The sequence below is a fragment of the Uliginosibacterium sediminicola genome (genome assembly GCF_039631295.1).
GTDB classification, from domain to species: domain Bacteria; phylum Pseudomonadota; class Gammaproteobacteria; order Burkholderiales; family Rhodocyclaceae; genus Viridibacterium; species Viridibacterium sediminicola.
Window position 1 is genome coordinate 340,837 of sequence record NZ_JBDIVE010000002.1, and the last position, 54,076, is coordinate 394,912.

A 54,076-nucleotide genomic window follows, 5' to 3' on the forward strand; every position below is an offset into this window, starting at 1 on the left:
CTCGACCTTGCCCTCATAGAACGCGACCGGATGGCAGAGCATGTGCCAGAGCGCAATACGCGCGAAGCAGAAGGTCTTGCCGGTGCCGGTACCCGACACGACAGACACCTTCGCCGTAGGGTTCTCCATTGCCTCCAGCAAATCCAGCTGATCATCGGACGGCAACAGGCCGCAGACCTCGACAGCGAACGCGGCCGGGTCTGCGTGATATCGATCAACGAAATCCTTGTAGCGAGGGTCGCTGAGGATGTCCTTTTTGTTGCCCCTGGCGCGGACAGCCATCAATACGGCCTTCCCGTGTCGTCCTCATCGATCATGAGGATGCATTCGCCGCCGGGCTCTTCGATCACTTCACATAGCCCACGCAGGGACAGCCAAGCAACAGCCTCCTGCAGGTATGGGCTCGCAAGGCTGCTATCCGCCACCTGGCTACCGTCCCAGGCAACGAAACCCCACAGGACGCCGTGCTCATCGCTGCGCACTGCCACGCTCTTGATGCGCTCAATCATGGACTCGTCGGCAAGCTCGAACGCGCGAGCGATCAACGCCGGATCATCCTGCTGACTAGCCATCTTCACCCCTGCGATCCTCGCGAGGCTCGCGGGTGATTCCTCGCTCTTCGTAGACGCGCCGCTGCCGCTCGCGCGCCGCCTCCATCATCTTTGCGTACTCGCGAGCCACTTCAACAGGCGTCTCCGGCTTCTCTTGTTCTTTGCCCATCCCGACGGCCGTAGCAAGCATCTTTACTGCCTCTTCCGGTTTCTGGAACAGCAGTTCGATCCCGTCTTTCGTGCGTTTCACACCGGTGTAGGCCTTTCGCTCCGCGCCAGTCAGATTACGCACGTCGGCGAACCACACGTAGGGCTTGCCATTGCCGTGGCACTCCGGGCAATCCGGATTAGGCTCCAGGCGGCCGTCGTACCAGTCGCCTTTGATGCTCGGGAATTCGCCGATGTCCGCTTCGAGGTCGCCGCCTGCTTGCTCAAGCAGCCGCTTGCGCCGAGCGACGTGCTCAGCGCGCTTGCTCGCGTACTCGACGGGCGTGCACTGGTACGAGTGATTAATCCCCCAGCAGTAGCGGCACGGGGCAATCCGATGCTGGGTGATCTTGCTGGTATCGACATCAGCCAGATCTGCGTAATGCTTGATCAGCCGCTCAATGTTCCAGCCCGCGTTCTCGACCTTCTCCCGCATGACTTCCTGCAGGGCGCTCTTAATCTCGGCGCGTCTCAGCAGTCGCCTGGCTTGCTCTGCCGCGCCGGCCTCGCTGTACCCGGCGTTCTTGGCCGCCTTGGTGCCGTTGCTGTGCTGCGCGTACTCAAGGACGAAAGTCTTCTCTCTGGGGTCGAGCGAATCAAAGTGCGGCGTAGCGCTGCGCGCATCAAGAATCAGCCCTACGAGTGCGCCGGACGCATCGTGCCCGCTACTCTCTTCGTCGGTGTCGGTGTCGGCGTCGGCCACATCGTTTCGATGGTTTCGATGGTTTCGCGCGGAAACCTCGGATGGTTTCGATGGTTTCTGCAGAGCGGACTTTTCCCAGCCTTCCTTGACGCAAACCTTGCGGATGCCCGGCGCGGAGACAGGCAAGCCAAGTTCCGACACGAGCCAGGCGAAACCGTCTCGCGAGTCGGCTTCCCACGTCTTGCGCGCCTGCGCGCGCTGTTCATCAGATAGCTTGGGTTTGGCTGGCATCATGCTCTCCTCGGGCTGTGCGCTGCGCACCGATCCCACTCCAGAAACATGGGGTGCAGATCATCAACCTCGGTTGCAACATGGCCACAAACGGCGCAAGTAATCGGCTTGAGTCCTCTTTCTTTTGCGACCCAGGCCAACATCTGCACCGGCTGCAAATCTCCATCCTCTACCCACACGACCGCGCTATCAGAGTGGTCCCTTATCCACTTTGCCGCCATGGGCAGCCCCGCGACCAAAGCGAGACGCTCAGCAACGGCCAGCTGATCCTTCAAGCTCCGCGCGTCAGTCTCATCCCCGGCCAGATCTGCCAATTCCAGGCTCTTCATGGGTCAATCGCCAAGCATCGCAACTGAAACGACAGCCAGCGCAAACGCGAGCGCAAAAGAGGGGCTGATCAACCCCTCCCCGCTCAACACGAAAGCAACGAAGATCGCCATCGACATCAGGCGTTACATCTCCATATCAAATCCAGCAGATCCTGCAGCGTGCGGATCGGGCGCAACTTTCCGTCGTACCCGGCTTCAAAGCCTTTTCGGCCAAAGTCGTTTTCCAGCGCGTACCACTCTAGCCAGTCATCGGCTACATCGCAGCCGACGATCACCGACACGGCCTGCGTGTAGCTGGAAACCAGTGTGTTGGCGGCTGCGATAACTGGGCATTCGAGCTGAACCAGCAGCGCCTTTCGCAATACGGCGTGCTGCGCGTTCAGTTCTTCGATGACGCCTTGCCACTCGGTCAGCAGGGCAATGCACTGAGCGCGAAACTCAGGCGTTCGATTCGTATTCATGCTGCGGCTGCCTCTTCGCAGGTAGCGATAGCCGCAGCTGCGGCCAGGCGCTCGCAGCCTGGTTTGAAATAGTTCAGCTTCACAAGCTCCCCCCTCTTTCTGTCGATGCACTCGTCCCGCTCGATGCCTATGTAGCTGCGCCCCTCGTGTATCGCCGCTACACCGGAGCTCATGACGCCCGCCGAGTTGTCCAGGACCATAGCGCCGGGGTTTGAGTAGGAGCGGATCAGCCAGCGCAGGAACGGAACTGGCTTCTGGGTCGGATGGATCTGCTGCTGGGCTGAGAAGTCGCGCGAAACGCGCCGCACGCTCTTCGGAAAGCGAGTTCCCTTGTTCTCGATGCCTTCTGCCTTGGTGCCCGCAAAACCGTAGCCGTGGTGATTGCACCGGATCTGCTTGGGCGGTTTGCGCGTGTAGGGCTCGCCCTCTTCCATCTGCGGGTTGTAGGTGTAGCGCCCAGGCGCGAAGCAGAGCACGAACTCGTGCGTTCGCATCGGCCGATACTTCGCAAGCCCCGGGCTGCCGCATTTGTTTTTGTCCCACACCACGTCATGCGAGTACCAGCGTCGGTTTGACGTGATCAGCGTCGCAGCAAACGCCATGTCACCGAACAGCAGGATGCAGCCACCCGGCGCAAGCACGCGCGCGTACTCGGCCCACATCGGCCCCAGCGGGATGATTGAATCCCACGGGCAACTCGTTGAACCATACGGCAGATCGGCGAGGATGAGATTCACTGACCGATCAGGCACCGCGAGCGGCATCACATCGAGGCAGTCCCCTCGAAATGCCGACCACGAAAACGAATTGAACTCGTAGCGCCATATCTGCATGCTTGCGCCTCATCACAGAAACAGCGGGAGCTGGGTTGATTCGCTGCGTGCGCTAACTGAGCACTCCACGCGGAAGCGAACCATCTTGATCTGGGCCGCCTTCGCGGCGGTGAGACCGGCCTCGATTTTTGCGGTCAGCGTTGCGCTGCCTCGCATGTCCTCGAACGAGGGGTTCAGCTCTTTAAATCGCGCCAGGGCTGCGGCTGTGGCTTCGCCGCTGGCGAGCATCTGACCGATAACCTCGTTCATCGCCTGAACGCGGTCGTGCAGCTTCTTCAGCGTCTCCATGTCGCGCCGGCGCGCGGCTTCCCAGGCGTCGAACATCCACTGCGAAACGCCGCGTTCTTGATCTGCGCGCGCGCCGACTTCCCAGTCGGAAGAGAGGCCAAACAGGTAGTCGCAGCTCACTTCGTAGACTTCGGCTGCCCGGCGTATCGTCCAGACCGGGACGCTGATCGTGTCCGTCGAGTTCTCGATCTTCGACAACTTGCTCGGGTTCTTGTAGCCCAGGCGCTCTGCCGCAGTCGTCACCGACAAGCCGCACAGCTCGCGCGCTTCGCGCATGCGGCTGCCGATAATTTTCACAACCGCGAACTGATCGGCTTTGGACAGCGGCACTACCTGCTCTTTTCTCACGCGAACTCCCTCACTTCCCAGCCGCCGCCAGCTTTCTTCGGCTTTGGCGCAGTCATGTAGAACGGCCAGGGGAACATCCTGGCGGCAACCTTTGCTTTCACGAGAAAGTCGTCCGATGCGATGGCGAAACTTCCCTTCACATCCCAGGCCTCAAGCCGGCCGTCTGCGCGCATCAGGAAGAAATCAATGGTGAGGCGACAGTCGTGCGCGATCTTCAGCGTCACCGCCTCGAATGCGTACCAGAGGATTTCGCCGGACAGCTTCTGTGCTTCCAGGTGCTCGGCGAAGGCAGCTTCCGTTTTGTTCATTTCGCCGGGGGCTTTGCGGCCGAGCGCCTGCAGGCGCTGCTTGCTGTTCTGCGCGGCCGGCGGCCTACCCCCTCCGGCCAGAACGCCAGACTTTTTGCGCTCGAAGTCGCTCAGCTGCTCGGGCGACCAGCGCACGCTACCGTTCCCCATTTGCCCGCCTCCGGCCAGCCTGGGTAAAGGTGTGCGCAGCAATGTACTTGTTGCGCTCTTCAAGCGCCGCGTCGGTTGCTCTCTCGAACCGTTTGCAGCTTCTGCGGAAATAGGCGGAATAGAGCGGGCTATCGGGCTTGCTTTTGCGTGCAGTGCAGACACCAAGCCCGACCGGCGCATTGCTGCCTGCCAGCGCCATGTCGTAGCGGCTACACTCTATGCACATCACAAGCGAACTCATTGGGCAACCCGGTTTTGAATTGCCGTAAGTTTACTTGCGTGTAATGCTTTCATCAATGCCCACAGGCATTGTTTCGCTAGATTTCACCCGCGTACACGATGCGCATATCAAGGATGCGCGCGATAAAGCGCTCAATCCGCGCGCCTCGGCTACCCTGCCAGCCAGGCAGCAGCACAATCACGTTGCAGCGAAGCAGCTGAAGCAGTCCGATGCGCATGTAACCGGCCCAGCTCTTGCAGGTCGGCTCGGGGTTCTCGGCGGGGTTCTCGACCGTGTAGCCCAGCGCGCGAAGTCGAGCGGCCTCCGCATTGAAGGCGGGGTAATTGAACCCAGGGAGACCGGTCATAGGCCCTGACAAATACAGCACTTCACCGGTCACTTAACCCTTCTCCCCTCGGCCGTCACGCCAACCCAGCCGCGCCGGAAATACTCAAGCATCGTGCGCTCGTGCGCCCTCACGAAATACTCCATCTTTTGCTCATATGTAAATCGCCGCCCTTGGTCAAGCTCTGCGTGGCACGCGTGACAAGAGGCCGCATGAAAGTTGTCGTGCGCTTTGATGCGTGCCCCCTTGCCGTGAATCGAGAAATTGCTGTGCGCCGGCTCGCAGCCATGTGGCGAGTAGCCCGTACACACACCAGGGAGCTGCAACGTGCATTCGTTGATATCGTGCGCCAGATCCAACAGGTCGCGGTCGCGGAAATTTCCTGCCAGCCCCTTAGCATCCCGTCGAGACGGCGCCACGTCGCCCGGCCGGGGGACAATCTTGCTGGGCCTCTTCGTGCTCATCTCTTCGAGTCATCCTTCGGCGGATATCCGGCCGTGATACGAGTGCGGTAAGTGCAAATGTCGCGCGCCGTGCTAGCGCCGCATCCGAACCGCTTCGCAAGCGTTTCGTAGCCGACCAGGCCGGGCTTGTGTTGAGACCTCATCAAAAGCACTTCTGCATCGGACAATGCGGCCTTGCCGTGTCGCTCCCCGTGCGGCGCCGCCATCAGTACCCCCTTGCGCGAACAAGCTCATCGCGGTCTCCGCGATTGAGCGCTGCGCGCGCTTGATCTGCAATTTCACGACACAGGCGGCAAGCAGTCTCGCCGCGCTCGACCATCCAGTAGCCGCACTGCGCACAGCTGCCGGTGGCGAATCTATAAGGGGCTGGCGCTTGCACGTAACTCATGCCGCGAACTCCCTGCTGAGCTTGTTGATGATCTGCGACAGCCTGGCCATGCCCTTTGCTGTGATCATCGGCTGACCCGCAACCTGCCTGCCGGCGCTGCGCTCGATTTTCACGGCTCGGTGCTCCATGTAGCCGCTCTCAAGGGCTTTCGAGTAGGCCTGCAGGCGCCCCTGGCTATCTCGATACAGCCAGTTGCGCGTGAGCATCATTGCCACAAGTTCGGTCTGCTTGATCTTCAAGCTCTTTGCAGCTTCACGAACCCCAAGCGAGCCATCTGACTCGGACAGGCGCTGCAGAGCTTCAGCGCGCGGCTTGACGATCTGCAGAACGGCCTCTGCGCGCTCGGCTCGCTCGGCCTGGTCGGCGGCCAAACGCAGCGCTTCTGGCAGCGTGCGAGGAATCGCGATCTGCCCGGCGCTCGCCAGGCTCTCCAGCTCCTGCCAGCGATCAACGATGGCCGCTGTGAATTCCGGGCAGTTCTGAGCCACAAGAATCAAGGAGTCGCGTTTGTTAAGCCGGTACTCTTGGTAGATCTGGCCGTTCTGCTCGTTGCGCACAGGGGTATCAGCCAATGGCTGACCCCCTCCGATCACGCCGCGTTGCGCCAGCCTTTCGGCGCTCCGGCGCACATCAGCGTGGTTCTTCCTGATCATGTCCGCGATTTCGCGCGTCCCCATGGTCAGCGGTGAATTGATCCGCATCAGACTCATAGCTCACTCCATTCCGATCAGTCTTTCGACCACTTCATCAACTTGCTCCGGCGATTTGTACTGCGCGCCCTGCCGGAGGACGCGCCCCCACACTTGATTCAGCACATCGCGATAAACCTGGAGCTTTGTCTGGTCATTCATTCGCCGATAGCTCAAGCTCTTTGCCTCGAAGCGCACCTCGCCATTCAGCCGGTAGTAGGCGTTGTAGTGACCGGCCAAGATGGTTGTATCTCGCCGAAACCCATCAAAGGACTTCGCAACTTCTCGCCCCCGGTGAATCTGGGGCTCGGTCGGCATCTCCTGAAACACCTCAAAACCCAGGCGATAGAGCGCCATCAGTTTTCGATGAAACCTCGTGTTGTGGAACGCAGTGATCGAGACCTTGACCGACGTTCCCATCGGCATCGTTGCCAGCTTCTCGGCGTCCTCCGGCGTTGCGGGAATCAGCTCTCCGCGCGCCCCTTTGATCGCGACAATCTCGATCACAGCAACACCCAGACCAGTAACGCCAGCAGCGCGGGCGCCAGCTTGACAATGAGGATGGCGCGAGGAATCCACACCCGCCGCCGCTTCTCGTTAATCCACATGGCACACCTCCCCATCATCGAAGAAGCGCACGCGGCGGCTTCTTTTCACGCTTCGTTTCTGGCCGCCGCCGGGCGCGTACAGATGCCACCCGCCGCAATAACTGCAGTGCTCCGCGCGCAGCATGTTTGCGCGCTGCCCTTCACTTGCCCGCCTCACAGCGTCTTGCGCAGTGGCGCGCGTGTACGACGCCTTTCCCACTCGTTCGCAACTCTTCACAGGGTCTCCTCCGAAAACAATTCGATCTGCTGGAGGCCCTGGCTGGCCTCCAGCCGCTCTTGTTCCCTTTGTGCGCGGAGATAGGCCACCGACAGCCTGCGGAGCGCGCTACGGGCTTTTTTGACCGCTCGCCTGGCATCCTTAAAGCGCTGCACCGGCGCAGCAACGATTTCGCGCTCGCCCTCTGTTAGCGCCTCGAAGTCGCTATCAGCCGGTATCTGCGCAAGCTCGAAGGCCGAACGCTTCTCGGCCCTTGCCGCAGTCAGCGTCGCAATCGACTCGTGGAGCGCAAGCGCCGCAAGGCCAAGCCGCTCGACAGTGGTCAGTCGCTTCATGCCCCTCCTCCAATCAGCTCTGTCTCGCTCTCGCGAGTCGGCTTGTCCAGCATCGCCATCAACTCAGGAGCAGCGGGAGTCACGCGGATAGCTGGGCAGTTGCCGCCGGCCAACATCACCGCAGCAACTTGGTCGGGAGCGCCAATCATTCTCGGCGGATCAGTCTTCATCCCTCTTCGCGTGTTCTCCGCTTCGTACACGCCGGGCAAGTAAGCCGGATAGGCCGGACGCTCTGATCGCATCGCGTAGCCGCGATAACGATTCACGAATTCTTTCCCGACAAAAACGAGCTCTTCCTCTGACTTCATCCTCATCGGAGCCCACCCGCCCATGTCTAGCAGCACGCGATGAATCAGCCCGTCATCAAACGCAACCGATTGGTTCCCGCCAACGTGCCGTATTGCACGATCAACCTTGCTCCATGCCAGCAGCGCCGCGTCGACCGTGCGACCCGAGAGCATCTTCACTACGTCAGCAGGCATCGGCATGAACTGGCCGGTATCAGGATTCACGCAATGACGCCCAACCGCGTCCGAGACTGCAGCCAAGTCATACGCCCGCATCGCGTTCCACCAAACAGAGAGGCCGAAGCTGCTCAGTTCGCGCCGGTAAAAGGCATGCACACCGGCGATCAAATCGCGGAACGCATCGAAGTCTTCAGTCAGCACTCGTCGCCTCCTTTGCCGAGCCCTCGATTGCCTCACCGCAAGCCTTCTCGACATAGCCAGGAGGGCGCCAATCCACGGCCCTGTTCCGCGCCTCAAGCGCTTCCTGCCTGCTGGCGGAAGATGGAGCGCTGCCGGCGCGCGCCTTGATCGCCAGCTGGTCGTACTGCTTTCGCAGCTTGTCGGGAGACATGATGTTTCCGCGCCAGAAGGCGTCATTGCACGCCCAGCGCATCAGGGCGCAAATCTCGCGATGCTTGCGACTGTCTTGCTCGATCATCAAGCGGACTTCGTTCGCCCAGGCCTCCAGATTTGGCTGCTTCAGCTCAGGGCGGATGGTCAGCAGCTCGGCGTATAGCCACTTCGCGCAATCCATGTCTGCGTCGCTGTAGCTGTACTTGCGAACTTTCGGGGAAGAACCCTCCTGAGCCGCAGGCGAAGAGTGAGGACTAGAAGGGTTTACCTTGGTGTCTGGTGTTTGGTGTCTGGTGTCTGGTGTCTGGGTAGCCGTTGCAGGCGTTACATGTGCCGTTTCATTTAGCGTTTCAGGTTTTTCATGAGTCGTTACAGCAGCGGCCTCAGTATCAGGCGCGCCGGGATGCAAGTTGTTGTTTTCAATGGCGCCGGCCATTGCTCGAAGCTCTTTGATGCCGATATTCCACGACGCATGCCTGCCAGTCTCAGTGAGCTTCCTGAACAGTTGCGCGCGCTCAGCTCTGTGACGACGGACTCGGCTCTGTTCATTGGCTCGGCGCGCTTCTCGCTCAGGCTCACCGGCCAGGTACTCAGCGATTACTGCGTCGCACGTCTCATTTCGCCACCCGTCTGCATGCAGTACGAAGAACTCGTTCAGCACAGATTCGACAGCCTCTCGCTGCTCCCGTGTTGTCGCTCTGACCAAGCGACAAACCTCCTTGACATCAGCAGGCACGGGCTTTTCCTTGCGGTAGTAGAGGCGCAATATCCGCGTGTAGGCCATGTCCTCAACCCAAGTCAGGTGTGACGTGTCCGTGTCGTAATCGCGGATGTGATGCTCGTAATAGTTCATGCCGAGCCCACGCCTTGATGCGCTACCTGTAACGTTTCGCGCGTTACAGGTTCGGTTACATGATGTGCAGTGGAGCCCCCCTGCAGTAATTCCGGCGCAGTTACCGTCACGCTCAAACCCTCTCGACTCAGATTCGACGGGCGAACGAAGGCCCGAAGATTTTTCATTCGTATGCGAAAACAAAAAGCCCGGCACCGCTCACGCGGTCACCGGGCTAGTCCGTTTTTTGTTGCGCAGTCGCGCCTGGGTATGGCTCGCGCCGCAGCAGTTCCCAATCCGCGGCCAACAGATCTTCGCGCCGCACCGCCCCCAGGCTCAGATACTCGATCTTGACTGCGCGCTCATGGCTCCAGAGGTCGCCGGCAGAGATCGCTTTCGTAAAATGGCTTGAGGTCATGCCGAGCTGGGCGGCAACTTCATTTCGACCTTCTCGGCCGAGCCGCTTGTACCAGGCGCGCAAGGCTGGATGCGTCTGACGTGGATTGGTTTTGCGAGCAGCGCCCATACGCAATTTCGGTTTTTTGTTCATGCGGACCAGTATTACCGAATGTAATGCCTTGCGCAATACTTGCAGGTATTTTTTCTGCAAAAGCCATTCGTGTTCGATTACACAACAACAACAAAATGGGCTTTGCGATTACCTGCAAGTAATGTATCGTGCATATGAAGGCCATCGAAACTACAGGAGCGCGATGCCCATGACTGGCACAAAAAACCCGAAACAAGACGATGCTGAAGCCCTGCACCGCAAAGCGCGTCTGCGTGAGCTGCTCGATACGTGCTTCGGCGGGAAACAAGCTGCGCTGTCACAGCACATTGAGTACGCGACAGGCAAGAAGCCCAATCAGGGCGAGCTCTCGCAGATCTTGAAGGACCACTCAGGCCGGACGTTTGGGGATGACAAAGCGCGCGCGCTGACAGAAGCTATCGGCTTGCACCGACGCTGGTTTGAAATGCCGCTGGGCCGGAATGTCAGAAAGCAGGACTGGCAAAAGGACTTGTCGGGCTACCCCGCGCCGTCAGTGCGCGCGCTTGATGCCCGGAGAGGGCCGAGCGCCGACATCGTGCTGCAGTCGATTGCAGCGATAGCCGCCGTGGCCGGCATCCCGCTCGGTTCAATACTGCCGGATGTTGAAGCTGCTCGCGCTCGCATCAGCATTGCGCTCGGGGAGTTCGCAGAAGAAAGCAAATCCGCCCCTCGCAAATCGCCGCCGGTCGTCAGGGTCGATTTGTCGGCCCCTGTTGCGGACGCAAAACCGATCACCAAAGCCAGCAGCAGGCGGCCTACGAAAGCCGCAGAGGCTAAGCGGAAGTAGCATCACTCTCCAGGCAAATCCATCAAAGCGAGGCGGTCAGCTAAAGACCGGGCCGCCGCCGCTGCCGCATAAATATCCAGAGCCGCCACGCCCGAGCACTCGGCAACCCCCGCGCGCCCGTCAGCATTGACCGGTATCAGCACGCACCCCTCTACTTGTCCGGCTCGCGCCGATTCAATTAAGCGCTCGCACGCTTCAATGACTGAAAAACGGTTGTCCATACCCTGCAGTGCAATCTATGACAAATTTTACGATTTTATGTCTCACATCCTTTTCTAGTCTGCGTGCATGCCCGATTGTCTGGGTCCGATCAACACACTGAGTAGCACCATGAAGACTGAACGTGGACAAAAAGCAACTGTCGTTTCGCTGTACCCCCAGCACAACAACACCGATTCTGTGATTGCAGCAGCACAAGAAATTATTCGCGCAGCTCAACGAAACGAAGTTACCGGGCTGGTGTATGCCACAACCCTATGCGGACGGCCGGCGGAAGAGTTCGTTGCAGGAGAACTCGAAGACAACACGCCGCTTGCCCAAGCGTGCGCCGTGCGCATACTGCATCGGCTATCAGCGGCATAGACAAAACCACCGGCCTCGTGCCGGTTTTTTTTTGCCTGTTGATATTACATAGGTATTGCTTTGTGCATTACTTGTGAGTAGCATTACCTCACAACATCACGTCAGGCAGCACAAATGAGCATCTTGCAAAGACTTTCTCTCCTGCGCAGCGCCAAGCGCATCTCTCATCACCCCTTACCACCCTGCGCCAAGCCGATTCTCGGCCAGGTCAAAAAACACGGAGCATCGAAATGACTGCAATCGAAATACTCGACGCGGACACCACGGAAGCCGTCGAAACAAAGGACGTGACCGACAAGTCGGAAGTGTCTTTGCTGCTCGAAAAGAAATCGTTTTTTGCTGACCCGCAGGCCGCAAAAGCGGCTGTCGCAGCACTCGAAGCGGAAGTCGTCAAGCTGAAAGAAAAAGGGATCGACTGCAGCATTGCCGAAGTCGACAAGGACTCCCGCCTGCGGCGCCGTCAGCTGATCAGTCTTTGTTCTCGCGGCGACGAACACCGCAAGGACATGAACGCTCCGCATCAGCGCGTGATCGACGCAAACAACAAGCTCTGGAAAGAGATTGAGCCGCGCATCCGCGCTCTGGTGCCGGTGTTTGACAACCCGATCAAAGCCGAAGAAAAGCGCAAGGAAGCCGAATTGCAGCGCAAGGCCGAAGAAGAGCGCCAGCGCGTAGCAACCCTGAAGGCCAAGGTCGCCGCGATCACCAACAAGCCCGTCGCCCTGATCACCGCAAGCGCCGAGACTCTGGCCGCTGAAATCGACGCGCTTGAGCATCTGGAAATCACCGCCGAGGATTTCCAAGAGTTCGCTGGGGACGCGATGGTGGAGCGCGAGGGCGTACTCGCAACTCTTCGCGTGCTGCACACCAACAAGGTCGCCTCCGAAGCCGCAGCAAGGCAGGCTGAAGAGCAGCGCATCGCCCGCGAGCGAGCCGAGGCCGAGGCCGCCGAACAGGCGAAGAAGCAAGCCGAAGAATTGGCGGCATTGAAGCAACAGCTTGAGCAGGCCAACGCAGCCAAGGCAAAAGCTGAACAACTCGCCGCAGCGCTCACCGGCACCTCAGCTGTCGAAGACCACTATCACAGCAGGGCGGCCGAAAGCCACTCGAAGCCAAAAAGCCCACCCCCCGCGCCGGTTGCCGTCACGCAAGAACAGCAACCTGCCGCGCCGGAAGTTGTCGAGACCGAAACTCAGGCGATCCAACCGCACCCGCCGGCATCCGAAATCATTGGCGTGTTGAGTGCGCACTACCACGTCTCAGCTGACATCGTTATCGAATGGCTTTGCGCCATCGACCTGTCTGAAGGGCTCTGACATGGACGAACTATCCCCGCATGACATCTACATCCGACTGACTGACCCGAGCGGCAAGCACCCGACAGTCATCAATGAGCACCGCATCTGGAACAGCCAGCGATTCCTCGCATCTCTGAAAGAGCAGTACCAGGGCGGACAAATCAAACCCGGCGACCTCCGCGTTGTGGAAGTCGTCAATCGCGAGGACTACCTGGCGACGAAGCGCAGGGGGCCGAAGCAATGAGCGACATCACCGCACCGCAGCCTAACCCCAGAAGCGTACCGGTAATCATGTCGGCCAATGAGCTGATGCAGCCTTCCATGTTCCAGACTGTCGTGAGCATGGGTCAGATGATGGCGAAATCGAGCGTTTCTGTGCCGAACCATCTGCGCGGAAAGCCCGAGGATTGCGCCGCAGTCTGCATGCAGGCCATGCAATGGGGTTTGAACCCCTACAGCGTGGCACAGAAAACGTACATGACCCCGGGCGGCTCGCTGGGCTACGAATCTCAATTGCTGATCGCCGTCATCAATGCGCTGGCGCCAATTCAGCACGACCTGAAGTTTGAATTCTTTGGCGACTGGACGAAGATTCTCGGCAAGGTCAAGGAAATGAAGGGCGACAAGGGGAAGTATTACGGCCACGACTGGAACCCAGATGACGAGAAAGGCTTGGGCGTGCGGGTCTGGTCGACCAAGATCGGCGATACCGAGCCGAGCGTGCTGGAGGTTCTGCTTATGCAGTGCTACCCGCGCTTCAGCACGCAATGGGCGACCGACCCACAGCAGCAGATCATCTATGCCGGAGCCCGCAAGTGGGGGCGCCGCTTCACTCCGGGCGTAATCCTGGGCGTCTATGCGCCCGAGGAACTGGAATACGTGCAAGTAGAGCGCGACATCACGCCGGGGGCTGCCCAGCCGCCTACAACGCCGGCAGGCGCCGCGCAGCAAGCGGCCAGCGCATCACCGCAGACCGTCGAAGAGCTAGGTCTGTCCCCCGCCGATCTTGCGAAGCGCGCGGCGATCATCGCGAGTCTCGAAAAATACGCGGTGGGACACACACCTGAGCAATTCCGCCAGCACTGGAATACCACGCCGGCAGAGGATCGCCGACTGATTGGTATCCCGCATCCTGTGGGGATTGCTGAGCGCACCCGTATCGCTGCTATGGCCGGTTCAAACGTCATTGATGCCGAACCGCCCAAGTCCAGCGCAAGCAGCGACCCAGGCTTCCCCGAAGCGCTGAGCGCGGTTCAGTCAGGCGACTTCGACCTGGCTCGCGACATTGGCCGCAGCTTGTCGGAAGGCCAGCGGAATTCGATTGAAGCCGCCATCGCCAATGCACAAGCACAAGGGGGCGCGCAGTGATCACGCGCAACACCCACCAAGCCGACTCTGAGCAATGGCGCATTGACCGGGCTGGGAAGTTCACCGGCTCCGAGATGCACCTCGTCATGGCCCGGCGCGAAGTGGGGACGAAAGACACCAAGCGCCTGATTCCCTACGAAGCGTACTGGGACATTGTCGACAGAATCGTTGTTGAGCGACTGACCGGCATGCCTGCCGGTGAGGAGTTCAGCAGCGCTGCAACCCGCCACGGCCGTGAAGTGGAGCCCCTAAACCTCGCCGAGTATGAGCGACGCACCGGATATTTCGTAGAGCAAGTCGGGTTCATCAAGCACCCGAAGTACCCAGCTATTACCGGCGCGTCGCCAGATGGACTTGTTGCCGATTCCGAAAACGGGCCGGGAGGGGTTGAGGCCAAGAGCCCGAAAGACCCGATGGTCCACTTGGATCGCCTGCGCAACGGTATGCCGCCCGAAATGCTCGCGCAGTGCCATGCGTGCATCTGGGCGACGGGCGCGACGTGGTGGGACTGGACCAGCTACAGCCCCGCATTTGCGCTGAAAAACCCCGACTTGGCTTTCATACGCGTTCGTGTCATGCGAGACGAATCAATACTCGCTGACATGGAGCGGAAGGTGTTGCAAGCAGAAGCAGAAGTACAGAAGAGATTGCGCGAACTGCGCGAGAAGTACCCATCCATCAACCTGTAGGAGAAGTGCAATGACGATCAAGACCCCGCATGACATCAAGAAGATCACCGGCAAGACCATGCTTCGGCTGCGCGAAAAGCTGAAGCTGAATCAATCGGATTTTTGGGGGCCGGTGGGTGTGACCCAATCGGCCGGGAGCCGCTACGAATCGGGGCGCAACATCCCCGACCCGGTACGTATCGCCATCGCCCACTACTACTCGCCGGAAATCCAGCAACACAAGCGCAGCTTGGCCGCCGCCTAATCCAGGGGACACGACATGCACTTTCGCAACGCACAGATTTATCGACTGCCCGAGAACTGGCCAGGCATGACGAGCAAGCTACTGGCCGATCAGCTCTCTCGAATTTCATTCCGGCCTTGCGCGCAGTTGGAACTTGCTTCATTCGGTTTCTTGAGCCCGACCGACAGTGGCGAGCTGGTGCATGTCGTGGGCGGCCAGTGGCTGATCGCCCTGGGCGTTGAACAACGCCTACTGCCTTCTTCCGTCGTCAAGCAGGCTGCCAAGGATCGCGCCGAGGAAATCGAGGCGCAGCAAGGCTACAAGCCCGGCCGCAAGCAGATGAAGGAAATCAAGGAGGCCGTGACCCATGAGCTGATGCCGCGCGCCTTCACGCGCCGCCGCCGCATCTTCGCCTGGATCGACGCGCAAGCCGGCTGGCTGGTCGTCGATGCGCCGAGCCGCAAAGCCGCCGACAGCATGATCGAAGCGCTGCACAAATCGCTCGACGAGCTGCCGCTCAAGCTGCTCAACACGCGCCGCAGCGCCGGCTCGGCGATGACCGAGTGGCTGGTCGCCAACGAAGCGCCGGGCGCATTCACGATTGACCACGACTGCGAACTGCGCGCCATCACCGAAGAGAAGAGCGCGGTGCGCTACACGCACCACACGCTGGATGGCAAGGATGTGCGCGAGCACATCGAGGCGGGCAAACAGGCATCGCGTCTGGCGCTGACCTGGAATGATCGCCTGTCAGCCATCCTCAACGACAAGCTTGAACTCAAGCGCCTGCAGCTACTTGATATCGTCACCGAATCGGCCACTGACGGCCTGGCCGCCGATGAGCAGTTTGATTCAGACTTCGCTCTGATGACAGGCGAATTGCGTAACTTCATCCCGGCACTTATCGAAGTGCTAGGCGGCGAGGAAAATTGAGGCCGCAGACATGGGAACCACAAAAAAAACCAGAAAGAAATACCACAAGCCGAAGCAATCCGCCTGGAATCCGGATCGGCCGATGTACAGAACGCCCTGGAAGGTCGACGCTGTTTTCGCTCCGATCTACAAGTTCGTGCGTGAATTGATGAGCACCGGAAACGTCGACGAAGACGTTGCGACGGGCCAGACCGTTTTCTCTGACCCACATACGGGCAACACATACGCGCTGACACCGGCGCTGCGCGGCCTCCTGGAAATGATGGAGCTGCACGCAAAGCGAAAAGGAACGCAGATCGCTACTGCAGGCCTTAACTCGCTGGTTTCTATTCTCGATAACGGCGGATTCGCATCAGAGTCGGTCATGAAAAAGTGCATTACTGAGCTCGAAAACCTTGAGCAAATGGCGCTAAAAATGACCGCAGGAGAGGCAGAAGACGCGCTCAAAACTGTTCAGATTCAAATCGCTCTCGAAGAGGCAAAGGCACCATGAATACGACACACGAAAACAAAGAAGAGCAGCCCATCGTGGCGGAATTTAGCGCTGCAATGGCTCGATGGGTTTCGCCGTGCATGCCGACGAATGATATTCGCTTCTACCTCAACGGCATCCACATTGAGCCGCTGAAAAGCGGCGGCGTGCTGATCACCGCAACAGACGGGCATCGCCTCATGTCAGCGTTCGACAAAGAAGGGGTTGCCAATCGAGCCTTCGTCGTCAAAATCAATCGCGAATCACTGCGCCACTGCTCGAAGCGTGAATCTATTTTTTTGACGAAGCGAAACAAGAATCTCGGCACAAAAATCGCTGTACGTGGCAACTCGAACTTGACCGTCATCAACGGCATCGGCGAAGAGATTTTCATCCAGCCGGGGCACTGCATCATTGATTGTTCTTCATACCCGAAGTGGAGAGAAGAGGGAAGGATCACAAATCCGCCGAATCGATCAGATCTTGTTCCTGCAGGCGAGGCATTGGTGAATATGTCCTACCTGACTCAGTTCATTAAAGAGCTTCCTGGCAACGGCATCACATCGCCGTGCGTGAAGTTGTGGCGTGACGGCACATCGTCCGTGGCCCCTGAGTCATCCGTCGTATTCGTTGAGTTCAATCAACTTCCCCTGGTGGGCATAGTCATGCCGCGCACACCAGACACGACAACGAATTTCTATTTTGATCGCCGCCGTGAGTATCCGAATGACTGACGTAGCCATCAAGCCGCTCTACTACAGTCTCGAAACGGTTTCCCGCATAACCACTCTCGGCAAGAGCCAGATTCAAAAGATGGTCGCGAACGAAACCTTCCCGAAGCCGCGCCTGATTTCTGGGCGCCGCGTCGCGTGGCTGGCTCGTGAAGTTGACCAATGGTGCGATTCTCGACCGATAGCGAATCTCATGCCTCCACCGGCTGAGAAGGCGAAGCAAGTTTCTCCAAAAGATCAGAAAGACGAGTAATCCACACGCGTTTCTCTTCATCGTATGAGTAACGGTTGTAGACCCCCTCTATCCCAGGCTGAACATGACCGATTGCAGCCTCAGCAACATCAGTCGGACATCCCATTTTTGTAAGCAAAGTACGGCCTGTCCTGCGCAAGTCGTGCGCCCCCCAGTTCGATACCGGTAGACGCACGCGCTTGTACTCGTCTCGCATCGAGGCATACGGCTGATGATAATAGACGCGCTCGCTAACGACTTTTTGTTCAATGCACCGACCGGGTATGCGAGACGGGAATAGATACCCCGGCCCGTACAGCTTCAACCTGCGCAAGACAACCTCTTTGGCTCGCCCGACCAGAGGCACGCGTATATCTGTCGCGGTGTCTCGATTGCGATTTTTTGTCTTCGCTTTCGGAATAGTCCACCACAGACCGTCCTTTTCTTCGCTGACCTCTCGCCCTTCAATTGCCGTTATCTCAGCGCCTCGCATCAGCGTCCAGAGGTAAAGGGTCAGAATGTCTGCAGTGGACTCAGGGAAGTTGGGCAGCCACGGAATGAGCAACGACAGCTCAGTCTCCGAGAGCACGCGCTTTACCGTGCCAATGTGCTTGCCGGACATTACCCGCCCCTTTGATTTCAACTTCCCCCGTAGCACCATTCGCCACCAGTTCGGCGTCGCCTCTTTGATCTTGCCCGCATCGAGCGCCCAGTCCCAGCACAGCCCCAGCTCGCGGCGCAGGCTGTTGGCAAGAACCGGGGTGCGGCGGTGAGAGTCGATCAGATCGAACGCTACCGAGCGCGTCACACCCTCCGGCTGCAGGCTGTTTATCGGGCCACACATGGTCTTGAACATGCGGCGCACCTCCTTTGCCCCTTTCGGCGCCCTGTGCTGTTCGATATAGCGCACTAGGAAGTCCTCAAGCATCGCCTCGACCGTGTATCGCCTGGGCGCCGCTGATCGCGCAGCCACGGCCTTCTTTTCCTGCGCTACCGCCTTTTTCTCGGCCACCGGGTCATCACCAGATTCGCGCAGCAGGCGCTTCGCTTCCCAGGCAGCAACGGCCGACGGCAGAGACATCGCCGGCCAGCGCCCCAGTTTAAGCTGCTTCATGCGACCATCCTGAGCTTTGTAGCGGTACACCCAAGTGCGATACTGCTGGGTGGCCACAAGCCGCAGTCCGGCGCAACCTTCAATGATCATGTGCTCGCCCGGAGCGAGCATTTTTGCTGTTCTTGCGTCAAATCGCATGGCGTAGGTTTTTGCACAAAGGACTGCAAAAGTTACGCCAACAGCGTAGGTTTAGCAAGGTGTACATAGGCGTAGATAGACAATCAAATCAACGCATCACACACGAACAAACCAATACAAATCAAGAAGATGAGCGATTTTTACAATTCAATTCAGGCACTTACGGAAGCTGAAATAAGCAGCCACACACCAGTGATGCAGCAATATCTGCGCATCAAAGTACAGCACCCGGACACCTTGTTGTTCTACCGCATGGGGGACTTCTACGAGCTGTTCTTCGAAGACGCCGAGAAGGCCGCGCGCATCCTCGACATTACCCTGACCACGCGCGGCGCCTCGGCCGGCAAGCCGATCAAGATGGCTGGCGTGCCGCATCACGCGCTGGAGCCCTACCTCGCCAAGCTGGTGAAGATCGGCGAATCGGCGGTGATTGCCGAACAGGTTGGCGAACCCGGCGCGACCAAGGGGCCGATGGAGCGTGCCGTGAGCCGCATCGTCACCCCCGGCACGCTGACCGATGCCGCCCTGCTCGATGACCGCGCCGATGCGCCGCTGCTGGCGGTGCAGCTCAATCGCGGCGTGCTGGGTCTGGCCTGGCTGAACCTCGCCAATGGCGACTTCCGCATCGTCGAGACCGAGCCTGAATCGCTGATCAGCCACCTCGAACGCCTGCGCCCGGCCGAAGCCCTGCTGCCCGAATCGCTCAAGCTGCCGGCACTCGAAGCCCGCGTGCCGGCGATCCGTCGCCTCGCCGACTGGCAGTTCGACGCCAAGACCGCGCAGGAATTGCTGACCACGCATTTCGGCACGCATGACCTCGCCGGCTTCGGCGCCGAAGGCCTCGATGTGGCGCTGGCCGCCGCCGCCGCCCTGTTCGATTACGCCCGCGCCACGCAACGCCAGAGCCTGGGCCACATCAGCACGCTCAAGGTCGAAGCGGAAGGCGACTACCTGCGCATGGATGCGCACACGCGGCGCAATCTGGAAATCACCGAAACTCTGCGCGGTGAGCCGGCGCCAACCCTGCTCTCGCTGCTCGACTTGAGCGCCACCAGCATGGGCTCGCGCTGGCTGCGCCACGCCCTGCATCACCCGCTGGCCAATCGCCACGCCTGCCGTTTGCGCCACGATGCCGTCGGCATGCTGCTCGGCAATGCCGGCGATGGCCCGCTCAGCGCCGTCGGCGCAGCGCTGCGGACAATTGCCGATATCGAACGCATCGCCACGCGCATCGCCCTCTCCAGCGTTCGGCCGCGCGAACTGGCGGCCCTGCGCGACAGCCTGGCCACGCTGGAATCGGTGCGTGCGCCGATCAGCGCTTGCAGCGCCGAACTGCTGCAACAGATTCATCAAGACCTCGCCACGCCGCTGGACACCCTGCTCCTGCTGCAGTCGGCGATTGCCGCCGAGCCTGCCACCCAGGTGCGTGACGGTGGCGTCATCGCACGCGGCTTCGATGCCGAACTGGACGAGCTGCGCGACATCCAGAACAACTGCGGCGAATTCCTCGTCGCGCTGGAAACGCGTGAGCGCGAACGCACCGGCATCAGCACGCTGAAGGTGGAGTTCAACCGCGTGCATGGCTTCTACATCGAAGTCACCCACGCCAACACTGACAAGGTGCCGGACGACTACCGCCGCCGCCAGACCATGAAGAATGCCGAGCGCTACATCACGCCCGAGCTCAAGACCTTCGAGGACAAGGCGCTGTCGGCCCAGGAACGCTCACTGGCGCGCGAGAAGCTGCTCTACGAAGAGATCCTGGCGCGCCTGCTGCCGCAGGTCGGCCCGCTGCAGCGCATCGCCCACGCCATCGCCCTGCTCGACGGCCTCAATGCCTTTGCCCACGCCGCCGCGCGCTACGACTACCGCGCACCGCTGCTGGTCGAGGAACCACTGATCGACATCCGTGGCGGCCGCCACCCGGTGGTCGAGCGCCAGGTGGACAATTTCATCAGCAACGACGTGCTGCTCGCTCCCACGCGCCGCATGCTGCTGGTGACCGGCCCCAATATGGGCGGTAAATCGACCTATATGCGGCAGGTTGCACTGATCGTGCTGCTCGCGCACTGCGGCGCCTTCGTGCCGGCCAGCGAGGCACGCATCGGCCCGATGGATGCGATCTTCACGCGCATCGGCGCTTCCGACGATCTGGCCTCGGGCCGTTCGACCTTCATGGTCGAGATGACCGAAGCGGCTGCCATCCTCAATGCGGCAACCGACCGCAGCCTGGTTCTGATGGATGAGATCGGCCGCGGCACCTCGACCTTCGACGGCATGGCCCTGGCCTATTCGATTGCCCGCCACCTGCTCGACAAGAACCAGAGCTACGCGCTGTTTTCGACGCATTACTTCGAGCTCACGCGCCTCGGCCAGGAATACCCCGAGTGCGCCAATGTGCACCTGGGCGCCGTCGAACACGGCCACAGCATCGTCTTCCTGCACGCCGTCAAGGACGGCCCGGCGTCGCAGAGTTACGGGATCGAGGTCGCCGCGCTGGCTGGCATTCCACAAACCGTGGTGCGCGACGCCAAGCGCCGCCTGCGCGCGCTCGAATCGCGCGAGATCGCCAGCGGCCCGCAGGACGACCTGTTTGTCGGCCTGCCCGAGCCCGAACCGGCACAGGTCAGCCACCCGGCACTGACCCAGCTCGCCGAACTCGACCCGGACAGCATGAGTCCGCGGGAGGCACTCGAAGCGCTGTATGCGCTCAGAGCTCGCTTGAATTGAGATCACCACAAGGCCAGGAGTCTTCTGTTTGCTTGCGGGCTTGTTTTTCAGCCGGGTGCTAGAATCAAATCTCAGTTTTGGGAGGGAAAGCTCATGGCCAAAGCAAAAAGTACGCAAATCGGCAGCAATATTCGCCCAGTAGCCACCAAGCCCGAGTCAGAAATTTCGCGCTTGCGTTCCGCGGTTGAACGTCTGAATGCGAACCCTGAGCAGGCGCGCCGCTTGATGGTGAATGCAGGCATTTACTCTAGCAAAGGCAAACTGACGAAGACCTATGGTGGATAAAACCAATGTCAGCCAATTCCCGCTATGAGATTTTGCCCGGGCTTCTACTTGGCTTTCATGGCACGGATGCAAAAATAGCCGAACGCGTGCTTGCAGGACATGAACATTTAACTCCCAGTAAAAACGACTACGATTGGCTGGGGCATGGAATTTACCTCTGGGAATACAGCCCCCAGCGCGCGGAAGACTTTGCCCGGCAAAGCGCCAAAGAACCAAAGATCACCAAAGGGAAAATCGAAACGCCTGCGGTGGTGGGCGTCATTATTGATCCAGGGCTCTGCTTGAACATGCTTGAAGCTTCTGCGCTCGAACAAGCAGCACTGGCCTACGAAGCACTTGCATCAAATCATCCAGACAAACTGCCCTCCAACAAGGGTGGTGCGGACTTGAGGCAGCGCCACCTTGATTGCGCCGTCCTGCAGATGCTCCACACTATCCGCGCAGCAGAAAACCTCCCCAGCTATGACACAGTGCGTGGCGCCTTCTGGGAAGGAGACCCCATTTATCCAAACGCCGGTTTCCGCGCAAAAAATCACGTCCAGATTTGCATCAGAAACACTGACTGCATCAAAGGCTATTTTCGCGTTATATCTGAATAGTCAAGATAAGGCCGCGCGTGGGACTCAGAACAGGAACGACGCGCTCAGCGCATCGAAGGTGTCGCTCTTGGTCTGCCAGTGGAACTCCTTGCTGCGCCAGACGTGGGTCAGGGTCAGGCGCCAGCGCGACAGCATCCACACCGCGCCGACCTGCAGATCGCCCACCAGGTTGCGCTTGGTGACCGAGGGACTGTCGCGGAAGCTGTTGCCATCGAGGAAGATGTTGCGCAGGACCCAGCGCGCGTCGAAACCGGCAAAGCCATACAGGCCATTGCCCGGGCGGAAGTAACCGGAACCCGGCAAGGCGGGCCCGATGCGCGGTACGCCGTAGTCATCGGGGATGCTGCCGAAACGGAAGGTCGCGCCGGCATTGGCGTAGGTCCAGGCATTGCCCAGCGCCGCGCCGCCGTGCCACATCCACTGCTGTTGCAGCGGACCCAGCGCGGTTTTGTCGGTACGCCACATGCGCTCGTAGATCAACTCCAGGGTCGGCTCGTCGTGCAGCTGGTAATCCCAGCCGGCCGGATGCGTGGCGCCGATCAGGTGATGCCAGTTGGTCTGTACGGTCTCGCCCTGTGAAGCAGGGCCGACGATGCCGACGCCCAGCGCCAGGCGCTCCTGCAGATTGCCATTGGTGACGATCACCCCCGCGCTCAGATTGAGCCAGCCGGCATACGGGCGATCGTGTGCGTCGGGCGTGCGGCTGGCGATATCGACCGGGGTGAAGATGCTCTGCCCCAGCGAGAACTCGGTGCGCACATCCGGCTGTCCATCCAGGCCCGCCGCTGGCTGCAACGGCAGATAGCGATGCAAGGCCTTGAGCCAGCGCGGCTCCTCATTACGTTCGTGCAGGTAGCTCAGCAACATGCCGTGCGTGTAATGGCTGTCGCTCGGGCCGAAGGAGTCATTCTCCACCACGGCGGAGAAAATGCCCTCGGCACGCGGCGCAGTCTGGGCTGTCGCGCTGCCGAGCCAGAGCATGGCCAGCGCGGGAGCGAAAAATCGGATGGCAGGTTTCATCTGCCGGATCTTACGTCATCCAGGGGCCGACGCCCGCCACACTTGCTCCATCTGCCAGGCCAGGGCAAGCACTTGCGCATCCGCGTAGCGGGGCCCCACCACTTGCAAGCCAACGGGCAGCCCCTGGCGGCCCTGTCCGCAGGGAATCGACAGCGCCGGCACGCCGCAATAATTGAACAAGGGCGTGTAGGCGGCGTGGCCGCGCGGCCCGGCCGGTTTGCCGCCGATTTCTGCGGGGCCGATCGCCTCCACAGACCAGGCTTCGACAGGTGATGTCGGGCACAGCAAGATGTCGTAGGAGCCGAAAAACTCAGCCAGCGCCTGCGCCAGCTTGTCGCGCAACAACAGCACGGCCGCCAGCTGCGGGCCAGCAACCTGCTGGCCAAGACGGATCTGCTCGGCAATATTCGGCACGAAGTCTTGCGGCGCGCGCGCCAAAGCAGCGCCAAACATCGCCGCCAACTCGGACTGCTGCAAGGCCAGCAACGGATACTCTGCCGCGCCAGCCGGCCAACTGGGGCTCGCCACATCAATCTGCCAGCCGGCCGCGCGCAGACGCTCCACAGCCGCCCGCATCGCGGCAGCTACATCTTCGTCAATCGCAAAACCGCAGCCCAGATCCAGCGAGAAGGCCAGGCGCAATGGCGGCAACGGCGCCTTGAGCGCTGGCATGGCGCGCAGGCGGCCGAATTCGGGCTGCGAGAGCGGATCGCGCGCATCGAAATCGGCCAGTGCGTCGAACATCAGCGCCACGTCTTCGACATCGCGCCCGATCTGGCCGATCACCGACAGCATGTGATTGGGGTCGTCAAAGCCCCAGGGGTTGGGCACCGCACCCAGCGTCGGCTTGAAGCCCACAAGTCCGGTGTGCGCGGCCGGTCGCCGCGTCGAACCGCCCGCATCGGTGGCCAACGCCAGCGGTGCCATGCCCGACGCGACGGCCGCGACCGCGCCGCCCGACGAGCCACCGGGCGTGCGCGTCAAATCCAGCGGATTACGCGTCACGCCATGCAGCAGATTGTGAGTGACGCCCATGCAGGCGAATTCCGAGCAATTGCTGATGCCCAGCATCACGGCGCCCAGCGCACGCAGGCGCGCCACACACCACGAGTCGCGCGGCGCAATGAAGTCACGGAACAGGCGCGAGCCGAAGGTGGCGGGCAGATCCGCCACCCACAGATTGTCCTTCACCGTAAAAGCCACACCGGCCAGGGGCAGCTGCTCGCCTGCGGCCAGACGCGCATCGACCTCGGCCGCTTCGGCCAGCACCGCGTCACGCTGGTAATGAATCAGCGCGTTGAGCGCCGGATTCTGTTGCTCGACACGATCACACAACGCTACGGCCACTTGCCGGGCACTGAGCTCACCCGCGTTCACTTGCGCGGCAATTTGCCGCGCCGACATCCACTCGATCGACATTCGCTCTCCAAGACTGCCGCAGCAGCATCTGCGCACCAAAGACGCTCAACACAGGAAAACTGAGCGCCCAAACAGTGCAACATTTCGTCAAATATTTTGTGTACAACTTAACCCGTAAATACACAACACAAAACTCAAGCACTAGTTTAACGCAATGTTTTAATTAGATTTTATGCAATACAACAATGTACATCATCAACCCACAAACAACTGGCATTGCACTTGCTAAACAGCGTTCATCAGTCAATTTCCGTACCTGCCCATGAGCACTCCCGCCCACGGTTTCAGCATCACGCTGGACGACATCCTTCACCAGTACGGCAGCTCCGTTGCCGTCGATCATGTGACCCTGGAGATCGCTGCGGGCAAGCTGGTGTCACTGCTCGGCCCCTCAGGCTGCGGCAAAACCACCTTGCTGCGCATCATCGGCGGCTTCATCCAGCAGACTTCCGGGCGCGTCATCGTCGGCGGGCGGCCCATCGATGATTTGCCGCCCAACAAGCGCGAAGTCGGCATCGTCTTCCAGAACTACGCGCTGTTCCCGCACATGAGCGTTGCCGACAACATCGCCTACGGCCTGGCCGCTCGCGGTGAGGATCGCGCCCTGCAAAAGAAGCGCACGGCCGAAATGCTGGAACTGGTGCAGATGGCGCACCTGGCTGATCGCCTGCCGCGTGCCCTCTCCGGCGGCCAGCAGCAGCGCGTGGCACTGGCCCGCGCGCTGGCGGTGGAACCACGCATCCTGCTGCTCGACGAGCCTTTCGCGGCGCTCGACAAGAGTCTGCGCCTGGACATGCAGATCGAGATCAAGCGCATCCAGCGCCAGTCCGGCACCACCTGCATCATGGTTACGCATGATCAGGAAGAAGCGCTGTCGATGTCCGACAGCGTGGCCGTACTCAATCGCGGCAAGCTCGAACAATTCGGCACGCCGTCGGAAATCTACGACCGTCCGCAAAGCCTCTTCGTCAATCAGTTCGTCGGCAGCGCCAATCAGCTGGAGGGCCGGCTTGCCAGACTCTCGGCAGATGCCTGCGAAGTGCAACTGGCCTCTGGTCAAAGCTTGCTGTGCGCCGCGCCGCGCATGGCACTGGCCGAAGGCAGTGCCGTCATCGCCTGCGTGCGGCCCGAGAGCCTGCGCCTGAGCAGCGATGGCAGCGGCATGCCGGCCACGGTCGAGCTCGGTATGCCGCTAGGCCCGACCATCGTGCATGAAGTCATCACCGATGACGGCCTGCGCCTCAAGACATCCGAACCACGCCTGCCGGGGCTTGAGCCCCGCGCAAGCGGCACGCGCATTGGCGTCAGTCCGCTGGCCGCCAGTGCGATCCAGGTTTTTTCAGCCCAAGTCTGACCCGAAAGGAGCTTTACATGGACCTCAGTCGTCGCCGCGTCCTGCAATCGGCGCTCACCCTCGCCGCCGTGCAGATGTTTCCCGGCATCTCTCAGGCGCAGGCACGCCGTCTCGTCTTCGCCACCTTCACCGGCAGCTGGGAAGAGGCCCACAAGGCGGTGCTGGTGCCCGCCTTCCGCAAGGCCAACAACAACGCCGAGATCACGCTGGACCCGATGCTCTCGGTCGACCAGATCGCCAAGGTCACGGCTGCGCGCAACAACCCGCCGATCGATGTGATGCTGCACGATCCGGGTCCTGCCCTCACCGCCGTGGCGCAAGATCTGGTCGAACCCTATCCGGTCGCCAAGAGCAAGCATTTCAAGGATCTGATTCCCGAAGCGCAGGAAGTCAATGGCCCGGCCATCTTCTTCCAGGTTGTGGGCCTGACCTACAACCCCGAGACCGTCAAGAAGCCACCGACCTCCTGGCATGACCTGTGGAAACCTGAATTCAAGGGCCGCGTCGGCATCACCAACATGAACTCCACGCTGGGCACCGGCTTCATGGTCGAGTTGGCGAAGATGAAGGGTGGCTCGGAATCGAACATCGAGCCCGCTTTCAAGGCGATCCAGGAACTCAAGCCCAATCTGGCTGCGGTTGCGGCCAATCCGGGCCAGCTGGCCTCGCTGTTCCAGCAAGGCCAGATCGACATCAGCCCGGGCAACTTCAATGCCATCCAGATTTTGAAGGCACAAGGCGTGCCGGTGGAATGGGTCGCACCGAAGGAAGGCGCGATTGCCTTCAAGACCACCATCCACATCGTCAAGAATTCGCCCAACCGCGAGCTGGCTGTCGCATTGATCGAAGCGGCCATGTCGCCCGAGGTGCAAAGCAAGCTGATGCAGTCGCCCTACCTCGTCGTGCCGACCAATACCAAGGTCAAGATGGAAGGCGAGATCGCCAAGGCGCTGGCCAAGGACCACGCCGAGATGAAGAAGAAGTTCCTGTTCCAGGACTGGAAGAAGATCAACGAGCAACGCTCGGCCTGGATCGAGCGCTTCAATAAGGAAATCAAGATCTAGGAATCCGTAACAAAAGGGCTGCGCACGTCGCTGGCGGCATTTGGGTAAATGAGGGCTCGCTCGCCGTGCTATCGCACTGCTCTGCGCGAGCCCTTAGTTGGCAAGTGCGGCCAGCGGCGTGCTCGCTCCATTTGCTACGGATTCCACACGGCTGACTAGCTCGCATTTCAGTAAAAACTTTTCAGGACACCGCCCGTGCGCACATTCAACCCGGTCACCGTTTACGGCCTGCGCTTCGCGATGCCGCTGACGGCTTTCTTCGTCGTATTTTTCGTTACGCCACTGCTCTTGCTGCTGTTCATCAGCCTGCACAACGACACCGCGCTCACAGAATTCGGTCTCGCGCAGTACAGCAAGTTTTTCACCGAAGGTTTTGCCTTACCCATTCTGGGTGATACCTTGTTGCTCGGCGCACATGTCACCCTGCTCTCGCTCGTGCTCGGGTACGCGCTGGCCTGGGCTTTCGTGCGCAGCCGCGCGTCGATCCAGACCGTGCTGATGATGATCATCGTGCTGCCGCTGCTGACCAGCGTGGTCGTGCGCACCTTTGCCTGGATCGTCATCCTCGGCCGCCAGGGCATCATCAACTCGGTGCTGCTGCAATGGGAATGGATCGAGACGCCGCTCAAGCTCATCTACACGCGCGCCGGCCTGGTCGTTGCGCTCGCCAACGTGCAGCTGCCACTGATGGTGCTGCCGCTCATCACCGCACTGCAGCGCCTGGAGCCCAACCTCGAAGATGCCTCGTCGATCCTCGGTGCCAGCGCCTGGCGTACCTTCTTCAAGATCACCCTGCCGCTGACCCTGCCGGGCATCATCGCCGGCTGCCTGATGACCTACGCCGCCTCGATCACCGCCTTCATCTCGCAATCATTGATCGGCGGCGGGCAGATGCTGTTCATGCCCATGTACATCTACCAGCAGGCCTCGACCCTGCAGAACTGGCCGTATGCCGCCGCCATTTCGCTGATCTTCCTGGTCGCCGTGATGGGTTGCGTGAGCGTATTCAACATCCTCGGCCGACTCTCGAAAGGCTATGCCAGCACATGAAACTCGGACACCGCAACAGTCTCTCCGACATCAGCCTGCGCTTGACCCTGTGGAGCCTTGCCGCGCTCTCGATCATCCTGCTGATGGCACCGACCCTGGTCGTGCTGATCGTCTCCTTCACCAGCGGCTTCTCGCTCAAGTTCCCGCCGCCGGGCTACTCGCTGCGCTGGTACGAAGCCTTGCTGGAAGCCTGGCAGCTGCACTTTGCCGCCTGGAACAGCATCAAGGTCGCCGGCCTCACCACCCTGCTGTCGGTCGTGCTCGGTGTCGCCGCCTCGCTGGGCATCGCACGCTCTGAAAAATTGATGGCGCGCGTGCTCGACAGCTTCTTCATGTCGCCCTTGATCCTGCCTGCGCTGGCCTTCGGCCTCGCCTCGCTGATCTTTTTCAGCCAGCTGGGGGTGAGCATTTCGCTGACGACCCTGGTCATCGGCCACACCGTGGTCTGCATTCCCTATGTCATGCGAACCACCGTGGCGGCGCTGGCGCAGCTGCCCGCCACCTTGCTGGAAAGCTCGGCCAGCCTGGGCGCCAATCGCTGGTACTCATTCCGCCGCATCACCCTGCCCTTGATTGCGCCGGGCGTGGCGGCAGGCGCCTTCATCGCCTTCATGTCCAGCTTCGATAATGTGCCGGTCTCGCTGTTCCTGCGCGATGCACGTACCGACATGCTGCCGATCCGCATGTGGCAAGACCTCGAAGGCAAGCTCGACGTCACCATCGCAGCACTGTCCGGCGTGATGATCTTCTCGACCCTGATCCTGATGATCGTGATGGAGAAGCTCACCGGCATGACCAGGCGCATGCGCTGAGCGGCGATCAAGCCTCTCCACCAGCCCCTCTCACGCTCGCGGGAGAGGGGCAAGGCAACAACACTCAGGCGCCGCGAAACAAGGAGTAGCCCCAGGGCGTCATTTTCAAAGGCAGGTGATAGTGCTGCGAGGGATCACGGATCACGAAACGGAACGGCACCAGGTCGAGAATGCCCAAGGGGCTCCCTTGCGCCGCAAAGTATTCACCGGCGTGAAAGCGCGCCTCATAAGTGCCGGGCACGATCAGTTCGCTGCGCGTCAGCGGATCTTCCCAGACGCCGCTGGCATTCAGACTGCCTGTGGCAAGCAGGCGACTGTCCGGCGCCATCATCCACAATTCCACCCGCATACCCTGTGCCGGCACGCCGCGTGCCACATCCACCCCGTGCATCGAAATCCCACCCGCCATCGCGCATCCTTTCCATGTTTGAAGCAATCGGCCAGCGCAGATGACTGAGCGCCGTTCTGGTACCAAGGCTCGCAAGGACCATGCCCTGCTGTGGCCAGCGCTGCTGGCGATGACGGCCGTACAAGCCATCGTCGCCGTCGGCATTTTCGGCCTCGGCATTGCCGCGCCCTTGATCGGCCTGCCCGTCTCGCAGCTCGGCTGGCTCAACGCGCTGATCTTCGCGCTCGGCGCTGTCGGCGCGGCGCAGGCCGGTACGCTGTGCCAGCGCTGGGGCGCGATACGCGTCGCAGCGGGCTGCGTGTTCTGCGTCCTGCTGGCCAGCCTGCTGCTGTGCCTGCCAGCGAGCCTGGCCGTCTGGCCTGCGGCGCTCCTGCTCGGCCTCGCCTTCGGCCCGGAAACGCCGGCCAGTTCGGCCAGCCTGGTACGCGTCTGCACGCCCGCCCAGCGCAGCTGGGTGATTGCACTGCGCCAGACCGGCAACCAATGGGGCGCCATGGCCGCCTCGCTGTGCCTGCCCTGGCTGCTCGCCAACAGCCGGAGCAGTGGCTTTGGCCTGATTGCGCTGCTGTGCCTGCTCCTCACCGCGAGCTTGCTGCTGACTCGCCTGCGCAGCATCGACGCCATTCAGCTTGCCGAGCCGGCGCCAGACCTGTCGCAGGCACTGCGCCCGACGCTGGCCGCCCAGTGGCGGACCGCGGGCATGCCGGCTTTGCTTGCCCTAGCGGCGAGCTACGCCGCCATGCAGATTGCGGTCAATGGCTTCGCATTCTCCTTCCTCGTCAGCACCCTGGGCTTTGCCCCAGCGCTCGCCGGTGCCCTGCTGGCCTGCGCCCAGGGTGCTGGCCTGCTCGCGCGCATCCTGCTCAGCGCCTGGGCGCGCAACACCGACAGCACGGCGCTCGCCCTGGGCCTTATGGGACCCGGCATCGCGCTGAGCATCGGCGCTGTGAGCGGGCTTCCCGGTCAGGCAGGCGGTGGATTGCCGCTGCCGTTGATCTTTGCGCTGATGTTCCTGAGCGGCTTTCTGGTCTCGGGCTGGAACGGCCTGCTGCTGGCCGAACTGAGCCGCCTTGCCGGCCCGGCACGCACGGCGGCCTGGACCGGTGCAACAATGAGCGTCAGCTATACCGGCTTGCTGGCCGCACCACTGCTCTTTGCGCTGGCCGGCACGCATCTGCGCTACTGCTATCTGTTCCTGGCGCTGCTCTGTGCGGCAAGCGGTCTGGCCGTCTTGCTGACGCACCCGACAATCAGGAGACAGGCTGGTGCAAGATCATGAGCAGCGCACCATTTGCGCGCAATATTGTGAACAATTTAAAGCGCCATTTTCGCGCGCAGAATGCAGCGCGCGTACAATCCGACCAAACAGCAATCTTCCTTCTTAAGCGCATACGCCAGCCGACCCGCTCCCGGCCACTTGAGCAGCCCTTGTCATGAGCCCATCTCCCGCCAAATCCGACGTCACGCTGATTGCCGAACGCATCACCAATGCCGTTATGGAGCATCGCCTGCCCCCCGGCGTAAAGCTGGCTGAAGAACGCCTGGCCGAGGCCTTCAAGGTCAGCCGCACGAAGATCCGCCATGCCCTCACGGTGCTCGCCAAAGAAGGTCTGGTGACGCTCTACCCCAACCGCGGCGCCTTTGTCGCCAGCCCTTCGACGCAGGATGCACGCGATCTTTTCGCCACGCGTCGCCTGCTGGAGGCCGAGGTCGTGCGCAGCGTCATCGCCCGCGCCACCAAGGCCGACCTGCGCAAACTGCGCGCGCACATCACCAAGGAATCCGAGGCGCGCCTGGCCAATGACCGTCGCGCGGTGATCAAGCTCTCGGGTGAATTCCACATGCTGCTCGCCAGAATCGGCGGCAATCGCTACATCAGCAAGCTGATGGACGAACTGTGCCCGCTGACCTGCCTGATCATCTCGCTCTACGACTCCCCGCACACCCCCGCCTGCCCCGAAGATGAGCACATCCGCATCGTCGAAGCCATCGAACGGCAAGACGAAGCCACTGCCACCCGCTTGATGCTCGAACATCTGCAACACGTCGAAAACGAGCTCAAGCTCTCGCCGCAAGACAAGGTCGATATCGACTGGGACCGCATGTTCGCTTGAGCGGCCGACACTTTAGACGCTGCTCGTGATCTTTTCCGGCCAGCTTGGCAGGCATTGAAACAAGTCCGAACCCTTCACCGCAAAGGCGCAAAGAAAACGCAAAGGGCCGCAAAGTGCTGCAAGCACAGAGCCCCCTGACTCCGCCTCGCCCTTCTTTGCGGCCCTCATCTTTTCCCTTTGTGCCTTTGCGGTGAAGGTTTTTGCTTAGCCCTCAACTGGCTTGGCTCTTGCTAGGATTGTTCACAATCCAATCGACCGACAGGCTGCTCCGGTAGCCGGAAAGTGACACCCGCCGTGAGCACTGCGCGTACCCTGCTGGGTATTCTGACCCCGTCCTCCAATACCTCGCTGGAACCGCTCACCAGCGCCCTCTGCGCTGCGGCGCCGGGGGTCTCGGCGCACTTTGCCCGTTTCCCGGTCACCGAGATCTCGCTCAAGCCGCAGGCGCTGGGCCAGTTCGACGACGACAAGATCCTCGCTGCCGCCCGCCTGCTGGCCGATGCCAAGGTGCAGAGCATCGGCTGGAGCGGCACCTCGGCCGGCTGGCTGGGCCTGGAAGCCGACCGCATCCTGTGCCAGCGCATCGAAGATGCCACAGGCATTCCCGCCACCACGTCGACCCTCGCCCTCAAAGAGCTGATGGAAAAGCGCGCCCACAAGACACTCGGACTGGTGACGCCCTATACCGACGATGTGCAAGCCAAGATCGTCTTCAATTTCGCCAGCGAAGGCATGCAATGCATTGCCGAGCAGCATCTTGGCATCTCGGTCAATTTCGACTTCTCCGAAGTCACGGCGGCCCAGCTGAGCGAGATGGTCGCGACGACAGCGCTGCACCGGCCCGACGCCATCACCACCTTCTGCACCAATCTCAAGGCCGCCCACCTGGTGGCCGACTGGGAGGCGCGCTACGGCATCCCGGTCTATGACACGGTCAGCACGGTGATCTGGAAGATGCTGCGCATGCAGGGCTACGACACCACACAGATCAAGGGCTGGGGTCAGCTGTTCGCGGAGCTTGCCTGATGGCGCACAGCGAAGCCTTCGACCTGGTGATCCGCAATGCCCGTTGCGTGACCGCCGCCGACACCTTTGATGCCGACATCGGTATTCGCAACGGCCGCATTGCCGCGCTGGGCGAGCGGCTCGGCGCAGGTCACCAGGAAATCGACGCCGAAGGTCGCTACGTGCTGCCCGGGGGCGTGGACGGCCACTGTCATCTGGACCAGCCGATGAGCGACGGCTCGGTGATGGCCGACGACTTCCTGTCGGGCACGCGCTCGGCCGCCTGTGGTGGCACCACCACGGTGATTCCCTTCGCCTGCCAGATCAAGGGCCACAGCCTGCGCGAAGCGGTCGAGGACTACCACCGCCGCGCGGCGAACAAGGCCTGCGTCGACTACGCCTTCCACCTGATCGTCTCCGACCCGACACCGCAGGTGCTGCAAGAAGAGTTGCCGGCGCTGATCCGCGAGGGCTACACCTCGTTCAAGATCTACATGACCTACGACGACCTCAAACTCAGCGACCGCGAAATTCTCGACGTGTTGTCGGTCGCGCGTGCCGAAGGCGCCATGGTCATGATCCACGCCGAAAACAGCGACTGCATCGCCTGGCTCACCGAGCGCCTGATCGCCGCCGGCAAGACCGCGCCGCAGTACCACGCTGCCTCGCGCCCGATGCTGGTCGAGCGCGAGGCAACCCACCGGGCGATTGCGCTGGCCGAACTCGTCGACGTGCCCATCCTCATCGTGCATGTCTCGGGGCGCGAAGCCGTCGAGCAGATCCAGTGGGCGCAGGCGCATGGTCTGCAGGTATTCGCCGAAACCTGCCCGCAATACCTCTTCCTCACGGCTGACGATCTGGGCCTCAGCGAACACGATCACCACGGCGCCAAGTGCATCTGCAGCCCACCACCGCGCGACAAGGCCAACCAGCAGGTGATCTGGGACGGCCTGCAATCGGGCAGCTTCGCCGTGTTCTCGTCCGATCACGCACCGTTCCGCTTCGACGATCCGCAAGGCAAGTTCGTCGCCGGCAAGGATGCCGCCTTCAACCAGATCCCGAATGGCATACCGGGCCTGGAGACCCGGCTGGCCCTGCTATTCTCGGCCGGCGTGCTGGGCGGTCGCCTCGACATCCATGACTTCGTCGCCCTCACCTCGAGCAATGTGGCGAAGATGTATGGCCTCTATCCGCGCAAAGGCTCGATAGCCATCGGCGCCGATGCCGACCTGGTGATCTGGGATACCGACGTGGACATCGAAATCCGCAACGAGAAGCTGCACCACGCCGTCGACTACACGCCGTACGAAGGCCAGCGCGTCAAAGCCTGGCCACGGACGACCTTGCTGCGCGGAGAAGTCCTCGCACAGCAAGGTGAATTCCTCGGCGCAGCCGGCCAGGGCCACTACCAGCCCTGCGGCTTGCCGACCCCCGCCAAACCACGCGTGCGCAGCGCCTGAGCTTGATGTTGGCGGCAGCAGTACGAACACCTCATGTCTTGCAGCAGATCATGCTCGCACGAGGAACACTTGTTCATGCTCTGGCTGCGCCCGAATGCCTCGCCTCGATCTAGCCAAGATCAGCCAGGCCGGACGCAGCAGATCAATGAGCCAACGCAGCAACACCACGAAGCAGACAGCATGAATCCAGACGACATCCAGCAGCTCGCGACGCGCCTCATCACCGCGCGCAACACGCAACAAGCGCTCACCGCCGAAGAATGCAGCGCCATACAGATCGACACGCGCGAACACGCCTATGCCGTGCAGGCGGCAATCTGGCAACGCAAGTACGGCACGCAACGCCCCCGCGCCTGGAAAATCGGCAACGGCACGGATAGCCCGGAGCCGATCTGCGCCGCCATGCCGGAAGTCCTCGCCCACGCAAGCCACACACCGCACACGCGTTTCCGCACCCTGGGCATCGAATGTGAAATCGCGGTGCGCTTCGCCCGGCCCCTGCCACCGCGCGCCGCGCCCTACAGTTACGACGAAGTTGTGGCCGCCATCGGCAGTCGCCACGTCGCCATCGAAGTCGTCGACACCGCCCTCGCCAATTACGAAGCGGCCGGCGCCCTGCTACGCCTGGCGGACAACATGCTGCACGGCAGCTTCGTGCTCGGCGAGACCATCAGCGAGGACTGCGCGCAAGCCTGGCCCACGCTCAAAGCGCAAAGCTTCATCAATGGCAAGCTGATCGCCGAACAGACCGGCGGCCATCCGCACCGCGATCCCCTCACCCTGCTGCCCTGGTGGGCCAACGAAGGCGCGCTGCGCTGGGGCGGCATACAGGCCGGCGACATCGTCACCACCGGCACCTGGAACGGCATGCACTTCGCCATCGCACCGGAGTCCTTCGAAGCCCGCTTCTGCGCCGACGATGCTCACACCCTGGGCTGTGCACGCCTGAGCTTCGGCGACTGAGTCCGCACGGGCTGACAGAAATCGGCCGCCGGCGATTGAATTCCGCCGGCCCAGCCTCACATGTCTTGCAGGCTTCAGGCGCGCCATGGGCGCGCTCTTCTCATGACTCGTGAAAGAACACCATGCCCACTCTCTTTTCAGAACTCCAAGTCGGTGCGCTCAGCGTGCCCAACCGTATCTTCATGGCGCCGCTGACGCGCGCCCGCGCCGGCGAAGAACATATCGCCAATGCCCTGATGGCCGAGCATTACGCGCAGCGTGCCAGCGGTGGTCTGCTGATTGCCGAGGCGACCATGGCGATGGAGGGCAATTCCGCGTTCTGGAAGGAGCCGGGCATCTACTCGCCGGCTTGCGTGGCCGGCTGGAAGCTGGTCACCGATGCGGTGCATGCCAAGGGCGGGCGCATCTTCCTGCAGATCTGGCATGGCGGCCGCGCCTGCCATCCTGCCCTCAACGGCGGCGCGGTGCCGGTCGCCCCCAGCGCCATCGCGATTGCCAATGAAGAAGTGCACACGCCGCAGGGCAAGCTGCCCTACACCGTGCCGCGCGCGCTGGAGGACGCCGAGCTGCCCGCCATCGTCGCTGGCTTCCGCCAGGCCGCACAGTACGCCAAGGACGCCGGCTTCGATGGCGTCGAGGTACATGCCGCCAATGGTTACCTGCTCGACCAGTTCCTCCGTGATGGTTCCAACAAGCGTGAAGGCGCTTACGGCGGCAGTCGCGAGAACCGCGCCCGCCTGCTGTTTGAAGTGCTGACGGCGGTCAGCGAAGTGTGGGGCAGCGATCGCGTCGGCGTGCGCCTGTCACCGCTCAACAGCTTCAACGACATGCGCGACAGCGATCCGGTCGGCCTCGTCACCTGGCTGGCCAGCCGGCTCAATGACTTCAAGCTGGCCTACCTGCACCTGATGCGCGCCGACTTCTACCAGCAGCAGAGCGGCGATGTGGTGACGCCAGTGCGCGCGGTCTATGAAGGCGTGCTGATCGGCAATATGGGCTACACGCCGGAGGAGGCGGAAGCCGCCATCGCCAGCGACCAGCTCGATGCCGTGGCCTTCGGCGTGCCCTTCCTGGCCAACCCCGACCTGCCGGCCCGCATCCAGGCCAAGGCGCCACTCAACACGCCCAACCCGGCCACCTTCTACAGCGCCGGCCCCGCGGGCTACACGGACTACCCAAGCCTCGGCGCCTGAGTCCGCATGCGCACGCCGCCCTAACCGGCGGTGTGGGCCGGCGAATGAGCAGCATGCCGCGTTGCGTCTCGACCTTAACGGGTGCTTACGATTACAGTGCGGCTTCAGCCAGCTCATCGCCACCCCATGAATCTGCGTTTTGTCGAGGCCTTCCACTGGGCCGTCTCCCTCAATAGCGTGACACGTGCAGCGCAAAAGCTGCACATCACACAATCGGCCCTGTCCGCGCGCATCGCCGCGCTGGAGGACGAGCTGGGCACGGTGCTGGTGGATCGCCGCGACAAGCAGTTCCGCCTGACTGTCGCCGGCCAGCGCTTCCACGCTTTGGCCGTGCGCCTGCTCGACATGCAGCGCCTGATCAAGGAAGAGATGGGGCGCAATGCCAGCGGCCCGGTGGTATTGCGCATCGGCGCGATCGAATCGGTGGTGCACAGCTGGCTGCCGGGCTGGATCCAGCAGATGCGGCAAACCCATCCGGACTTCGCGCTGGAGCTGACCGTAGAAACCTCGCCCGTGCTGATCGACCAGGTCCGCCGCGGCGCTCAGGATCTGGTCTTCGCCGCCATCGCCGCCAGCGATGCCTCGCTGCGCACGCGCCACATGCGTCCGATGCCGATGGTGTTTGTCGGCCATACCGAGCGCCACGTCGAACCCTGCTACAGCCTGCAGGAACTGGCCAGCTGTGAGTTGCTGACCTTCCAGCGCGGCTCGCAACCGCACCAGGCCCTGCTCGAACTGTTCCAGCGCGAGCAGCTGCCCTCGCCGCGCATTCACGCGATCTCCTCGATCTCGGCAATGGTGCAGCTGGTCGAAGGCGGTCTTGGTGTCGCCACCCTGCCCGAAGCGGCGGTACAGCAGCTCTCCCGCCATTCTCCGCTGCGCGTGCTGCGCACGACCGTGCAACTGGCGCCCCTGCCGATCTACGCCAGCTACCGCGAAGACCCCACCTCCAATCTCACCGATTCGGTGTTCAGCTCAGCGCTCGCCTACCTCAAGGAAAACGCGCTCGAGGCCGAACAGCCCGACACGCCCGAAGCTGCCTGAAGGCCCGCGCCGCGCCAGCACAGGGACGCAGCGCTCCAAGCACGCATACTGCATACGCGGCGACGCGCATTTTCGGCCGCACCAAGCGGGCTCATTCATGCACCACGCCAAGGCAGAATGCGCACCATCGAGGACTTTCATGCACTCGATTGACTCACAAGTTTTTTTGCTGAGCGATCTGCGGAATTTCTCGTTGGCGCTCGAGCCCGCGAGTTTTCACAATCCAGCCATCCAAGCTGAATGAAGAAAGCCCGCCATGACAGACGCACAGCCGCACGCCACGACACCCGCCCTCTCGGCCCACTCCAGCGCACAAGAAGTGCGGCATGCAGCGCGTAGCGGCGCGCTCAGCGGCCACACCAGCGGGCTGGCAGCCGAGCACGTGCAAGGCAATCTGGCGATCCTGCCGGCCGAACTGGCGGGCGACTTCCTGCGCTTCTGCCAGCGCAATCCCAAGCCCTGCCCGCTGATCGGCGTCTCCGAACCGGGGCAATACATGCTCGACGATCTGGGCCTCGACCTCGACATCCGCAGCGATGTGCCGCGCTATCGCGTCTGGGAACACGGCGAGCTGGTGTCCGAGCCGACCGATCTGCGTGCGCTGTGGCGCGATGATCTGGTCACCTTCGTGCTCGGCTGCTCGTTCAGTTTCGAGCACGCCTTGCTGGCCGCCGGCATACCGCTGCGCCATGTCGAGCAGGGCTGCAATGTTGCGATGTACCGCAGCAATATCCCGACCCGCGCTGCCGGCCCCTTCCACGGGCCGATGGTGGTGTCGATGCGCCCGCTCAAGGCCGCCGATGCGATCCGCGCCATCCAGATCACCGCACGCACGCCGGAGATCCACGGCGCGCCGGTGCATCTGGGCGATCCGGCCTTGCTCGGCATTGCCGACATCCAGCGCCCCGACTACGGCGATGCGGTGCCGATCATGGCCGACGAACTCCCGGTGTTCTGGGCCTGTGGCGTCACGCCGCAAGCGGCGATTGCCAGCGCCCGCCCCGCTTTCTGCATCACCCACGCGCCCGGCCACATGCTGGTCACCGATCTGCTCAACCGCCAGCTCGGTCAGGGCTGAGCAGCGCTCACGAATACCTGGCGACTACGCTCGTCTGCACACCCGCTCCATCCACCCCAACCGTCCGGAGATTCTCATGCACACCACGACCCGCAGCGCACTGCTGCGCACCCTGAGCATCGCATTTGCCCTGCCCCTGCTGAGCCAAGTCGCATTGGCTGACAGCAAATGGGACCTGCCCACCGCCTATGCGCCCAGCAGCTTCCAGACCGAAAACCTGCAGAGCTTCGTCAATGACGTCGACAAGGCCAGCGCCGGCAAGCTCAAGATCACCCTGCACAGCAATGCCTCACTCTACAAGGCCAACGAGATCAAGCGTGCAGTGCAGACCGGACAGGTCGCCGCCGGCGAAATCCTGCTCTCTGGCTATGCCAACGAGAACCCGCTGTTCGGCACCGACTCGGTTCCCTTTCTCGCCGACAGCTATGCCGAAGCAGCCAAGCTCGCCGGCATCGAGCGCCCCTATCTCGACAAGCTGCTCGCCGCACAAGGCATGAAGCTGCTGTTCACCGTGCCCTGGCCCGGCCAGAACCTGTACAGCGCCAAACCGGTGGAAACGGCCGCTGAACTCAAGGGCAGCAAGATGCGCGCATACAACCCGGCCACCTCGCGCATCGCCCAGCTGCTCGGCGCACAACCGACCACCATCCAGCTGGCCGAGCTGAGCCAGGCACTGGCCACCGGCACGGTGCAGAACTTCCTCACCAGCAGCGCCTCGGGGGTCGAGAACAAGCTGTTCGAGAGCGTGAAGTATTACTACCGCGTCAATGCCTGGCTGCCCAAGAACGCCGTCATCGTCTCGCAGAAAGCCTTCGACAGCCTCGACAAGCCGACCCAGGAAGCCGTGCTGAAGGCCGCCGCCGCCGCACAGGAGCGCGGCTGGAAGATCAGCGAAGCCAAGGACATCGAGTACCAGAAGGAACTCGCCGCCAAGGGCATGAAGCTGGCTGACCCGAGCCCGGCGCTGAAGAAGGAACTGCAGGCGGTCGGCGAGAAGATGACCGAAGAATGGCTCAAGAACGCCGGCGCCGACGGTCAGGCCATCATCAACGCCTTCAAGAAGCCCTGAAGCACTTGCGGCCCGGACGCCTGCCCTGCGCGATCCGGGCCACACCCCACAGCTGAGATGTCCCTGTCGCAGCGCGCAAGGCGCGCTGCGGGAGCCTGCTCAGCCCATGAAACCCTGAAGACAGACCGGAGAGACGCATGAAATCGGCACTCTTGGCTTTCTATCGCCTGCTCGGCCTGCTGGCCATGCTGGCGATGGTGGCCGCCCTGATCACCGTTGGCCTGAGCGTGCTGGCCCGCGAAGCCAGCTGGGATATACAGGGCCTGGACGCCTACGCCGGCTACGCCATCGTGGCCGCCCTGTTCCTCGCCCTGCCGATCACCTTTCAACGCGGCGAGCATATCCGCGTCACCCTGCTGATGGGCAAGCTGCCGCAGCGCTGGAGCAATGCGCTGCAAGTGTGGAGCCTGCTCGCCGGCAGCGCACTGTCAGCCTTGCTGGCCTGGTTTGCCGTGCGCCTGGTGTGGATCTCGTGGAGTACCCACGATGTCTCGCCGGCGATGGATGCCTCACCACTGTGGATTCCGCAGCTGGCGATGGCGCTCGGCTGCATCGGCATGGCCGTTGCCTGCCTGGACGCCCTGCTCAGCCACCTGCTGGGCCTGCCGTTCTTTGACACCCACGCGCACGGCGAAGCCGCGCGCATCGAATAAGGAAACCGCGATGGACGCTTTGATCGCCCTGTTGCTCATCGTGCTGATGCTGGTCGTGCTCGGCTCTGGTCTGTGGATCGGCCTCGCCCTGCTCGGCGTTGGCGTGTTCGCGATGGAACTGTTCAGCACACGCCCGGTGGGTGACGCCATGGTGCTCACCATCTGGGGCAGCACCTCCAGCTGGACCCTCACCGCGCTGCCGCTGTTCCTGTGGATGGGTGAAATCCTGTTCCGCAGCAAGCTCTCCGAAGGCATGTTCCGTGGCCTCTCGCCCTGGCTCAACCACATTCCGGGCCGCCTGTTGCATGTCAATGTAATTGGCTGTGCGATCTTCGCCGCCGTGTCGGGTTCATCCGCCGCCACCTGCGCCACCATCGGCAAGATCACCCTGCCTGAACTCAAGAAGCGCGGCTATCCCGACCACATGGCGGTCGGCACGCTCTCCGGTGCGGGCACCCTGGGCCTGCTGATTCCGCCATCGATCATCATGATCGTCTATGGCGTGGCGGCCAATGTGTCGATTGCCAAGCTGTTCATGGCCGGCGTCATTCCGGGCATTCTGCTGGCCATGGTGTTCATGGGCTACATCGTCGTCTGGGCGCTGCGCAATCCGCAGCAAGTACCCGCCGCCGACGCGCATGTCGGTCTGCTCGCCAAGCTCTACGAGGGTCGTCATCTGCTACCCGTGGTGGCGCTGATCATCGTCGTGCTCGGCTCGATCTACTCGGGCATCGCCACCGCCACCGAGGCCGCGGCGCTGGGCGTGGCAGGCTCGCTGGCCCTCGCCGCCATCGAGGGCTCGCTGAGCTGGCGCAAGTTCTACGAAGGTCTGGGTTCGGCCGTGCGCGTCTATTGCATGATCGGCCTGATCCTCGCCGGCGCCGCCTTCCTGACCCTGGCCATGGGCTTCATCGGCTTGCCGCGTCATCTGGCGGAATTCATCGGCGGCCTGGGCCTCTCGCCCTTCGCGCTGATGCTGGTATTGATGGGCTTTTTCATCCTGCTCGGCTGCTTCCTCGACGGCATCTCGATGGTGGTACTGACCATGGCCGTGCTGCTGCCCACCGTGCAGAGCGCCGGCTTCGATCTGCTGTGGTTCGGCATCTTCATCGTGCTGGTCGTCGAGATGGCGCAGATCACGCCGCCGGTCGGCTTCAATCTGTTCGTCCTGCAAGGGCTGACCAAACGCGAGATCACCTGGCTCGCCAGAGTCTCGATGCCGCTGTTCTGGCTGATGGTGAGCTTTGTGATGCTGGTGTACTTCGTGCCCGGCATCATCACCTGGCTACCCGGCCTGATGCAGTAAATCCCGCTCCATGAGCGAGCTCCATCACGCGAGCTCGCACTCAACGCCTGTGCCCGCCACGGCGGGCGCACGGAGCCTGGCTGCCCGCGCGCCAAGACTCCGCAAACGAGACAAGGAAAGATCATGCAAAGCACAACCCACCTGGCCACTACGCCACGCTGGCAATTCTGGATCGACCGTGGCGGCACATTCACCGACCTCGTCGGCCGCGCACCCGATGGCCATCTGCACACGCTCAAGCTGCTCTCCGAAAACCCCGAGCAATATCGTGATGCCGCCGTCGCCGGCATCCGCCGCCTGCTCGGTCTGGGCAAGGATGAGCTGATCACGCCCGAGCGCGTGGAATGCGTGAAGATGGGCACCACGGTCGCCACCAATGCCCTGCTCGAACGCAAGGGCGACCGCACCCTGCTGATCACCACACGCGGCTTTCGCGATGCGCTGCGGATTGCCAACCAGGCGCGGCCCAAGCTGTTCGACCGCCACATCGTGTTGCCCGAGCTGCTCTACGAACAAGTCATCGAAGCCGATGAACGCATCAATGCGCAGGGCGAAGTCCTGCAGGCGCTCGACGAAGCAACACTGCGCAGCGAACTGCAGGCTGCGCATGCGGCCGGCCTGCGCGCCTGCGCCATCGTCTTCCTGCACGGCTGGCGCGCGCCGCAGCACGAACTGGCGGCCAAACGCCTGGCGCAGGAAGCCGGCTTCAGCCAGATCTCGGTATCGCACGAAGTCAGCCCGCTGATGAAGCTGGTGCCGCGCGGCGACACCACCGTGGTCGACGCCTATCTGAGCCCGATCCTGCGCCGCTATGTCGAACAGGTATCCAGCCAGATGCCCGGCGTGCGCCTGTTCTTCATGCAGAGCTCGGGCGGGCTCACCGAAGCGCTGCGCTTCCAGGGCAAGGACGCGATCCTCTCCGGCCCGGCTGGCGGCATTGTCGGCATGGTGCGCACGGCGCTGGCCGCCGGGCATGACAAGCTGATCGGCTTCGACATGGGCGGCACCTCGACCGATGTCAGCCACTACGCCGGCGAGTTCGAACGCGCCTTCGACACCGAAGTGGCCGGCGTGCGCATGCGTGCGCCGATGATGAGCATCCACACCGTGGCCGCTGGCGGCGGCTCGATCATCCGCTTTGACGGCGCACGTCTGCGCGTCGGGCCGGAATCGGCCGGCGCCAACCCTGGCCCGGCCAGCTACCGGCGCGGTGGCCCGCTCGCCACGACCGATGCCAATGTAATGCTCGGCCGCATCCAGCCGGACTACTTCCCCAAGGTTTTCGGCCCGCAGGCCGATCAGGCGCTGGACCGCAGCGTGGTCGAACAAGGCTTCCAGAACATGGCCGCCGCAATGCAGGCCAGCGGCCGCAGCGCGAGTGCCGAAGATGTCGCCGCCGGCGCCCTGCAGATTGCCGTCGGCAGCATGGCCAATGCGGTCAAGCGCATCTCGGTGGCGCGCGGTTATGACCTCAGCGGCTACACCTTGCAGTGCTTTGGCGGCGCAGGCGGACAAGCGGCCTGCCTGGTCGCCGACGCGCTGGGCATGACGCGCATCCTCGCCCACCCCTTTGCTGGCGTGCTGAGTGCCTATGGCATGGGTCTGGCCGACCAGATCGCGATGCGCGAAGCCTCGGTCGAACAGCTGGCTGACCAGACCGGCCTGCAGGCCGCCCGCGCCGCCGCGCGCCGCCTGCAGGAACAAGCCAGTGCCGAGCTGCAGAGTCAGGGTGTGGCCGGCGACGCGGTACGCAGCATCGCGCGTATCCAGGTGCGCTACGAGGGCACCGATACGGCCCTGCCCTGCCTGCTCAGCCTGGACGATGATGCCGAGCTGGCCCTGCAGGCGATCCGCCGCGAATTCGAGCAAGCTTATCGCCAGCGTTTCGCCTTCCTGATGCCGGATCGCCCGCTGCTCATCGAGGCGGTCAATGTCGAATGCATGGCCGCTGGCGAAGACCTGCCGGCAGGCGATCAGGCGCAAGCGATCACGCCACAGCCCGCCACACCGCTGGCCGCCGTGCGCATGTACTGCCTCGCCGACGAGCTGCCCGCAGGCTGGCGCGAAGCCGGGCTATTCCGCCGCGAAGCGCTGGCGCCGGGCGACACGATTGAGGGCCCGGCAATCATCGCCGAGAAAAACGCCACCACCGTGGTCGACCCTGGCTGGCAAGCCGTGCTCACCGCGCAGAGCGACCTGCTGCTCAGCCGCATCAAGCAGCGCGTCAGCCAGCATGCCATTGGCACACAGGCCGATCCGGTGATGCTGGAAGTGTTCAACAACCTGTTCATGAACATCGCCGAGCAGATGGGCCTGCGCCTGCAGAACACCGCCCACTCGGTGAACATCAAGGAGCGCCTGGACTTCTCCTGCGCGCTGTTCGACAGCGCCGGCCAGCTGATCGCCAATGCGCCGCACATCCCGGTGCACCTGGGTTCGATGAGCGAATCGATCCGCTCGGTCATCGAGCGCAACCCCGGCATGCAGGCCGGCGACGTGTTCGTGCTCAACGACCCCTACCACGGCGGCACGCACCTGCCGGACATCACCGTGGTGACGCCGGTCTTCCTCGATGCGGCGGATGCCGCGCCGGCCTTCTTCGTCGCCTCGCGCGGCCACCATGCCGACATTGGCGGCATCACGCCCGGCTCGATGCCGCCCTTCTCGCAACACATCAGCGAAGAAGGCGTGCTGATCGACAACTTCAAGCTCGTCGAGCGCGGCCAGATGCGCGAGGCCGAGCTGGTCGCCCTGCTGCAGTCCGGCCCCTGGCCCAGCCGCAACGTGACGCAGAATCTCGCCGACCTGCGCGCGCAGATCGCCGCCAACGAGAAAGGCGTGCAGGAGCTGCGCAGCATGGTCGCGCAGTACGGCCGCGCCACCGTGGCGGCCTACATGCGCCACGTGCAGGACAATGCCGAGGAATCCGTTCGCCGCATCATCGCCACCCTGCGCGACGGCAGCTTCAGCCTGCCGCTGGACAACGGCGCGCAGGTCCAGGTGAGCGTGAAGATCAACGCCGCCGAACGCTCGGCCGTGGTCGACTTCAGCGGCACCAGCGGCCAGCAGCCGAACAACTTCAATGCGCCGCGCTCGATCACCATGGCGGCCGTGCTCTACGTGTTCCGCACCCTGGTCGATGATGCGATTCCGCTCAACGCCGGCTGCCTCAAGCCGATCACCGTGATCGTGCCGGACGACTGCATGCTCAATCCAAGCTACCCGGCGGCCGTGGTGGCGGGCAATGTCGAGACTTCGTCATGCGTCACCAATGCGCTCTACGGCGCGCTGGGCGTGATGGCGGCCAGCCAGTGCACGGTCAACAACTTCACCTTCGGCAATGACACGCATCAGTACTACGAGACCATCTCGGGCGGCTCCGGCGCTGGCCCCGGTTACGCCGGCACCAGCGTGGTCCAGACGCACATGACCAACTCGCGCCTCACCGACCCCGAAGTGCTCGAATGGCGCTACCCGGTGCAGCTCGACAGCTACACCATCCGGCGCGGCTCGGGCGGCGATGGCAAGTGGCGCGGCGGCGATGGCGGCGAGCGGCGGATCCGCTTCCTCACCGCGATGACTGCCTCGATCCTCAGCAATGGGCGTCTGTACGGCGCCTTCGGCGGCGCGGGTGGCCAGGCGGGCGCGGTGGGTGAGAACTGGGTCGAGCGCCGCGATGGCCGCATCGAGAAGCTCGGCCACATCGGCCAGGTCGAGGTCGAGGCCGGCGATGTGTTTGTCATCCGCACGCCGGGCGGCGGCGGTTGGGGCTCGGCGGAATGAGGCAGGCTGAGCGATGAGCCCGCACGACTTGCTGCTGCTTCTGTTGCGCCTGTGCCTGGTCGCCGCAGCCGTGGGCGGCGCCAGCCTGCTGGCGCGGCGCGGCGGTCACGGCCTCACCGGGCTGATCATCGGCCTGCCGGTGATCGTTGCGCCGATCACCGGTCTACTGTTGCTGGAATACCCGCCCACCACAGTCGCCGCCATCGCGCTCGGCGCGCTGGCCTGCATGCCGGCTACGCTGTGCCATGTACTCAGCTTTGCCTGGCTGTCGCGGCGTCATCCCTGGCCGCTGTGCCTGGCAACGGCAGTGGGCGCCTACATCCTCATCGGCTGGTTGCTCAGCCACCTGGCCTTGCCGGCCTGGCTGATTGTCGGGCTGGCCCTCATCGTGCCACCGCTGGCAAGGCGCCTGATGCCCGCCATTCCGGCGGGCGCGCGGTCGGCCAGTTTGCCGGCGAGCGAGATCGTGTGGCGCATTGCGGTTGCCCTCTGCATCGCCGCAGCGATCCTGCTCGGCGCGCCTCATCTGCCACCGGCGCTCAGCGGGCTGCTGCTGGCCTTCCCCATCGCCGGTACGGTGCTGCCGGTGTTCACCCTGCCGCGCTTTGGTCACCCAGCCACCGTGCAGCTGCTGCGCGGCTTTGCCGGCGGCATGTCAGGCTTCGCCGCCTTTCTCGCCAGCCTCGCGCTGGGCCTCGGTCATGGCGTGCCGAGTCCGCTGGTGTGGCTGGGCGGGCTGCTGCTGGCGGGACTGATCGGCCTCGTGCAGCAAAGGCAGCGCCGCAGCTGAGCGTGCACTTAATCCCACAGCGCCTCACCTGTCGCCTCCAGCCAGCACAGATAGGCACGCAGCTCGTATTCGAGCTGGTGGTAGTCGGGCAGCATGTGACAGCAAAGCTGGTAGAAGGCCTTGTCGTGATCGCGCTCCTTGATGTGCGCCAGCTCGTGCACCACGATCATCTGCAAAAAGGGCTCGGGCATGCTGCGAAACATCGCGGCAATGCGGATCTCGCGCTTGCTCTTGAGCTTGTTGCCCTGCACGCGCGAAATCGTCGTGTGCGTCCCCAGCGCATTGCGGATGACGTGGATGGTGTTGTCGTAACGAATCTGCGCGAGCGGCGGCGCTGTACGCAGATACCGGCTCTTGAGCGCGCTGACGTAGTCCTGCAAGGCGCGGTCATTGCGCACGGCATGGGCGTCCGGGTAGCGCTTCTTGAGCGCCGGCCCGAGTTCGCCACTGGCTATCGAGGCCGCCGTGCGGGCAACCAGCTCAGCGGGATAGCCGCTGAGATAGGCGGTGGAGATTGTTTGAGAAGACATGCGCGGATTATCCCAGCTCAAGGCCTGCGGCGCAGCTTGCTAGGGCGTGTTCACAGTAGGCAAGGGGTTGCGCTCGTACGCAATGGGTGCAGGGCAAGGCGCGGCGACGCTGGCAGGGTGGTCTCCTGGCGAGTCGCCGCAACGCAGCCATGCGCCCATTTCGTCCGAGCCCTTCGGGTTGAGGACTATGGCCTGCGCTACTGCGTTGCGCTCCTTGTGCGGGGGAACCACCCCGCACCGCGTCGCACGCCTTGTCCCGCAAGCCATAGTCCTCAACGCAATCCCCTCGCCTACTGCGAACACGCCCTAGGGCACCACCGCGACATAGTGCCGTGCGATCTCCCCCGCCTTTGCGAACCAGCAATGCTGGCGCTGCGATGCCAGATAGCCAAGCGCCCGACGCAGCTGGCGCATGCGGAAGGGCTGACCGATGATCATCGAGTGCAATGCGATGCTCATCACCAGCGGCTGCGCAGCCGACTGCACACGCATCTCGTCAAACTGGTCGACGATCATGTCAGCGAATTCTTCGGCACCGATCTGGCGGCCGATGATGGCGGCGCTGTCGTTGATTTCCTGCGGGTACGGCATGGCGAGGATGCGGCCGCTGCGCGTGTTGAGCCACACCGGCTGGTCGTCCATGCACCAGTCCATCAGGTACTGGTAGCCCGCTTCGTGCAAGAGATCGGGCGTCACCGCCGTCTCGGCGATCCAGGGGCTGAGCCAACCGGCGGGCGGTGTGCCTTCATGCGCGGCGATGCTGTCGCGCACCTCGCAGATGAGGCTGCGCTCGGTGGCTTCGTCGAAGCCGGCCTGGTGTTCGGAGTTGGTGCGGCCATGCGCAGCGATTTCGGCGCCCGCCTCGCGGAAGGCGGCGATGAGCTGGGGGCAGGCATCGTAGAGCGCGGAGTTGATGAGTAGCGTCACCGGCAGATCGAGCTCGCGGAACAGATCGAGCAGGCGCCAGGCGCCTACCCGATTGCCATAATCGCGCCAAGAGTTGTTGAGCACGTCGGGCGCGGGGATGCCGGGCACGAGGTCCTCACTGATGCCTTCGTTGAAAGCGTAGTGCTCCAGGTTGAGCGCGAGGAACACGGCCAGACGCTTGCCGCCGGGCCAGCTGAAGTCGGGCCGCTCGGTGATCGGGCTGTAGTCGTAGCGGCCGTGCTGGCGCAGCGGCAGGGGCATGGGTTCTTTGCTGAATTTCATGGCGCGTCCTTGAAGCGGGCCGTGAGTGCAGCGCTGAGGCCGACCTGCACGCGTGCGGGCAGCGCGGCGAGACTGCCGGCGCGGGGCTTGATGGGTTTCAAGCGGATGAGCGATTCAGCCTGCAGCATGGCGCAGCTGACGCCCTCGATCAGCGGCACGGGCACCTGTGCCTGCAGGCGCGGCGGCACACCGGCCATCACGGCTCCGGCAAGCACCACGACCTCGCAGCCATCCCGTTCAACGAGAGAATTGGCGGCCTCGATGGCGAGGCGGTCGGCCTCGTCCTGGTCACCGGCGGCATACGGCGCGCTGGTGTCGACACCGCGCCAACCAGCGATGCGCGAGGCGAGGCCGTAGGACGCGGCAAGCTCCTGATACACCGGCAGCACGCGCGGGCCGAACATCACCACGCCGATGCGTGTGCCGAGCTGGCAGGCAGTGAGCAGCGCGGCCTCGGTGATGCCGATGACGGGAATATCGAGCATCTCGCGCGCGGCCCACAGGGCGACGTCGTAGGAGACGGCGATGACAGCGGCGTCGCAGCGTTCTGAATGCTCATTTGTGTACCGTGCCAGAAGATCCAGGCACGCGTGGTTGGCGATAGCCAGCTCGGTGCGCGTGGCGATGACATTGGCACCGAACTCGCCCGTGACAGCGACAACTTCAGTGCCAGGCGAAACAACTGCACGCGCGACACCGGCGACCTTCTGCGTGACGTAGTCGGAGGTGTTGGCGTTGATCAGCAGGATGCGCGTCATGCAAACACACTCTCAAGATCCACCTCGCTACTCTCGGGAGGTTCCAGCTTGAGCGAGTGCTCGACGTGTTCGAGGTGGGTGTGCATCAGCAGGGCCGCCCGCTCGCCGTCGCGTGCTTCGATGGCGTCGACCAGGCGCGGATGTTCATCGTGCGCGCAGTGCTGCTCGTCGGGAGCGTCGTAGAGCAGGATGATCAGCGCGGTGAGCGATTCGAGCTCGCGCAGGGTGCGCACCAGAAAGCTGTTGCCCGAGATCTCGGCGAGCAGGATGTGGAAATCGCCGGTCAGCGTAATCAGCTCATGCTCCCTGCCCGGCGTGGTGCGTGCCTCGGCCTCGCGGGCTACGTGGGCGCGCAGCTGCTGGATGTGGCGCGGGGTGGCGAGCTGGGCGACGGTACGCACGAGGTTGGGCTCGATCAAGCGGCGTGCGAAGAAGACTTCGCGCGCTTCGTCTGCCGTGGGGCTGCTGACGAAGGCGCCGCGATTGGGAATATTGGTGGCGATGCGGTCATGCACGAGGCGCCCGATAGCCTCGCGCACCTTGGTGCGGCTAACGCTGAAGATGCGCGCCAGGCGCTCTTCGACAAGCTGCGTTCCCGGCGGCAGCTTGTGTTCCATGATGGCCGCAAGAATGCGCTGGTGAATGGCTTCTGAACTCAGCGCCCGCATGCCGCGCGGAGTGCGCGAAGTGGTTTGAGTCGGCTGGGCAGTGCCGGTTGGCATCACGATTCATTGTCTCCATGGCGCACGGCATCGGCAGCGCGCGCGGTGATCGGAAGTGAAAGTACGCAGACGGCGCAGGCTCACGACCTGGGTCTCAGACAGGGAAAGTCCCGGCCTTCACCCCAACATATTGCATACATCAGTTTTTCGCAAGCGCGTCTTACGTTTGCACCAAAAGCGGGCACATGCACCACTACGCGCACCACGCACGATCATATGATATTGATAATAAAGCAAATTTTACGTTGACTCGCTGCATACGGCAGACATAATAGATTGCATACAATCTCGCAACCGGCGCGATTGGCAACCTCGACGGGAGTTCTCGCATGTCCTTCTCCAGCCTTTGTCGCGCCGCCCTGCTTGGCGCCGTCCTCAGCACCCTGCCCGCCCTTGGCCACGCCCAGACACATCTGCGCATCGCCGGCAACTTCGCGCCGGACCACTCTTCGTCGATGGCCATGCAGATGTTCAAGAAGGAAGTCGACGCAGCCAGCAAGGGCACGCTGATCATCGACGTGTTCGACAACCAGCAACTCGGTGGCGCGCAAGAGAACGTGACGCAGACGCGCTCGGGCACCATCGACATGTGCTGGGTGGGCATGGCCTTCCTGTCGCGCACGGTGCCGGAGCTCGAAGCGGTGAGCATGCCCTTCATGTTCCCGAGCCGCGAAGTGGCCTACAAGGTGATGGATGGCCCGGCGGTCGACCTGATCGAAGCCAAGATGGCGGACAAGGGCTTTACCTCACTGGGCTTCATGGAACTGGGCTCGCGCCAGGTCACCAATAGCAAGCTGCCGATCAAGACCATGGCCGATCTGAAGGGTCTGAAGATCCGCATGCAGCCGATCGAAACCCACCTCGCCACCTTCCGCGCGCTAGGCGCCAACCCGCTGCCTATGGACATCAAGGAGGTTTATTCGGCGCTGGAGCAGAAGGTCATCGACGGCCAGGACAACCCCTTCGCACTGATCCTCGCCAGCCGCTTCTACGAGGTGCAGAAGTACGTCACCAACACCGGCCACTTCTTCGACTTCATCTCGGTGGTCGCCAACAAGAAGAAGATGGAAGCCCTCTCTCCCGAGCACCAGAAGATCCTGCGCACAGCGATGAGCAATGCCATCAAGTGGCAGCGCGGCGTGTCGGTGAAGGCGGATGCCGATGCCCTCGTCGAGCTGCAGAAGAAGGGCATGATTTATTCCGAACTGCCCGCCAGCGAACGTGCGGCGATGGTCAAGGCCACCGCCGGCGTGGTGGACGACGTGAAGAAGCGCCTAGGTGCCACCTTTGTCGACCAGGTGCTGGCCGAAGTGAAGAAGGCCAGCAACTGATCGCCTGACCGATCTTCTGACTGATCGCACGAGGACAGCTCCATGAACGGCACAACCCGTTTCACTCCGATGCGCCACAGCGGGCCGCTACGCCCGCTGGCGCTGCTCATCGCGGCCTTTGACGTCGCCGTCGGCTGGGCGCTGGTCGCCGAGCTGGTGGTGATGGTCAGCATCGTCTCGATCCAGGTGGTCTTGCGCTACCTGTTCAACAGTTCCATCGACTGGGCTGACGAGCTGGCGCGGCTGTGCTTCGTGTGGTCGATCTTCACGGCGATTCCGCTGGGCCTGAAAGGCGGCGCACACATCGGCATCGAGATGCTGGTGGTGCGCTTCCCGGCCCATCTGCGCAGTGTGACGGCGCGGCTGATCGCGCTGCTGGGTGCGGCGATGCTGCTGCTGGTGGCCAAGGAATCGGCCGTCATGGCCTGGGAGCAGTGGGACGAGCTGATGGCCTCGATGCCGGCCAGTGCGGCCTGGTTCATCGTGCCGCTGGGCGTGTGCGGGCTGCATGGCGCCCTGCACCTGATCTGGCAAGCCCTCATCGGCGCGCAACACGTCGATCCCGAACTGCAATCGGAGCTTGCCTGATGAGCCTGCTGGTCATTCTCGTTTTCCTCGGCATCGCGCTGTTCGGCATGCCGCTGGCCCTCTCGCTCGGTCTGGCTGCCATCGGCGGCCTGATCGCCAGCGATGTGGAATTCAACCTCTTGCCCTCACGCATGATGAGTGCGGTCAACGCCTTTCCGCTGATGACCATTCCCTTCTTCATCCTGGCCGGCGAATTGATGCTCAAGGCCGGCATGATGGAGCGCCTGATCGATCTGGCCAACACCATCGTCGGGCGCATGCGCGGCGGGCTGGGGCATGTGACGGTGCTGGCTGGCATGGGGCTATCGACCGTGTCGGGCGCGGCCGTAGCCGACGCCAGCGCGCTGGGCTCGACCCTGCTGCCCTCACTGAAGAAGCATTACGGCGTGGGCTTCTCAGCCGCCATCTGTGCGGCGGCCGCCAACCTCGGGCCGATCATTCCGCCCTCCGGCGCGATGATCGTGTACGCCTTCATGGCCGGCCCTTCGGTGTCGGTCGGCGGCCTGTTCATGGCCGGCATCGTACCGGGCATCATCCTCGTCGTCGGCATGCTGGTGATCTGCTCGATCATCGCGCACAAACGCCAGTTCCCGCTCACCGGTGAGCCCTTCTCCTTCGCCGCCGTGTTCCGCGAGCTCAAGCGCTCCATCATCATCTTCATGATGCCGGTGATCGTGATCGGCGGCATCGTGGGCGGCGCCTTCACGGCTACCGAGGGTTCAGCGATTGCCGTGATCTACGCACTCGCTATCGGCTTCTTCATCACGAAGAAGCTCAAGATATCCGACCTGCCGGAAGCGCTGATCCGCACCGCCATCACCTCGTCGGTGGTCGGCGCGATGATCGCCTTCGCCTCGGTGGTGACCTACATGCTCACTATTGACATGCTGCCGCACAAGCTGCTGGCGCTGATCCAGTCGCTGACCTCGGACCCGCTGGCCTACCTGATGCTGGTGGCGCTGGTGCTGCTCATCGTGGGCATGTTCCTGGAGTCGAACGCGGCCTACATCATGCTGGTGCCGCTGCTGCACCCCATCGCCATCAAATTCGGCATCGACCCGCTGCACTTCGGTTTCCTCTTCGTCTTCAACCTGGTCATCGGCATGCTCACGCCGCCGGTGGGCGTGGTGCTGTTCGTCATCTGTGGCGTCAGCGGATTGAAGCTGGGTGAATTGTCGCGCCACGTGTGGCCCTTCATTGCATTCATGTATGCCCTGTTGCTGGTGTGCATGTTCTTCCCCCAACTCGTGCTCACGCTACCGCGTGCGCTGGGATACTGAGATGGCCAACGACCTGAGCGCCGCCGAAGCCTGGACCGCGCAGCAACGCTTCATCGGCGTCATCACGCCTTCCGGCAACACCGTCGTCGAGCGCATCACGCTGGGTATCCTGCGTGATCTGCCCGCCGTGTCGGCCCACTTCTCGCGCACACCGGTGTTCGGCAGCAGCGATCCGTCGCCCGACCGTTATGCTCACGAAGGGCCACTCGCCGCTGCGACTTTGCTTGCACACATGAAGCCCGATGTAATTGTGTGGAACGGCAGCAAGGGCGCCACCATCGGCTTCGCCCACGATGCGGCCCTGGCCGAAGCCATCAGCGCCGCGACGGGCATCGCGGCAACGACCTCGATACTGGGCCTCAAAACCGTGCTCGCCGCACGTGGCATCACGCGCATCGGCGTGGTCACGCCTTACGCAGATGCAGGCCAGCAGGCCACGCTGGATTGCCTCGCCCACGAGGGCTACGACTGCATCGCCGAAGCGCACGCAGAACCCGGCGACAAGCTCAGCGACAACCTCAGCTACGCCAGCGTGCCGCTGCCACGCATCGCCGAAATGATGCGCAAAGTCGGCGCTGCCAAACCGCAGGCCATCGTCAGCCTGTGCACCAACTTCCCGGCCGCCGCGCTGGCCGCGCCCATCGAAGCCGAGCTGGGCATCCCCGTCATCGACAGCACAGCGCTGGGCGTGTGGGCCGCGCTGAACGCCATCGACGCCGATATGCGTAGTGCTGTGCCGCGCTGGGGATCGCTCTTCGGTTCCATGGCATGAGCAGCATCGTCATCCGCAAGGCCCGCGTGCTTTGCCTCGACGCGGCCGACCGCGAATGGCCCTGCGCCGACATCGTGATCAGCGGCCAACGCATCAGCGCCATCGGCCCCGACGCTGGCCTGCCGTACCTTGCAAGTGCCACGCGCGTGATCGAAGCCGAGGGCCTGCTCGCCATGCCGGGCCTCATCAACGCGCACTTCCACTCGCCCGGCAACCTCATGAAGGGCAGCCTGGATGGACTGCCGCTCGAACTCTTCATGCTGCATGAAGTGCCACCGCTCGCCGGAGTTGACGGAAATGGGGGCGACATCGATCGCCTGATTTACGTGCGCACTGCGCTGGGCGCACTGGAGATGCTTCAGCGTGGCATCACGGCGGTGCATGACGATGCCTACCACGTGCCGGTGGCGAGCCAGGCCAGCGTCGACGCGATCATGCAGGCCTACGCCGATGTGGGCATTCGCGCCACGGTTGCCATCGATCAGCCGAATGTCGTCGAGTACGAAAAGTATCCGTTTCTCGCCGAGCTATTGACGCGCGAACAACGTGCCGCGATGGACGCCGCACCGCGCCAGTCCTCGCGGGAGCTGCTGTCGCTGTATGCGCAGCTGATCGAGAAATGGCATGACAAGGCCGATGGTCGACTGCGCGCGGCGGTCTCCTGCTCAGCCCCCCAACGCGTCACCGTCGACTACTTCGAAGGCCTCTCCGCGCTGTCGCGTCAGCACGATCTGCCCTTCAACATCCACATTCTCGAAACCAAGCTGCAACGCGTCCTGGGCGAAGACAAATACGCAAAATCACTCGTTCGATATGTGCACGAGCTGGGCCTGCTGGATCAGCGGATGATGATTATCCACGCCATCTGGGTCGATTCCGGCGACATCGAATTGATCGCCCAAGCGGGCGCCTCAGTCGCCCACAACCCGGTATGCAACTTGCGACTGGGAAGCGGAGTAATGCCCTGGCGACAACTGCGCAACGCAGGCGTGCCACTGTGCATCGGTACCGACGAGATGAATACCGACGACACCACCAATCTCTGGCTGGCCGGCAAGACCGCCGCCCTGCTGCAGAACATTGCCGAGCCCGACTACCTCGATTGGCCACGCGCGCCGGAGATCCTGCACGCCATGACGCATGGTGGCGCGCACGCCATGCGCTATGGCGACGAACTCGGCCAATTGCGCGTTGGTGCGCT

61 protein-coding genes (2 of these 61 running past the window's edge) are annotated in these 54,076 nt (G+C 62.6%); 36 read left to right on the plus strand and 25 right to left on the minus strand.

Annotated elements, in window-relative coordinates:
• From ABDB84_RS05400 to ABDB84_RS05475, 16 genes are all read right to left on the minus strand, one after another.
• On the minus strand, window positions 1-282 hold the 5' end (the start) of the coding sequence (locus ABDB84_RS05400; protein ID WP_345918671.1) for a hypothetical protein. It extends 1,347 nt beyond the left edge of the window; the window shows 282 of its 1,629 coding nt (coding positions 1-282); it begins with the start codon at window positions 280-282; the stop codon falls past the left edge of the window.
• Window positions 282-572: a hypothetical protein gene (locus ABDB84_RS05405; protein ID WP_345918672.1), complete on the minus strand. Its 291-nt coding sequence runs from the start codon at window positions 570-572 to the stop codon at window positions 282-284. Before ABDB84_RS05405 ends, ABDB84_RS05400 begins: the two co-directional genes overlap by 1 nt.
• Window positions 565-1,695: a terminase small subunit gene (locus tag ABDB84_RS05410; RefSeq protein WP_345918673.1), complete on the minus strand. Its 1,131-nt coding sequence runs from the start codon at window positions 1,693-1,695 to the stop codon at window positions 565-567. Before ABDB84_RS05410 ends, ABDB84_RS05405 begins: the two co-directional genes overlap by 8 nt.
• On the minus strand, window positions 1,692-2,021 hold the full coding sequence (locus ABDB84_RS05415; RefSeq protein WP_345918674.1) for a hypothetical protein: 330 nt from the start codon (window positions 2,019-2,021) through the stop codon (window positions 1,692-1,694). Before ABDB84_RS05415 ends, ABDB84_RS05410 begins: the two co-directional genes overlap by 4 nt.
• A gap of 116 nt (window positions 2,022-2,137) precedes the next feature.
• Window positions 2,138-2,482, minus strand: coding sequence for a hypothetical protein (locus tag ABDB84_RS05420; RefSeq protein WP_345918675.1), 345 nt, complete (start codon window positions 2,480-2,482; stop codon window positions 2,138-2,140).
• Window positions 2,479-3,315 (minus strand): DNA-methyltransferase, encoded by an 837-nt coding sequence (locus ABDB84_RS05425; RefSeq protein WP_345918676.1) that lies wholly within the window; start codon window positions 3,313-3,315, stop codon window positions 2,479-2,481. The genes ABDB84_RS05420 and ABDB84_RS05425 overlap by 4 nt, the downstream gene beginning before the upstream one ends.
• A gap of 12 nt (window positions 3,316-3,327) precedes the next feature.
• Window positions 3,328-3,951: a helix-turn-helix domain-containing protein gene (locus tag ABDB84_RS05430; protein WP_345918677.1), complete on the minus strand. Its 624-nt coding sequence runs from the start codon at window positions 3,949-3,951 to the stop codon at window positions 3,328-3,330.
• Window positions 3,948-4,409 (minus strand): DUF1064 domain-containing protein, encoded by a 462-nt coding sequence (locus ABDB84_RS05435; RefSeq protein ID WP_345918678.1) that lies wholly within the window; start codon window positions 4,407-4,409, stop codon window positions 3,948-3,950. The genes ABDB84_RS05430 and ABDB84_RS05435 overlap by 4 nt, the downstream gene beginning before the upstream one ends.
• 317 nt (window positions 4,410-4,726) lie before the next feature.
• Window positions 4,727-5,029, minus strand: coding sequence for a DUF4406 domain-containing protein (locus ABDB84_RS05440; protein ID WP_345918679.1), 303 nt, complete (start codon window positions 5,027-5,029; stop codon window positions 4,727-4,729).
• Complete coding sequence (locus ABDB84_RS05445) at window positions 5,026-5,439, minus strand: hypothetical protein (RefSeq protein WP_345918680.1); 414 nt, start codon at window positions 5,437-5,439, stop codon at window positions 5,026-5,028. The genes ABDB84_RS05440 and ABDB84_RS05445 overlap by 4 nt, the downstream gene beginning before the upstream one ends.
• A gap of 384 nt (window positions 5,440-5,823) precedes the next feature.
• Window positions 5,824-6,537 carry a phage antirepressor KilAC domain-containing protein gene (locus ABDB84_RS05450; protein WP_345918681.1) on the minus strand — a complete coding sequence of 238 codons (714 nt, stop codon included), beginning with the start codon at window positions 6,535-6,537 and terminating at the stop codon, window positions 5,824-5,826.
• 3 nt (window positions 6,538-6,540) lie between these two features.
• Window positions 6,541-7,023, minus strand: coding sequence for a DUF1367 family protein (locus ABDB84_RS05455; RefSeq protein ID WP_345918682.1), 483 nt, complete (start codon window positions 7,021-7,023; stop codon window positions 6,541-6,543).
• A 314-nt stretch (window positions 7,024-7,337) separates the two neighbouring features.
• Entirely contained in the window at window positions 7,338-7,676 is a 339-nt protein-coding gene (locus tag ABDB84_RS05460; protein ID WP_345918683.1) for a hypothetical protein, read from the minus strand.
• Entirely contained in the window at window positions 7,673-8,344 is a 672-nt protein-coding gene (locus tag ABDB84_RS05465) for a DUF6475 domain-containing protein (protein WP_345918684.1), read from the minus strand. The genes ABDB84_RS05460 and ABDB84_RS05465 overlap by 4 nt, the downstream gene beginning before the upstream one ends.
• A complete protein-coding gene (locus ABDB84_RS05470; protein WP_345918685.1) occupies window positions 8,334-9,389 on the minus strand; it encodes a YdaU family protein in 1,056 nt (351 codons plus the stop codon). Before ABDB84_RS05470 ends, ABDB84_RS05465 begins: the two co-directional genes overlap by 11 nt.
• A 214-nt stretch (window positions 9,390-9,603) precedes the next feature.
• Window positions 9,604-9,978 (minus strand): hypothetical protein, encoded by a 375-nt coding sequence (locus ABDB84_RS05475; protein ID WP_345918686.1) that lies wholly within the window; start codon window positions 9,976-9,978, stop codon window positions 9,604-9,606.
• 109 nt (window positions 9,979-10,087) lie between these two features.
• Between ABDB84_RS05475 and ABDB84_RS05480 the strand changes: the two genes are divergently transcribed.
• A complete protein-coding gene (locus ABDB84_RS05480; RefSeq protein ID WP_345918687.1) occupies window positions 10,088-10,705 on the plus strand; it encodes a hypothetical protein in 618 nt (205 codons plus the stop codon).
• A 2-nt stretch (window positions 10,706-10,707) separates the two neighbouring features.
• On the opposite strand, the gene ABDB84_RS05485 is transcribed toward ABDB84_RS05480, so the two are convergent.
• The gene (locus tag ABDB84_RS05485) at window positions 10,708-10,926 is read right to left on the minus strand and encodes a hypothetical protein (protein ID WP_345918688.1); all 219 of its coding nucleotides are present in this window, start codon (window positions 10,924-10,926) and stop codon (window positions 10,708-10,710) included.
• A 109-nt stretch (window positions 10,927-11,035) separates the two neighbouring features.
• On the opposite strand from ABDB84_RS05485, the gene ABDB84_RS05490 reads away from it, so the two are divergent.
• The 10 genes from ABDB84_RS05490 to ABDB84_RS20065 all read left to right on the plus strand — a co-directional run bounded on the left by ABDB84_RS05490 (window position 11,036) and on the right by ABDB84_RS20065 (window position 17,254).
• Entirely contained in the window at window positions 11,036-11,287 is a 252-nt protein-coding gene (locus tag ABDB84_RS05490; RefSeq protein ID WP_345918689.1) for a hypothetical protein, read from the plus strand.
• Between the two features lie 230 nt (window positions 11,288-11,517).
• The gene (locus ABDB84_RS05495) at window positions 11,518-12,603 is read left to right on the plus strand and encodes a hypothetical protein (protein ID WP_345918690.1); all 1,086 of its coding nucleotides are present in this window, start codon (window positions 11,518-11,520) and stop codon (window positions 12,601-12,603) included.
• A gap of 1 nt (window position 12,604) precedes the next feature.
• Window positions 12,605-12,829, plus strand: coding sequence for a hypothetical protein (locus ABDB84_RS05500; protein WP_345918691.1), 225 nt, complete (start codon window positions 12,605-12,607; stop codon window positions 12,827-12,829).
• Entirely contained in the window at window positions 12,826-13,953 is a 1,128-nt protein-coding gene (locus ABDB84_RS05505; protein WP_345918692.1) for a RecT family recombinase, read from the plus strand. Before ABDB84_RS05500 ends, ABDB84_RS05505 begins: the two co-directional genes overlap by 4 nt.
• Window positions 13,950-14,642, plus strand: coding sequence for a lambda exonuclease family protein (locus ABDB84_RS05510; protein ID WP_345918693.1), 693 nt, complete (start codon window positions 13,950-13,952; stop codon window positions 14,640-14,642). Before ABDB84_RS05505 ends, ABDB84_RS05510 begins: the two co-directional genes overlap by 4 nt.
• Before the next feature lie 10 nt (window positions 14,643-14,652).
• Complete coding sequence (locus ABDB84_RS20060; protein ID WP_428715072.1) at window positions 14,653-14,886, plus strand: helix-turn-helix domain-containing protein; 234 nt, start codon at window positions 14,653-14,655, stop codon at window positions 14,884-14,886.
• Window positions 14,887-14,901: 15 nt separating this feature from the next.
• A complete protein-coding gene (locus tag ABDB84_RS05520; protein ID WP_345918694.1) occupies window positions 14,902-15,798 on the plus strand; it encodes a recombination-associated protein RdgC in 897 nt (298 codons plus the stop codon).
• 10 nt (window positions 15,799-15,808) lie between these two features.
• The gene (locus ABDB84_RS05525; RefSeq protein ID WP_345918695.1) at window positions 15,809-16,291 is read left to right on the plus strand and encodes a hypothetical protein; all 483 of its coding nucleotides are present in this window, start codon (window positions 15,809-15,811) and stop codon (window positions 16,289-16,291) included.
• The gene (locus tag ABDB84_RS05530) at window positions 16,288-17,004 is read left to right on the plus strand and encodes a hypothetical protein (protein ID WP_345918696.1); all 717 of its coding nucleotides are present in this window, start codon (window positions 16,288-16,290) and stop codon (window positions 17,002-17,004) included. Before ABDB84_RS05525 ends, ABDB84_RS05530 begins: the two co-directional genes overlap by 4 nt.
• On the plus strand, window positions 16,997-17,254 hold the full coding sequence (locus tag ABDB84_RS20065) for a helix-turn-helix transcriptional regulator (RefSeq protein WP_428715073.1): 258 nt from the start codon (window positions 16,997-16,999) through the stop codon (window positions 17,252-17,254). Before ABDB84_RS05530 ends, ABDB84_RS20065 begins: the two co-directional genes overlap by 8 nt.
• Here ABDB84_RS20065 and ABDB84_RS05535 read toward each other — a convergent pair.
• Entirely contained in the window at window positions 17,193-18,437 is a 1,245-nt protein-coding gene (locus tag ABDB84_RS05535; RefSeq protein ID WP_345918697.1) for a tyrosine-type recombinase/integrase, read from the minus strand. The genes ABDB84_RS20065 and ABDB84_RS05535 overlap by 62 nt on opposite strands.
• A 243-nt stretch (window positions 18,438-18,680) precedes the next feature.
• On the opposite strand from ABDB84_RS05535, the gene mutS reads away from it, so the two are divergent.
• The 3 genes from mutS (at window position 18,681) to ABDB84_RS05550 (ending at window position 22,099) form a co-directional block, all read left to right on the plus strand.
• Window positions 18,681-21,215, plus strand: coding sequence for a DNA mismatch repair protein MutS (gene mutS, locus ABDB84_RS05540; RefSeq protein WP_345918698.1), 2,535 nt, complete (start codon window positions 18,681-18,683; stop codon window positions 21,213-21,215).
• Window positions 21,216-21,308: 93 nt separating this feature from the next.
• Window positions 21,309-21,500, plus strand: a complete 192-nt coding sequence (locus ABDB84_RS05545; RefSeq protein ID WP_345918699.1) for a hypothetical protein — start codon at window positions 21,309-21,311, stop codon at window positions 21,498-21,500.
• A 5-nt stretch (window positions 21,501-21,505) separates the two neighbouring features.
• Window positions 21,506-22,099, plus strand: coding sequence for a hypothetical protein (locus ABDB84_RS05550; protein ID WP_345918700.1), 594 nt, complete (start codon window positions 21,506-21,508; stop codon window positions 22,097-22,099).
• A 24-nt stretch (window positions 22,100-22,123) separates the two neighbouring features.
• Here ABDB84_RS05550 and ABDB84_RS05555 read toward each other — a convergent pair whose 3' ends face one another.
• Window positions 22,124-23,119, minus strand: a complete 996-nt coding sequence (locus ABDB84_RS05555; protein ID WP_345918701.1) for a lipid A deacylase LpxR family protein — start codon at window positions 23,117-23,119, stop codon at window positions 22,124-22,126.
• Between the two features lie 15 nt (window positions 23,120-23,134).
• The gene (locus ABDB84_RS05560) at window positions 23,135-24,538 is read right to left on the minus strand and encodes an amidase (protein ID WP_345918702.1); all 1,404 of its coding nucleotides are present in this window, start codon (window positions 24,536-24,538) and stop codon (window positions 23,135-23,137) included.
• 262 nt (window positions 24,539-24,800) lie between these two features.
• Here ABDB84_RS05560 and ABDB84_RS05565 point away from each other — a divergent pair, with 262 nt between their 5' ends.
• From ABDB84_RS05565 to ABDB84_RS05580, 4 genes are all read left to right on the plus strand, one after another.
• On the plus strand, window positions 24,801-25,892 hold the full coding sequence (locus ABDB84_RS05565; RefSeq protein WP_345918703.1) for an ABC transporter ATP-binding protein: 1,092 nt from the start codon (window positions 24,801-24,803) through the stop codon (window positions 25,890-25,892).
• 17 nt (window positions 25,893-25,909) lie between these two features.
• Window positions 25,910-26,956: an ABC transporter substrate-binding protein gene (locus tag ABDB84_RS05570; protein WP_345918704.1), complete on the plus strand. Its 1,047-nt coding sequence runs from the start codon at window positions 25,910-25,912 to the stop codon at window positions 26,954-26,956.
• 195 nt (window positions 26,957-27,151) lie between these two features.
• Window positions 27,152-28,006 carry an ABC transporter permease gene (locus ABDB84_RS05575; RefSeq protein ID WP_345918705.1) on the plus strand — a complete coding sequence of 285 codons (855 nt, stop codon included), beginning with the start codon at window positions 27,152-27,154 and terminating at the stop codon, window positions 28,004-28,006.
• Window positions 28,003-28,818 carry an ABC transporter permease gene (locus ABDB84_RS05580; protein WP_345918706.1) on the plus strand — a complete coding sequence of 272 codons (816 nt, stop codon included), beginning with the start codon at window positions 28,003-28,005 and terminating at the stop codon, window positions 28,816-28,818. Before ABDB84_RS05575 ends, ABDB84_RS05580 begins: the two co-directional genes overlap by 4 nt.
• Before the next feature lie 64 nt (window positions 28,819-28,882).
• Here the strand turns inward: ABDB84_RS05580 and ABDB84_RS05585 are convergent, their stop codons facing one another.
• A complete protein-coding gene (locus ABDB84_RS05585; RefSeq protein WP_345918707.1) occupies window positions 28,883-29,227 on the minus strand; it encodes a hydroxyisourate hydrolase in 345 nt (114 codons plus the stop codon).
• Window positions 29,228-29,267: 40 nt separating this feature from the next.
• Here ABDB84_RS05585 and ABDB84_RS05590 point away from each other — a divergent pair, with 40 nt between their 5' ends.
• The 13 genes from ABDB84_RS05590 to ABDB84_RS05650 all read left to right on the plus strand — a co-directional run bounded on the left by ABDB84_RS05590 (window position 29,268) and on the right by ABDB84_RS05650 (window position 45,685).
• Entirely contained in the window at window positions 29,268-30,506 is a 1,239-nt protein-coding gene (locus ABDB84_RS05590) for an MFS transporter (protein WP_345918708.1), read from the plus strand.
• Window positions 30,507-30,660: 154 nt separating this feature from the next.
• On the plus strand, window positions 30,661-31,341 hold the full coding sequence (locus ABDB84_RS05595) for a GntR family transcriptional regulator (protein WP_345918709.1): 681 nt from the start codon (window positions 30,661-30,663) through the stop codon (window positions 31,339-31,341).
• A gap of 294 nt (window positions 31,342-31,635) precedes the next feature.
• Window positions 31,636-32,367 (plus strand): maleate cis-trans isomerase family protein, encoded by a 732-nt coding sequence (locus tag ABDB84_RS05600; RefSeq protein ID WP_345918710.1) that lies wholly within the window; start codon window positions 31,636-31,638, stop codon window positions 32,365-32,367.
• Window positions 32,367-33,806: a dihydropyrimidinase gene (gene hydA / locus ABDB84_RS05605; RefSeq protein ID WP_345918711.1), complete on the plus strand. Its 1,440-nt coding sequence runs from the start codon at window positions 32,367-32,369 to the stop codon at window positions 33,804-33,806. Before ABDB84_RS05600 ends, hydA begins: the two co-directional genes overlap by 1 nt.
• A 180-nt stretch (window positions 33,807-33,986) precedes the next feature.
• Entirely contained in the window at window positions 33,987-34,769 is a 783-nt protein-coding gene (locus ABDB84_RS05610; RefSeq protein ID WP_345918712.1) for a fumarylacetoacetate hydrolase family protein, read from the plus strand.
• 122 nt (window positions 34,770-34,891) lie between these two features.
• On the plus strand, window positions 34,892-35,962 hold the full coding sequence (locus tag ABDB84_RS05615; RefSeq protein WP_345918713.1) for an alkene reductase: 1,071 nt from the start codon (window positions 34,892-34,894) through the stop codon (window positions 35,960-35,962).
• Window positions 35,963-36,088: 126 nt separating this feature from the next.
• Window positions 36,089-37,006: a LysR family transcriptional regulator gene (locus ABDB84_RS05620; RefSeq protein WP_345918714.1), complete on the plus strand. Its 918-nt coding sequence runs from the start codon at window positions 36,089-36,091 to the stop codon at window positions 37,004-37,006.
• A 256-nt stretch (window positions 37,007-37,262) separates the two neighbouring features.
• On the plus strand, window positions 37,263-38,084 hold the full coding sequence (locus tag ABDB84_RS05625; RefSeq protein ID WP_345918715.1) for a putative hydro-lyase: 822 nt from the start codon (window positions 37,263-37,265) through the stop codon (window positions 38,082-38,084).
• 76 nt (window positions 38,085-38,160) lie between these two features.
• Entirely contained in the window at window positions 38,161-39,153 is a 993-nt protein-coding gene (locus ABDB84_RS05630) for a TRAP transporter substrate-binding protein (protein WP_345918716.1), read from the plus strand.
• 137 nt (window positions 39,154-39,290) lie between these two features.
• On the plus strand, window positions 39,291-39,806 hold the full coding sequence (locus ABDB84_RS05635; RefSeq protein ID WP_345918717.1) for a TRAP transporter small permease: 516 nt from the start codon (window positions 39,291-39,293) through the stop codon (window positions 39,804-39,806).
• 10 nt (window positions 39,807-39,816) lie between these two features.
• Window positions 39,817-41,112 carry a TRAP transporter large permease gene (locus ABDB84_RS05640; protein WP_345918718.1) on the plus strand — a complete coding sequence of 432 codons (1,296 nt, stop codon included), beginning with the start codon at window positions 39,817-39,819 and terminating at the stop codon, window positions 41,110-41,112.
• Between the two features lie 123 nt (window positions 41,113-41,235).
• Window positions 41,236-44,895: a hydantoinase B/oxoprolinase family protein gene (locus ABDB84_RS05645; RefSeq protein WP_345918719.1), complete on the plus strand. Its 3,660-nt coding sequence runs from the start codon at window positions 41,236-41,238 to the stop codon at window positions 44,893-44,895.
• 13 nt (window positions 44,896-44,908) lie between these two features.
• Window positions 44,909-45,685 carry a hypothetical protein gene (locus ABDB84_RS05650; RefSeq protein WP_345918720.1) on the plus strand — a complete coding sequence of 259 codons (777 nt, stop codon included), beginning with the start codon at window positions 44,909-44,911 and terminating at the stop codon, window positions 45,683-45,685.
• An 8-nt stretch (window positions 45,686-45,693) separates the two neighbouring features.
• Here the strand turns inward: ABDB84_RS05650 and ABDB84_RS05655 are convergent, their stop codons facing one another.
• From ABDB84_RS05655 to ABDB84_RS05670, 4 genes are all read right to left on the minus strand, one after another.
• On the minus strand, window positions 45,694-46,215 hold the full coding sequence (locus ABDB84_RS05655) for a M48 family metallopeptidase (RefSeq protein WP_345918721.1): 522 nt from the start codon (window positions 46,213-46,215) through the stop codon (window positions 45,694-45,696).
• 306 nt (window positions 46,216-46,521) lie between these two features.
• On the minus strand, window positions 46,522-47,424 hold the full coding sequence (locus ABDB84_RS05660; RefSeq protein ID WP_345918722.1) for a polysaccharide deacetylase family protein: 903 nt from the start codon (window positions 47,422-47,424) through the stop codon (window positions 46,522-46,524).
• Window positions 47,421-48,182, minus strand: a complete 762-nt coding sequence (locus tag ABDB84_RS05665) for an aspartate/glutamate racemase family protein (RefSeq protein WP_345918723.1) — start codon at window positions 48,180-48,182, stop codon at window positions 47,421-47,423. The genes ABDB84_RS05660 and ABDB84_RS05665 overlap by 4 nt, the downstream gene beginning before the upstream one ends.
• Window positions 48,179-48,904 carry a GntR family transcriptional regulator gene (locus ABDB84_RS05670; RefSeq protein ID WP_345918724.1) on the minus strand — a complete coding sequence of 242 codons (726 nt, stop codon included), beginning with the start codon at window positions 48,902-48,904 and terminating at the stop codon, window positions 48,179-48,181. Before ABDB84_RS05670 ends, ABDB84_RS05665 begins: the two co-directional genes overlap by 4 nt.
• Window positions 48,905-49,233: 329 nt before the next feature.
• On the opposite strand from ABDB84_RS05670, the gene ABDB84_RS05675 reads away from it, so the two are divergent.
• The 5 genes in view from ABDB84_RS05675 to ABDB84_RS05695 are tightly spaced (at most 42 nt apart) and all read left to right on the plus strand, a layout consistent with a single transcriptional unit that may run on beyond the window.
• The gene (locus tag ABDB84_RS05675; protein WP_345918725.1) at window positions 49,234-50,235 is read left to right on the plus strand and encodes a TRAP transporter substrate-binding protein; all 1,002 of its coding nucleotides are present in this window, start codon (window positions 49,234-49,236) and stop codon (window positions 50,233-50,235) included.
• 42 nt (window positions 50,236-50,277) lie between these two features.
• Window positions 50,278-50,823, plus strand: a complete 546-nt coding sequence (locus tag ABDB84_RS05680) for a TRAP transporter small permease (protein ID WP_345918726.1) — start codon at window positions 50,278-50,280, stop codon at window positions 50,821-50,823.
• On the plus strand, window positions 50,823-52,103 hold the full coding sequence (locus tag ABDB84_RS05685; RefSeq protein ID WP_345918727.1) for a TRAP transporter large permease: 1,281 nt from the start codon (window positions 50,823-50,825) through the stop codon (window positions 52,101-52,103). The genes ABDB84_RS05680 and ABDB84_RS05685 overlap by 1 nt, the downstream gene beginning before the upstream one ends.
• Before the next feature lies 1 nt (window position 52,104).
• Window positions 52,105-52,875: a maleate cis-trans isomerase family protein gene (locus tag ABDB84_RS05690; protein WP_345918728.1), complete on the plus strand. Its 771-nt coding sequence runs from the start codon at window positions 52,105-52,107 to the stop codon at window positions 52,873-52,875.
• A protein-coding gene (locus tag ABDB84_RS05695) for an amidohydrolase family protein (protein ID WP_345918729.1) crosses the window boundary here: on the plus strand, window positions 52,872-54,076 show its 5' portion. The gene runs 319 nt beyond the window's last position; 1,205 of the gene's 1,524 nt are visible here — the first part of the coding sequence; it begins with the start codon at window positions 52,872-52,874; the stop codon falls past the right edge of the window. Before ABDB84_RS05690 ends, ABDB84_RS05695 begins: the two co-directional genes overlap by 4 nt.

What these genes read in the sequence shown, in the direction of transcription:
- ABDB84_RS05450 (WP_345918681.1), bottom strand. Translation starts at nt 6,537, where the DNA reads ATGAGTCTGATGCGGATCAATTCACCGCTGACCATGGGGACGCGCGAA.
- ABDB84_RS05530 (WP_345918696.1), top strand. Translation starts at nt 16,288, where the DNA reads ATGAATACGACACACGAAAACAAAGAAGAGCAGCCCATCGTGGCGGAA.
- ABDB84_RS05655 (WP_345918721.1), bottom strand. Translation starts at nt 46,215, where the DNA reads ATGTCTTCTCAAACAATCTCCACCGCCTATCTCAGCGGCTATCCCGCT.
- ABDB84_RS05505 (WP_345918692.1), top strand. Translation starts at nt 12,826, where the DNA reads ATGAGCGACATCACCGCACCGCAGCCTAACCCCAGAAGCGTACCGGTA.
- ABDB84_RS05485 (WP_345918688.1), bottom strand. Translation starts at nt 10,926, where the DNA reads ATGGACAACCGTTTTTCAGTCATTGAAGCGTGCGAGCGCTTAATTGAA.
- ABDB84_RS05570 (WP_345918704.1), top strand. Translation starts at nt 25,910, where the DNA reads ATGGACCTCAGTCGTCGCCGCGTCCTGCAATCGGCGCTCACCCTCGCC.
- ABDB84_RS05405 (WP_345918672.1), bottom strand. Translation starts at nt 572, where the DNA reads ATGGCTAGTCAGCAGGATGATCCGGCGTTGATCGCTCGCGCGTTCGAG.
- ABDB84_RS05500 (WP_345918691.1), top strand. Translation starts at nt 12,605, where the DNA reads ATGGACGAACTATCCCCGCATGACATCTACATCCGACTGACTGACCCG.
- ABDB84_RS05650 (WP_345918720.1), top strand. Translation starts at nt 44,909, where the DNA reads ATGAGCCCGCACGACTTGCTGCTGCTTCTGTTGCGCCTGTGCCTGGTC.
- ABDB84_RS05520 (WP_345918694.1), top strand. Translation starts at nt 14,902, where the DNA reads ATGCACTTTCGCAACGCACAGATTTATCGACTGCCCGAGAACTGGCCA.
- ABDB84_RS05420 (WP_345918675.1), bottom strand. Translation starts at nt 2,482, where the DNA reads ATGAATACGAATCGAACGCCTGAGTTTCGCGCTCAGTGCATTGCCCTG.
- ABDB84_RS05620 (WP_345918714.1), top strand. Translation starts at nt 36,089, where the DNA reads ATGAATCTGCGTTTTGTCGAGGCCTTCCACTGGGCCGTCTCCCTCAAT.
- ABDB84_RS05560 (WP_345918702.1), bottom strand. Translation starts at nt 24,538, where the DNA reads ATGTCGATCGAGTGGATGTCGGCGCGGCAAATTGCCGCGCAAGTGAAC.
- mutS (WP_345918698.1), top strand. Translation starts at nt 18,681, where the DNA reads ATGCAGCAATATCTGCGCATCAAAGTACAGCACCCGGACACCTTGTTG.
- ABDB84_RS05670 (WP_345918724.1), bottom strand. Translation starts at nt 48,904, where the DNA reads ATGCCAACCGGCACTGCCCAGCCGACTCAAACCACTTCGCGCACTCCG.
- ABDB84_RS20065 (WP_428715073.1), top strand. Translation starts at nt 16,997, where the DNA reads ATGACTGACGTAGCCATCAAGCCGCTCTACTACAGTCTCGAAACGGTT.
- ABDB84_RS05610 (WP_345918712.1), top strand. Translation starts at nt 33,987, where the DNA reads ATGAATCCAGACGACATCCAGCAGCTCGCGACGCGCCTCATCACCGCG.
- ABDB84_RS05635 (WP_345918717.1), top strand. Translation starts at nt 39,291, where the DNA reads ATGAAATCGGCACTCTTGGCTTTCTATCGCCTGCTCGGCCTGCTGGCC.
- ABDB84_RS05490 (WP_345918689.1), top strand. Translation starts at nt 11,036, where the DNA reads ATGAAGACTGAACGTGGACAAAAAGCAACTGTCGTTTCGCTGTACCCC.
- ABDB84_RS05470 (WP_345918685.1), bottom strand. Translation starts at nt 9,389, where the DNA reads ATGAACTATTACGAGCATCACATCCGCGATTACGACACGGACACGTCA.
- ABDB84_RS05445 (WP_345918680.1), bottom strand. Translation starts at nt 5,439, where the DNA reads ATGAGCACGAAGAGGCCCAGCAAGATTGTCCCCCGGCCGGGCGACGTG.
- ABDB84_RS05680 (WP_345918726.1), top strand. Translation starts at nt 50,278, where the DNA reads ATGAACGGCACAACCCGTTTCACTCCGATGCGCCACAGCGGGCCGCTA.
- ABDB84_RS05615 (WP_345918713.1), top strand. Translation starts at nt 34,892, where the DNA reads ATGCCCACTCTCTTTTCAGAACTCCAAGTCGGTGCGCTCAGCGTGCCC.
- ABDB84_RS05495 (WP_345918690.1), top strand. Translation starts at nt 11,518, where the DNA reads ATGACTGCAATCGAAATACTCGACGCGGACACCACGGAAGCCGTCGAA.
- ABDB84_RS05640 (WP_345918718.1), top strand. Translation starts at nt 39,817, where the DNA reads ATGGACGCTTTGATCGCCCTGTTGCTCATCGTGCTGATGCTGGTCGTG.
- ABDB84_RS05690 (WP_345918728.1), top strand. Translation starts at nt 52,105, where the DNA reads ATGGCCAACGACCTGAGCGCCGCCGAAGCCTGGACCGCGCAGCAACGC.
- ABDB84_RS05545 (WP_345918699.1), top strand. Translation starts at nt 21,309, where the DNA reads ATGGCCAAAGCAAAAAGTACGCAAATCGGCAGCAATATTCGCCCAGTA.
- ABDB84_RS05585 (WP_345918707.1), bottom strand. Translation starts at nt 29,227, where the DNA reads ATGGCGGGTGGGATTTCGATGCACGGGGTGGATGTGGCACGCGGCGTG.
- ABDB84_RS05425 (WP_345918676.1), bottom strand. Translation starts at nt 3,315, where the DNA reads ATGCAGATATGGCGCTACGAGTTCAATTCGTTTTCGTGGTCGGCATTT.
- ABDB84_RS05480 (WP_345918687.1), top strand. Translation starts at nt 10,088, where the DNA reads ATGACTGGCACAAAAAACCCGAAACAAGACGATGCTGAAGCCCTGCAC.
- ABDB84_RS05555 (WP_345918701.1), bottom strand. Translation starts at nt 23,119, where the DNA reads ATGAAACCTGCCATCCGATTTTTCGCTCCCGCGCTGGCCATGCTCTGG.
- ABDB84_RS05580 (WP_345918706.1), top strand. Translation starts at nt 28,003, where the DNA reads ATGAAACTCGGACACCGCAACAGTCTCTCCGACATCAGCCTGCGCTTG.
- ABDB84_RS05565 (WP_345918703.1), top strand. Translation starts at nt 24,801, where the DNA reads ATGAGCACTCCCGCCCACGGTTTCAGCATCACGCTGGACGACATCCTT.
- ABDB84_RS20060 (WP_428715072.1), top strand. Translation starts at nt 14,653, where the DNA reads ATGACGATCAAGACCCCGCATGACATCAAGAAGATCACCGGCAAGACC.
- ABDB84_RS05645 (WP_345918719.1), top strand. Translation starts at nt 41,236, where the DNA reads ATGCAAAGCACAACCCACCTGGCCACTACGCCACGCTGGCAATTCTGG.
- ABDB84_RS05595 (WP_345918709.1), top strand. Translation starts at nt 30,661, where the DNA reads ATGAGCCCATCTCCCGCCAAATCCGACGTCACGCTGATTGCCGAACGC.
- hydA (WP_345918711.1), top strand. Translation starts at nt 32,367, where the DNA reads ATGGCGCACAGCGAAGCCTTCGACCTGGTGATCCGCAATGCCCGTTGC.
- ABDB84_RS05660 (WP_345918722.1), bottom strand. Translation starts at nt 47,424, where the DNA reads ATGAAATTCAGCAAAGAACCCATGCCCCTGCCGCTGCGCCAGCACGGC.
- ABDB84_RS05535 (WP_345918697.1), bottom strand. Translation starts at nt 18,437, where the DNA reads ATGATCATTGAAGGTTGCGCCGGACTGCGGCTTGTGGCCACCCAGCAG.
- ABDB84_RS05435 (WP_345918678.1), bottom strand. Translation starts at nt 4,409, where the DNA reads ATGGGGAACGGTAGCGTGCGCTGGTCGCCCGAGCAGCTGAGCGACTTC.
- ABDB84_RS05665 (WP_345918723.1), bottom strand. Translation starts at nt 48,182, where the DNA reads ATGACGCGCATCCTGCTGATCAACGCCAACACCTCCGACTACGTCACG.
- ABDB84_RS05630 (WP_345918716.1), top strand. Translation starts at nt 38,161, where the DNA reads ATGCACACCACGACCCGCAGCGCACTGCTGCGCACCCTGAGCATCGCA.
- ABDB84_RS05460 (WP_345918683.1), bottom strand. Translation starts at nt 7,676, where the DNA reads ATGAAGCGACTGACCACTGTCGAGCGGCTTGGCCTTGCGGCGCTTGCG.
- ABDB84_RS05625 (WP_345918715.1), top strand. Translation starts at nt 37,263, where the DNA reads ATGACAGACGCACAGCCGCACGCCACGACACCCGCCCTCTCGGCCCAC.
- ABDB84_RS05410 (WP_345918673.1), bottom strand. Translation starts at nt 1,695, where the DNA reads ATGATGCCAGCCAAACCCAAGCTATCTGATGAACAGCGCGCGCAGGCG.
- ABDB84_RS05590 (WP_345918708.1), top strand. Translation starts at nt 29,268, where the DNA reads ATGACTGAGCGCCGTTCTGGTACCAAGGCTCGCAAGGACCATGCCCTG.
- ABDB84_RS05685 (WP_345918727.1), top strand. Translation starts at nt 50,823, where the DNA reads ATGAGCCTGCTGGTCATTCTCGTTTTCCTCGGCATCGCGCTGTTCGGC.
- ABDB84_RS05525 (WP_345918695.1), top strand. Translation starts at nt 15,809, where the DNA reads ATGGGAACCACAAAAAAAACCAGAAAGAAATACCACAAGCCGAAGCAA.
- ABDB84_RS05675 (WP_345918725.1), top strand. Translation starts at nt 49,234, where the DNA reads ATGTCCTTCTCCAGCCTTTGTCGCGCCGCCCTGCTTGGCGCCGTCCTC.
- ABDB84_RS05415 (WP_345918674.1), bottom strand. Translation starts at nt 2,021, where the DNA reads ATGAAGAGCCTGGAATTGGCAGATCTGGCCGGGGATGAGACTGACGCG.
- ABDB84_RS05550 (WP_345918700.1), top strand. Translation starts at nt 21,506, where the DNA reads ATGTCAGCCAATTCCCGCTATGAGATTTTGCCCGGGCTTCTACTTGGC.